The following is a 56,306-nucleotide window of genomic DNA, read 5'->3' as shown; positions in this document are numbered from 1 at the left end:
GGGTCATCTCCTTCGACAACTGCCACTGCGCTTCTGTGAACCGTGAGGAGGACTGCGCCATGTGAGGCGAATCGGGCCATGTGAACGGAGTATCGAGACCGTGTGACGCGCGAAACTCATAGCCGGGCGGCGTCGAGGGTGCCGGTGGGTTTGGATCCTCGAATTGATAATAGTAGGTGGGCGTTTGCCGCGCGAGATGTCTCGCCAGCGCCAGGTTGGTACAACCACCGAGACCGCGCATTCCGCTGTCGGTAACGAAGTCACCGACGACGTAGGGCAGCGCGTACTGGCCCGAATATTTGTCCGCTGGATAGGCTGCCAGCAGCGCTGGAGCACGGTCAGCCCCGACGAGCCGGGTGACCCAGGCCGCGTACGCCTGGGCCGTGAAGTTGGCGAAAGCCACGCCGGAACCACGCCCTTCTTCGCGCATGCTGCCTATCAATACAGGCACCGCCCTCCATTCGCCTGCCGCGATCGCGTCGATCGCAGGCTTGCGGTGAAATCCTTTGGGGTCAACGTGTGGATTCCAGGCACCTCCGGCAGTCACCAACTCGCCGGCGCTCTTGGAGCGCAAGCAGGCCAGGACATTCCCCGGGTTCGCGCATCCAAGCTTGGCTGCAAAGGCTGCCGCGCGCGCCTCCGATTGCGCGACCGTGTCGACGTCCCGCAAGCAATCATCACTGGAAATAATCGCAGCATGAAGAAGCCCAGCTGTACCAGGGTTGACAAGGAGCGCGCAAACATTGGTTGCTCCCGACGAGGTTCCTCCCAACGTCACTTTGTTGGGGTTGCCGCCGAATGCACCGATGTTGCGTTGAACCCATTCGAGCGCTGCTTTGATATCGAGCAACGCATAGTTTCCCGCCAGGCGATCCTTGGCCTGCTGGGCGAGCGCGGGATGATTCAAGAAGCCGAGCGATCCGAGGCGGTGATTGATGGCAACAACCACGATCCCGTTTTCTGCCGCCATGCGAGCGCCGTCGATCTGGATTGCGCCGCCGACCGTATTGGCCCCGCCATGGACATACACAAGCACTGGGAGCGATGCGCCCGAAGCAGTACCTGCGGGACGATAGAGGTTGAGATAAAGGCAGTCCTCGTTCTCTGTCCGACCGATGACCGGGGAACTACCCGCCTGCGGGCAACTAGGTCCCGCGACCGTCCCATCTCGCACGCCCTGCCAGGAAGCGGCTCTCTCCGGGGGCGCCCAACGCAGGCTTCCCATTGGCGGCGCCGCGAAAGGCAGTCCGAGGAACACCTCTGAGGCTCCCTTCGCAAGGCCTTTGATCTGGCCGTTCTCGGTCGTCACGGTCGAGCGGCCTGCATCGGCCATGACCCCGGGTTTGTACGCGCAGCCAACCTGTGCAAGGGCCGCGGCACTGATGGCAATCCAGAAGGCTAGCGAGAATGAACGATGGGTCATGGGGACTCCTGGTTCGTGAATTAGCGGCCGCGCTTCCATCCATCTCGTGGCAGCGGCGTTCTATTGGCGCCGGAAAGGCAGGAAATCTTCAAGGAGACAAACCCCGAAGAATTCCAACTTAAGTGAAACAACGGCGCAGCGATTGATCAATGCGTAGATGGTTGATTCCAAAGATGCAGGGCTCATTCCTTCTGATAGTCGACACCTGAGTTCAGACCAGGCCGAGTGCCTTGCGCAGGCTGGCGTCGACCGGACCGGCCGGCATGAAGCGGCGCAGCTTGCTCAGGAGCGATGCCTGCCCGGCCGGCGTGCGGCGCATGCGCCAGGGGCCAAGGGCGGCGTCGACGATCGTGTCGGCCACGCCATCGGGTCCGGGAGCGCCGTCGATGCTGTGCGCCACAGCGCGCGCCGCGATGGCACGCTCGCGGTCGTAGTCGGCGATTGTCGAGCTTGCCTGGGGCGAATTGGCATCCAGGTTGGTCCGGGTATAGGCCGGTGCGACCAGCGTCACGCGAATGCCGAACTGGCGCACCTCATGGTCCAGGGTTTCGGACAGACCCTCCACCGCATGCTTGGAAGCCGAATAAAGCCCCATGTACGGCGCCGGCAGAAAGCCCAGCACCGAACTGATGTTGACGATTCTTCCGCGGCGTTGCGCTCGCATGTGCGGGAGCACCGCATGAGTCGTTCGCAGCACGCCGAACACGTTGATGTCGAACAGCGACGCCGCCTCAGAAACCGATGTTTCCTCCACCGCGCCGAGCATGCTCATGCCCGCGTTGTTGACGAGCACGCTGATGCGGCCGGCCTGGTCGATGATGTGCTTGATGGCGCGTTCAACGGAAGCGTCTTCGCGAACGTCCATCTCGACGAGCTCGACGCCGGGCAACGGTGGCGTCTTGTCGATGCTGCGCACGGTGCCGAAGACGCGGCAGCCGAGCTTGGCAAATTTCTCTGCGGCGGCACGTCCGATGCCCGACGACACGCCGGTGATGACGACGACTGTATCCAGCATGGCAATTCCTTTTTCGATACTCACGGACAGCAGGGAGAGCGGACTCACGACGCGGGTCCTGTTCAGGCCGGCTGCGCGACCAGAGGCACGCGGCCGCTGTCGGGCCTGATCCGGAACCAGATGGCATACACGGCCGGCAAGAACACCAGCGTCAGAGCAGTCCCGGCAAAGGTCCCGCCGATCAGCGTGTAGGCGAGCGTTCCCCAGAACACCGAATGCGTCAGCGGAATGAAGGCCAGGATCGCGGCCATGGCCGTCAGGATCACCGGCCGGGCACGCTGCACGGTGGCCTCGACCACCGCTCGGAACGGGTCGAGCCCCGCCTGTTCGTTGTGGTGGATCTGCCCGATCAATATCAGCGTGTTGCGCATCAGGATGCCCGACAGCGCGATCAGGCCGACCAGCGCATTGATGCCGAAAGGCTGCTGAAACAGGATCAGGGTCGGCACCACGCCGATCAGCCCCAGCGGGCTGGTCAGGAAGACCATGACCATCGCGGAGATCGAACGCACCTGCAGGATGATGATCAGCAAGGTGATGGCCAGCATGATCGGAAAGAGCGGCAGCATCGCAGCCGTCGCCTTGCCCGACTCCTCGATGGAACCGGCCTCCTCGATGCGATAGCCGCCCGGCAGTTTGTCGATGAGCGGCTGCAGCTGCGCGGTGACGGCCGCCGACACGTCCGGCGGCTGCAAGCCTTCGGCGATGTCGCCACGCACGGTGATCGTCGGCACCCGGTCGCGCCGTCGCATGATCGGTTCTTCCATCCGCACGTCGACCTGGCCCACTTGCGACAGCGGAATGCGCTGGCCGTTGGCGCCGGCGAGCGTAAAGTCGCCGATGCGGGCCGGGTCGAGCCGGATGCCGCCGGCCGAGCGCGCGACGACCTGCACCGTGCGGATGTCCTCGCGCACGGCAGTCACCGGCGCGCCGCTGAGCAAAAACTGCAGTTGTTGCGCCACGGCGCTGGAGCTCAGCCCCACAGCCTGCAGCCGGTCCTGCTGCAAGGTGAAGTGCAGCGTGGGCGTGCGCGCGCCCCAGTCGGTGTTGACCGTGCGCATCATCGGACTGGCATCCATCACCTGCTGCACGTCGGCCGCGATCTTGCGCAGCTTGTCGGGATCGGGGCCGGTGACACGGTAGGCCACCGGGAACGGCGAGTACGGGCCGAAAACCAGCTGGGTGACGCGCAAGCGCGCCTCGGGCGCGAGGCCATCGGCAATGGCTTGCCGCAGGCGATGCTTCAACGCTTCGCGTTCGTCCTGGTTCTCGGTACGCACCACGATCTTGGCGAACGACGGATCGGGCAGCTCCGGCCCCATCGAGAAATAGAAGCGCGGCGCGCCCTGGCCCACGTAGGCGGTGACGATCCGGGCTTCGGCCTGCTTGGCCAGCCAGTCTTCCACCTTGGACGTGGCGGCGCTGGTCTGGGTGATCGACGTGCCATAGGGCATCTGCACTTCGATCAGCACTTCAGGTCGGTCGGAGATCGGGAAGAACTGCTTCTTGACCACCGCCATGCCGAGCACGGCCAAGACGAAGAGGCCAATGACCGAGCCGGCGACCAGCCACTTGCGCGCGATGACGCGCGCCAGCAGCTGGCGAAAGCGGTTGTAGCGCGGCGTGTCGTAGATCGCTTCGTGGCCGCCCTCGACCTTCTTGAAGTCGGGCAGCAGCTTGACGCCGAGGTAGGGCGTGAAGATCACTGCGACCACCCAGGACGCGATGAGCGCGATGCCGACGATCCAGAACATGTTGCTGGTGTACTCGCCTGCCGTGGACCTGGCAAAGCCGTTGGGCATGAAGCCCACGGCAGTGACCAGCGTGCCCGAGAGCATCGGCGCCGCGGTATGGCTCCAGGCATAGGCGGAGGCGGCGATGCGGCCGTAGCCCTCCTCCATCTTCACCACCATCATCTCGATGGCGATGATGGCGTCGTCCACCAGGAGGCCCAGCGCGAGGATCAGCGATCCCAGCGTGATGCGATCGAAGTTCTTGCCGCTTGCGAGCATCACCACGAAGACCACCGCCAGCGTCAGCGGCACGGCCGCGGCCACCACGAGGCCCACGCGCCAGCCCATGCTCACGAAGCTCACCAGCATCACGACCAAGAGCGCGACGAAGAACTTGACCATGAACTCGTCCACCGCGGCGCTGATGTTGACGGCCTGGTCCGTGACCTTGTCCAGGCGCATGCCCAGCGGTTGCTCGGCGTTGATGGCGCGGACCTCGCTGTCCAGCGACTTGCCCAGGTCGAGCCCGTTCCAGCCGTCGCGCATGACCACGCCCAGCAACAGCGCCGGCTCACCGCCATTGCGGATCATCACGGTCGCCGGGTCTTCATAGCCGCGCTTGACGGTGGCGACGTCCGACAGCTTGAGCGTGCGGCCCTGGACCACCACCGGCGTATCGCGGATCTTCTGCAGCTCGTCGAAGGCGCCGTCCAGGCGAATGAACACTTCCGGCCCCTTGGTCTCCACGGAGCCGGCCGGCGTCAAGACGTTCTGGCTGTTGAGCGCGGCGAACACGTCCTGCGGCGAGACGCCCAGCGTGGCCAGCCGCTCGTGTGAGAACTCGACGTAGATGCGCTCCGACTGCTCGCCGACGATGTTGACCTTCTTCACGCCCGGCACGTGCAGCAACCGCTGGCGCAGCGTCTCCGCGTCGCGCACCAGGAGGCGCTGCGGTTCACCCTTGGCCTTGAGCGCGTACAGCGCGAAGGTCACGTCGGAATACTCGTCGTTGAGAAAAGGCCCGATCACGCCTTGCGGCAAGTTGCGCGCCTCGTCCCCGACCTTCTTGCGGGCCTGGTAGAACTCGGCCTCCACTTCCGACGGCGGCGTGCTGTCCAGCAAGGTCAGCATGGTGAAGGCAAGGCCGGGTCGGGTGTAGGTCTCCGTGCGTTCGTACCAGCGCAGTTCCTGCATGCGCTTCTCGATCTTCTCGGCCACCTGGTCCTGCATCTCCTGCGCGGTGGCGCCGGGCCAGGCGGTGACGATCGTCATCACCTTGATCGTGAATGCGGGGTCCTCGGCGCGGCCGAGCTTGAAGAACGCGACGCCTCCGGCCAGCGAGATCAGGAGAATCAGGAACAGGCTGATCGCGCGCTCGCGCACCGCGAGCGCCGACAGGTTGAAGCGGCCTTCGCTCACGGGTGGGCTCGCTGTGCAACGGCGCCGGCGGCAGGGGATTGGGCTGCAAGCCGAACCTCTTCACCTTCGCGCAGCAGATGCGCGCCGAGTGCGACGATCCGGTCGCCTTGCTTGATCTGGCCGGCGACGCGTGCACCATCGTCATTCAGCTGCTGGATCTGGACCGCGCGCCATGAAACTTTTGCGGGCGTGCCGTCGATGATCCATACGCCCGACCCCTTGCCTGCGTCGAACAGGGAACCTGCAGGCACTTGGAAGCCTGCTTGCATAGAAGAAGAGCCATCCGGAATCTGGATGGACACCGTGGTGCCCAATGGCGCATTGGCCAGCTCTCCCTCCAGCACGTAGCGCGCATCGAAGGTACGGGTGAGCCGGTCCGCGGCGTCCGAGAGCTGCCGCAGCCTGGCCGCAACGCCCGGGCCTTCCTTGCCGAAAAGCGTGGCTTGCGCAGTGGAGCCGACCACGGGGCGCAGGGTTTCCGGCAGCTGGATCACGGCTTCTCGGCGCCCGGCGTGGGCCAGGCGCACCACGGCCTGCCCCGCGTTCACGACCTGTCCTGGCTCGGCCAGCGTTTCCATGACGACGCCGTCGCCGTCCGCCACCAGCTGCGTGTAGCGGCTTGCATTGAGCGCAACGTCGGCCTGGGCCACGGCCGCGTTGAGCTGGGCCTTGGCCGCATCGGCCGCGCTCTTGATCTGGTCGTAGGCCGAAGCCGAGATGGCGCCGGTACCGCGCAGGTCGCGGTAGCGGGCTTCGTCGTCCGCCGTCTGCTGGGCACGCGCTCGCGCCGCGGCCACGGCTTCTTGCTGCGCCTGCGCGGCAAGCTTCAGATCGGCGGGATCGAGGCGCATCAGCGGCTGGCCGCGCTTCACGGTTTGCCCGCCGTCCACGAGCCGCTCCAGCACCTTGCCCGAGACACGAAATCCCAGGTCGCTCTGCACCCGGGCGGCTACGGTTCCCGTGAAAGAACGCGACCCTGGGGTTGCGCCCTGGACGATGGCGGTGCGCACCAGGGGCGCCCCCGTACGCGGATCGGCTGGCGCCTTTTCGCCGCACGCGGCCAAGGCGAATGGCAATGCGCAGATGACTGCGAAGGTAGCAAGGGAGCGCCGGCGCATGAAAGTCCCACTGAGGAAGTGATCGGGACCTTCATTCTGCTACTAGTGACTATATTAGTCAATAGTCACAAAGAAATAGGAAGTCAGGGCGACAGGCTGCGGAGGACCAGGTTCGACAGGTGCACCGGCGCTTCCTCGGCATAGTCGGCGCTGCTCTGCAGCAGCACCGGGTTGATGTAGGGGCGGATCACCAGGTAGATGGCCGTCGCCGTCTCATCCAGCGGCGTCTTGCGCTCGAAGTCCCCGCTCTGCCTTCCTTCCTGCAGGATGTCCCGGAGCAGCTTCTGGATGCGTTCTTCATAGGCATGCACCGCCTGCCAGCGCTCCGTGGCGGCCGAGGCGGCAATCTCGTAGAGCTTCTGGTCCTGGAACAACAGCCGAAGGGTTGCCTCTGTAATGGACTTGAACATGCGGCGCAGCTTTTCCGGCGGCTGCTTGGCTTCCGCAACCGCCGCGCCGACCTGGGCTTCGATCTCGCGCAGGCAGTTGGCGCAGATCATCTCGCCAATGGCCTGCTTGGATTCGAAGAACTTGTAGATGTAGGCCTTGGAAAAGCCGATGGCCTTGGCAAGGTCGGAGACGGTCGTTTTTTCGTAGCCGTAGCGGCTGAAGTGCTCGGTGGCCGCGGCCACGATCTGGTCTCGCACCTCATGGTCGGCCGGGCCTCGGGCCGAAACGGGATAAGCGCTTGTTGTCTTCATGGGTCCAGCTTACGCGAGTCCCAACAATTGGACAACTTGTGACCATCTGGTAATATGGTCACTACTTATCGATGAAGGAAATCCCATGCTGGCCAAACAAGCCTTTGCGGCACTCGTTGTTGCAAGCCTTTCGACAGGCTGCGCGGTCGGGCCCGATTACGTCCGGACCGACGTGCTCATGCTGGAACGCTTCCAGGGCCAGTCCGCGGTGGATCTCCGGCACGCGAGCGCTCCGGCCGACCTCACCGCATGGTGGACGGGATTCGGCGACCCGCAGCTGACCCGGTTCGTCACGCTTGCACAGGAACAGAACCTCGACCTTGCGCAGGCCTCCGCCCGCGTGGCCCAGGCGCGTGCCGGCGTCGGCGCGGCGAATGCCGCATTGCTGCCCTCGGGCAATGTGAGCGGCCAGGCGGCCAGGGGCTACCAATCCATCGAGACTCCCCTGGGGCAGGTGCTGAATTCGACGCCGGGTTTCGACCGCTGGGGCAGTTCTTATGAGGTCAACGCCGGCGCGAGCTGGGAGCTCGACCTGTTCGGCGGCCTGCGGCGCGGACGGGAAGCAGCCCTTGCCGAGTACCAGGCGTCGGAAGCCGGCGCCACCGCCACCCGCCTGGCCGTGGCGGCGCAGACAGCCGACATCTACATCAGCATCCGCGGCTTGCAGACCCGTCTGAAGATTGCACAAGGCCAGGTGCGGACACAGCAGGACCTGCTCTCGACCGTCAAGCTTTTGCATGGCAAGGGATTGGCGGCGGAGCTCCAGGTGAATCAGGCCGAAGGCGCCCTCGCCCAGGCCCGCGCCGCCGTGCCGGAACTCGAGGCGGGCCTGGACGCCGCCATGAACGCACTCGACGTGATGCTGGGCTCTGCACCCGGCACGCATCGGGCGGAGCTGGCAGAAGCCGGCGCCATTCCGCTCCCCCCGCAGATCGCCAACGCCGGATCGCCGGCCGAGTTGCTCAGGCGCCGGCCCGACCTGATCGTGGCCGAGCGTCGCCTGGCCGCATCGAATGCGCGCATCGGCGCTGCCATGGCCGAGTACTACCCCAAGCTTTCCTTGAGCGGACTGATCGGCAGCGCAACGGCCGTGTCCGGCGGCAACCTGTTCACCAGTGGTGCGAGCCAGACGGCCGGCGTGCTGGGCCTGCGCTGGCGCCTGTTCGATTTCGGCCGCATCAATGCGCAGATCGACCAAGCCAAGGGCCAGGAGGCCGAGATGCTGGCGGCCTACCGGCTTGCCGCGCTGCGCGCGACCGAGGACGTGGAGAACGCCTTCTCCGCCCTGGTCAAGCGCGAGGAGCAGGCAGCCGTGCTCGGGCAAGGCGTGGCGTCGCTCGGCCGCGCGCGAGGCGCTTCGTTCGCGGCCTACCAAAAGGGTGTGGTCAGCCTGATCGAAGTCCTGCAGGCCGACGACAACCTGCTGCGCGCCTCCGATGCGCGGGCGCGGGCGCAAACCGAATCCGCACGCGCCGCGGTCACGGCCTTCAAGGCGCTGGGCGGTGGTTGGCAACCCGACCGACCCGAAGCGCTGGCCATCCGATAGATCAGGATGGCCAGGCCGGCCGGATCACGGCGAAGTGCAGATGTAGTTCGACGCGAGCTTGGCCGCCTCCGCGTCGTTCGACGGGCCGGTGTAGCGTGGATAGCGCGGGAACTGGCACAGCGGCCTGCTGAACGCATTGGCACCCGCAACGATCTTGCTGGCCTCCAGCGTTCCAGGCGCGGTTCCCTTGTCGGCCCATGCATCCAAGGCGCCCAGCAGGTCCGACACATCGGCGCCGGGCCCGCCCGCACAGTGATTCACGCCGGGTGCGAGGTACAGTCGAGTGAAGGTGTCCGCGGTGCCCTGTCCGCCGACGGCCGCCACCATGTTGGTGTAGTACTCCGTGGTGGTGCGGTAGCTGAGTGCGGCATCGTTCTCGCCATGCCAGAGGATCAGCTTGCCGCCGCTGTTCTGGAACGGGCGCAGGTCGACGTTGGTCGCGTCATTGAGCGCCGCCAGTCCATACAGCGCGCCCGTGTCCTGGTCCCAGGTGTAGGCAAGCGAATCGGCGGCAAGATTGCGCGCGAGGTAGGTCTTCACCGTCGTGTCCTGGAACAGGTACTGCAGCGCCATCTGGGGGTTGCCGGCGCCTGTCGTCCACAGGCCGAATGCGGCCGGATCGTCTTCATTGCCGGCCAGCGGCCGACCGGGATCACGGTAGGTCGGGCTGCCCGCAAACACGGCCGGCGAGGTGGTGGACGCCACCGACGCCAATTGCGCATCCGACAGGCAGTTGCTTCCCGTGTCCGCACCGCCTACGCACCGCAGCACCTGGGGATCGAAGTTGCAGGCCGCGGGGTTCGACACCACGCCGTCGACGATGCCGTCGTCGGCATCGCACGCGTCCCTCACGGCCTTGGACAAGGTGGCAACCTTGGCGGCATCGAGCGATCCGCCCGGCGCCGACATCGCCTTTGCCGTGCGGTTGAAGCCGCCCATGAAGCCGACCCAGTTGTAGGCCGGTGCCCGCGCAATGATTCCGTCGAACAGGTTGGGATAGCGCTGCGCGGTCATCAAGGCTTCACGACCTCCGTTCGAACAGCCTTCGAAGTACGACTTTGCAGGTGCCGTGCCGTAGGCCACTTTGAGCATCTCCACCACCGAGGACATGACCGTTGGAACGGACAGGCTGCCGAACAGCTGCGCGGCCGTCGGGTCGTCCAGTGCCCACGAGGCGTCGAGGCCCGAGGCTTGATGCCCCGAGTCGCTCCCCACGGTGGCAAAGCCTTTCTTGACGGCTGGCAGGCTCAACAGATCCCCCGCCACGAGCGGTGGGATCGACCCGTTGTATCCACCGCCGCCGAAGTACTGGAGCTTGTTGTTCCATGCATCAGGAAGTCGCAGCTCGAAGTTGAGCTTGGGGTCGATCCTTGCGTTGACCTTGCAATAGGCAGGCACTTCGCCGCTGGCCGCGACCACCGCCGCCGCCGTGACTGTCGCCGCGCCGACAGTCTTGCCTTCAAGGCTTGTACAGGCTTGCTGCGCGGTGACCGGAGCCGGTGCGGGTGCAGGCGCCGGAGGCGCTGCGCCATTGTCCGCGGCGGGCGGTGGCGCCACGGTCACCGGAAAGAATCCGCCCCCGCCATTGCTGCCGCCTCCGCCGCATCCCGCGAGCGACAGGAGCGCTGCCGTGAGGCCGGCGGCCCGCCATCCGAAAGTCTTTCTATCGCGCATGAACTTGTCTCCTGTTGTTGACTGCTTCTCTCGACGGCGCTTATTCTTTGTCGGATTTTTCTGGCAGTTTGTACGCAGCGAGACAATGTGAGGCAGCACAAACCCGAGTGCGATCCGATGCGGTCCAGCGTTGATCGCCGGAGCCTTGACCCCCAAAGCCGACCCATGAAGAGAGCAGACAAAACACTGATCGCACTGCTCGCTGAAATGCCCGGCACGCGCACGCTGCCCGAGCCGGTGCGCGAGCGAATTGCGTGCGAGGCCTACGACTCCATTCACCAGAGAAACGAATTCGTGGTTCGCGCGGGCGATCCCGTTCATTCATGGGTGGGCGTCGCGGACGGGCTGCTCAAGATCACCAATGCCTGTCGCAGCGGCAAGGTCGTCATGTTCACCGGCGTGCCAAGCGGAGGCTGGTTCGGCGAAGGCTCGGTCATCAAGACGGGCGTGCGGCGCTACGACGTGATCGCCATGCGGCCGACGCGCGTCATCCACATTCCACGGACCACGTTCCGGTGGCTCCTCGACACCAGCTTCGAGTTCAACCACTTCATCATCGGACAGCTGAACGAACGCCTCTCCCAATACCTTGGCATGGTGGAAGCCGACCGGCTGACCGACCCGGTGGCGCGGCTCGCGCGCGCGATCAGTGGAATGTTCAATCCCGTGCTCTACCCCAACATGGGCGAGAAGCTGCCCATCTCCCAGGAAGAACTCGGCGAGCTCGCGGGGCTGCCACGCCAGCGCGCGAACATCGCGATCAAGCAGCTGAGTGCCATGGGTTGCGTTCATGCCGAATACGGCAGCCTCGTGGTCACCGACCTTGCGGCGCTGCGCAACTACCAGGAGCGCGAGGTGTAGGCGCCTTCCTTGCACGTGGCACGATTTGCAAACAAGGTGGCGCGCCGAGTGACGCTGCGGCGCCTATGCTTTGCGACAGGCATTCACATGATCACTCTCTACCACTGCATGAGCGCGCGCTCGTTCCGGCCCCTCTGGATGCTCGAGGAGTTGGGCATGCCCTACGAGCTCGTGATGCTTCCGTTTCCCCCTCGCGCATTGCAGCGAACCTACCTCGACGTCAATCCGCTCGGGACCGTGCCGCTCATGCTCGACGGCGACACGCGAATGACCGAATCGGCAGCGATCTGCCAGTATCTTTGCGCCTTGAGCGCGCCGACGCCTCTTCAGGTCGAGCGCGGTGAAGACGACTTCGGCGCCTATCTCAACTACCTGTATTTCGGCGAAGCGACGCTCACGTTTCCCCAGACGCTCGTGCTGCGCTACGCGCGTTTCGAGCCCGCGCACCGCCAGCAACCCGCCGTTGCCGACGACTACGCGAAGTGGTTCCTGGCCCGGCTGCGTACCCTGGAGCCGCTGTTTTCAACGCACACCTATTTGTGCGGCGGCCGTTTCACCGCTGCCGACGTGTCCGTCGGCTATGCGCTGTTGCTGGCCGAGCATCTGGGACTCACGGCCCGCTTCACACCGGCCGTCGCTGCCTACTGGAAGCGGCTCCAGACACGCGACGGTTATCTTCGCGCCCTTCGTGCGCAAGAGGAGGCGGCAGTGGCGCAGGGTGTCTCGACGTTGCCGGCACCGGACGCGCCCGCCGACCCGGTGCCCGTCACCGCGTAACGTCGGGCGGCTTTCGGAATTCTCCAGGCGTCTTTCCTGTCCATTCCTTGAAGGCCCTGTTGAAGCTCCCTTCATTCTGGAATCCCGCTGCAGCGGCAATCTGCTTCACCGGTTTCTTCGTGCGTGTCAGCTGATCGATCGCAATGTCGCGGCGCACCTCGTTCTTCAGCTGCTGCAAGGACGCGCCCTCTTCCGCCAGATGCCGGTGCAAGCTGCGGGTGGACAGGTTGAGCTCGCCGGAAAGGGCCTCCGCGGTCGCAAGCGCCATGCCCCGCGCCTTGAGCAGCTCCCGGATGCGTCCAGAAAGAAGCCGGTCGCGCCGGTACTGAAGAACGATGAGGGGCAGCGGACGCTGGAGCATCCGGCGCAGATCGCGGTCATCGCGCAGCACCGGCAGGCTGAGGTAGCGCGCGTCGAAGCGCAAGCTCGCGCACGGTTGATTGAAGCTCACCGGTCCACGAAACATCCACTCGTACGCTTTGACGTGCGGCGGTGGAGAAAATGGAAACGCGGCATGGGACAGCGGAATGCGTGAGTCGGCCAGCCAGCATACGTATCCGTGGATATTCCGGAACGAGCTGACGAGGCAGAACTCGCGCTGCTCGCCAAGGTCCGCATGCTCATGGATCGAGAGGCAGGCCGTCGCTCCATCGACGCTGAGCTCCAGCCGGATGTCTTCGGTCAGAAGCGCATAGTGCCGGCACCACCGCGACAGCGCGACATGCAGATCGGGCGAAGGCAAAGAGGCTCGGCAAAGCATGCCGTTCGCCCCATGCCGAAGCGGCCGTGAAAACCATCCGAGCGCTTCGTCGTCGAGTTCGCGCATGGCAAGGCCGGAGAAGGTTTCCATCTGCTCGGCCGTCACCCTCGCATCGATGCGCTTCAGCTGCGACGGAAGAATCCGCGCTTCATGCAGCGCATGCGTGGGATCCTTTCCATAGCGCTCGTACGCACACACGATGGATCGGATGAACGCCATCGGCGTCTCGGCGGGTGCCTGCTTCATCGAAGCAGTATGCCGCCCATTTCGGCCTCGCATCGACTACTGCCTGGGTATGGCGACGCTGGCCGGCCAAGCGCCGGATCCATTGGTGCCCGAACTGGCGACGCGCATTCTGGACGCGATGGCGCAGCGCGCAGGGCCCAACGCATTCAGGGTCGAACATTGGCAATACCGCGGTTCCTCCTGGGCTTCAGCCCTGATCGAAGCACGCATCCGTCCGTCCCGCCGCTCGGCCGATGCACGGCCAAGGGTTGATCAGCGCTTGGCGTTGGGATTCCCCAATCCGAGCTTCTCCATGGCCTCGTGTGCGTCGATGATCATCGCGGAAACCTCGGCCACGGTGATCCTCAGCTTGGTCGCGCGAGCGCGCATGTGCTCGTAAGCCTGCGTCTCGGAAAGCTGCTGGCTTTCCGACAGCAAGCGGATGGCTTTTTCAATCTGGCGGCGCGACTTGATCGTGTCCTCGAGCTTCATCACCTTGCTCTGAAGCCGCGCCTGGAAACTCTGTGCGGAGCGCGCCAGCACCAGCGTGCTCAGCACGCCTGCCGATCGAAACGGGCGCGTGATCACGCCATGCGCACTCGTGTCCAGCAGCAGTTTCAGAGTCGTCGGGCTCTCGTAGTCCGACAGTGCGATCAGCGTCGCGTCGATCACGCTGGCGCTCCAGGACGCGCTGCCCTGCAGTTCCTGCGAGACCTGGAAAAAGATGACGTCTGCGGTCGGCGGCGTGCCGGGAAACGGCCAGGCGACATGAAGCCGGCAACCGATGCGCTTGAGCTGGTCGATCAGCACGTCGCGTTCTTCGCCGGGCGGGTACACCACGGCAACGCTGATGCTGCGCAGGTCTTCGTACAGACGGCGGAGACTGCTCATGGCGTCAATCCAGCCAGAACTCGGAAAAGCCGAGGGTCGACAGGTAGGGGTCCGCCTTGATCGGCTCCTTGCCCTCCCAGACGATGTCGAACTGTCCGTCGCTGCGGCATACGCCGATGCGCGGCGTCAGCGCGCAGTGGTTGTTGTCGGCATCGATGGACAGCAGGCCTTCGGGCGAATCGAATGTCACGGCATGGGCGCTCTGCACCAGGCGCGCCGTGTCGAGGCTGCCCGTGCGCTGCAGCGCGCGCGCGAACAGGTGGACCTGGCTGTAGGCCATCTCGGACCAGGTGCTGGTGGGCCGGTCGCCGAAGCGGGCGTGCCACAGTGAAACGAAGCGCTCATTGCTCTCGTTGTCCAGCGAGTTGAAGTACGTGGCCGAAGTGATGTGGCCTTCGCACAGGTCGGCGCCGATCAGCCGGATCTCTTCTTCCGCCATGGACAGGCTGGCGATGGGAATGCGCTTGGGATCTAGCCCGTGCTTTCGGTACAAGCGATAGAACTGCCGCGCGGACTCGCCGACCAGCGTCGAGAAAACGACGCTGGGCTGAAGCAGGACGATGTCGCGAATGACTTCCTCGAGCTGCGCTTCGCCGGCCTCGACCGGCAGGTAGACCTCGTCGAGGATTTCTCCGCCATGCTGCTCGACCATGTCGCGCATCACCCGGTTCGATTCGCGCGGGTAGATGTAGTCCGCGCCGACCAGAAAGAACCGCGACCCCTTGTTGCGCAACAGGTAGGCCGCCAGCTGCATGGCGTTCTGGTTGAGGCAGGCGCCGGTATAGATCACGTTCGGCGAGTACTCGAATCCCTCGTAGAACGAGCAGTACCAGAGCAGGCCGTTGTTCCGTTCGACGACCGGCAACACCGCCTTGCGGCTCGACGACCGGGAGCAGCCGAAGATCACGTTCACTTCATCGTCGATGAGCAAGCGCGTGGCCAGGCGCCGGTACTCCGCGGAGTCGCCCTTCGGGTCATAGACCACCGGCGCCAGCTTGCGGTCGAGCACGCCGCCCATCGCGTTGATCTCCTCGATCGCCAGGGCCGTTCCAAAAAAGTGCTCCGACTCGGTCACGCCCGTCGCACCCGACCGGGAGAACAGGACGCCAATGCGCCAATCGGCGGCTGATGTGCTCATGGTTGCCATCCTGGGTGATCCTAACGATCGAACAAGGCCTGCAGCGAGGCGGTGGATTGCGCTGTCTGCAGCGCCAGCATCAAGAGGATCCTGGCCTTGTGCGGACTCAGGTTGTCCGCAAATGTCGCCCCGACATTCTTGAGCGTCTTGCCACCGCCTGTAAAGCCGTAGATCGGCCGTACCCGCCCGTTGGGCACGCGCGTGGAGATCACCACCGCAATGCCTGCATCGATGGCTTCCGCGATCGCCTCGTACATGGCCAGGTTGACGTTGCCCCAGCCCAGCGCCTGTACGACGATGCCCTTGACCCCAGCGCTTGCCGCGTGGCGAATCAACGAGCCGTCAGCGCCGCCGTACATGCAAATGATCGCCACATCCGGCAGTGCGATACCGGCCAGCGGGAGTTGCTGCCGCCGCTGCGGTTTGCGGGAGAACACCACCTTGTCGTCGTCCACTGTGCCGAGCAAGCCGAAGTCGCCGGATTTGAACGCCTCGACGTCCGACGTGTGCGACTTGGTGACCTCGCGCGCCGCATTGATCTGGTTGTTGAGCACCACCATCGCGCCATTTCCGCGGGCCTCCGGGGCGATGCAGACGCGTGCGGCATTGAGCAGGTTGCGCGGCCCGTCAGAATCGGGATCCGAGGCATTGCGCTGGGCGCCCGTCAGCACCACGGGCTTGCCGCTCGCGATCGTGAGGTCCAGGAACCAGGCCGTTTCTTCCAGCGTGTCGGTGCCGTGCGAAACGATCGCGCCCGCCACATCGTCCTGCGCCAGCGCCGCTTCGACCGCGCCGTGCAGTGCCACCCACTCCGCGGGGCCCATGTAGTCGGACGGCACGTTGAGCAGGTTCTGCACACGCAGGTCCGCGATGCGCTGGAGGCCCGGAACGCGCGCGAGCAATTCGTCGCCGGAAAGGGCCGGCACCGGCGCATTCCCGGCCGGGTCGGTTTTCATGGCGATGGTGCCGCCGGTCGAGATGAACTGGCAAACAGGCATCGCCGTGCGGGTTGAATTTTTCATGAGCTCAGACCCGAAGATGATTGAAGACCTGCTCCACGGCTTCGCCGGCGCGGGCATTTCCTTCATCGACGATCTCGCCTTGCTTCAGCACGACGAACCGATCGACGACCTTCAGGGCGAATGGCACGTTCTGCTCGACGATGAGCATGGCGGTGCCGCGCTTTTCACGCTCCCACAGCAGTGCGTCGGCCAACCGGTCGATGACGGAGGGCTGCAGCCCTTCGGTGATCTCGTCCAGCAAGATCACGGACGGCCGCATCATCAGCGCGCGCGCCAGCAAAAGCATCTTCTGCTCGCCGCCCGAGAGCGTACCGGCGTACTGCCTGAGACGTGTCTTGAACACCGGAAACACGGGCTCGATCTCCGTAAAGCGCTCGTCGAAGGTCGACTCCTTCGCCAGCCCGAGCCGCAAGTTGTCGCGGATGCTGAGATCGGCAAAAAGCGCTTGCTCCTGCGCCGCGTAGGCAATGCCGAGGCGGGCGATCTTGTGCGGCGCAAAGCGCGTGATGTCGCCGCCCGCCAACTGGATGCCGCCCGACTTTTTCGGCAGGTAGCCCATCACCGTCTTCAGCAAGGTGCTTTTGCCCATGCCGTTCTTGCCCAGCAGAGCCACGGCCTCGCCGGCGCCGATGATGAGCGACACATTCCGGAGAACGACAGAGGCCTTGTAGCCGCTGGTCACCGCGTTCAATTGCAAGGCAGCCTGGCTCATGCAGCCTCCTTGGCGGCGTGCGCGCTGCCGGCGTAGATGGTCTTGACGAGATCGGAGTTCACCACTTCCTGGAAGCTGCCCTGCATGACGATCGTGCCTTGATGCAGCACCACGATGCGCGTGGCAATCTCCTCGACGAAATCCAGGTCGTGCTCCACGAGCAGGCAGCACAGGCGGTAGCGATGCGCGAGCGACGAGAGCACCTTGCCGATCTGCGTGCGCTCGGTCTTTGTCAGGCCGGCGGTCGGCTCGTCCAGCAGCACGATGCGGGGCTCCAAGGCCAGCACCATCGCCAGCTCCAGGGCTTGCTGCTCCCCATGCGAGAGATCCCTGGCCACCACGTTCAGCTTGCGGTCCAGCCCGGTGGTGCGCACCACATCGAGTGCATATGGCGGAAGCCGCAGCGCACTGTCGTTGCGCAAGAGCGATGGAGACTCGAGGATGGTGCCCGCGATGCGCAGGCATTCCGCGACGGTCAGCGACTCGAACACGTTCGCGTTCTGGAACTTGCGGCCCAGCCCGAAGCGCACGCATGCATTGGGCGGCAGCAGGCCGATGTCGTTTCCGCACAGCTCGACCGTGCCCGCACTGCGGTCGGCGCCGTCGCTCATGCAGCGCATCAGCGTCGTCTTGCCCGCACCGTTGGGGCCGATCAGGCCGACCAGTTGGCCCGCATGCGCCTCCAGGTCGATGCCCTGCAAGACCTTCAGGCTCCCGAAGCTCTTGGTCAGGCCGCGCATCGCCAACGCCGGCTTGCCCGCGTCGGCTGTCGATGCACGAACCGGCCGCTCGACCAGCGCGAGCACCCGCGCAGGCTGCCGGCCCAAGCCCAGCGGCTTCAGCAGCAAGGGCACCAGCCCCTGTGGAAACAGCACGATGACCAGCACGAAGGCGACGCCCAGGATGAGTTGCCACGCGAAGGGCATGCTGCCGCTCAGATAAGCGGTCGCGACGTTGATCAGCACCGCGCCGATCAATGGTCCCCACAACGTGCCGCGCCCCCCGAGCGCCACCCAGATGATGAGCTCGGTGCCGAAGACGAAGCCCGTGAGTTCGGGTGCCACGACGCCGCTGAACGAGCCGTAGCCGAAGCCGGCCAGCCCGGCAATGACGGCGGTGGCGACCAGCAGGGCGATCTTCACGAGCGACGCATCGATGCCGAGGTAGGAGCAGCGCGACTCGTTGTCGCGAATCGCGGCCAGGACCCGGCCGGCATCGCTGCGGACCACCTTCCAGGCGAGCAGGGCCGCAACGACAAGCGCCGCGCCGGACACCCAGTACCAGGCTTCCAGCGAGAGATCGAATGTCTGGTAGCCGGTGAGCCCCGAACTCGATCCTGTCCACTCGCCGCCGCTCAGCAGCAGCTGCGTCAGCACGATCGGCAGCACCAGCGAGATGACCGTCGCGAAGAACGGCGATGCACCGCGATAGAACGATAGCCAGCCGACGAGCGCGGCCACGGCCGCCGTCACCAGCACCGCCGCGCCGATGGCGAGAAACACCGTCGAGGCGGAGAACCCGCCATGCGTGAACGCGAGCCCCGCCGCATAGGCGCCAATGCCGAAGAAGGCCGACTGCCCGAACGTCAGGTAGCCTGTGTAACCCCAGAGCACATCAACAGTGATGGCTGCGATGGCGAAGAAGAACGACTTGATCAGGATGTTGAGCAAGTAGGTATCGAAGACCCACGGCCCGATGGCAATGAGCAAAATGCCCGCGATGCCGAGCGCCAGCAGGCCACGCGCGGAGCGCGCCGGTCTTTGATCGGCTTCAGCCATGTGCGAACCCCTTCGGGCGGATGCGCAGCGTGACGGCCGCGAGAACCGCGATGGTCAGGCCGCCGAGGACCGGACTGGCGTAGGTGCTGACCAGCACCTGGCAAGCGCCGAAAACCAGGCAGGTCAGCATCAGGCTCACCATCGAGTGGCCCGAAACCATGACCAGCATGAAGGCGCTCACCAGCCAGGCCATTCCCATGTTCGGATCGACGCTCGACAGCGGCGTGATCATGGTGCCGGCCAGGGTGCCCAGGCCTGCGCCGAGACTGAAGGTGACGAAGCGCACCCAGCCCGCGTGAATGCCGAGGCCGCTGGCCAAGTCCTCGTTCATGATCACGGCGCGGGTGCGGATGCCGAAGCGCGTGCCGTTGAGCAGACCGGTCAGCAGGAGACACATCACAATGGCGACGGGAACCAGCAGCAGCCGGTACGCAGAGTAGTCGATGCCGAAGAGCGACCAGGTGCCCGACAACGGCGAATCGACGAACTGCACCTCGCGGCCGAAGGCCATCACGATCAGCTGGCCGATGACGATGCCGAGTCCCCAGGTCGCAAGGATGGCGTCGAGCGGCCGCTTGTACAGCGGCCGGACGATCAGTCGTTCGACGGCCATGCCGACCACCATGCCCGCAGCGAAGGCCAGCGGCCAACTGAGCCACGGATCGAGCTTCAGCTGCGTGACGACGTAGCTCGCATAGCCGCCCAGCGTGAGCAGCGCTCCATGCGCGAAGTTGACGATCTTCATCACGCCGAAGATCATCATCAAGCCTGCCGTGACGACGAACAGCATGGCCGCCGTCGTCAGCAGGTCCAGTAGCAGCACCATGAATGTCTCCTGCGGCTTTCTAGCGTTGCGGCTTCAGTTGAGGTTGGGGCACTGCGCGCCCGGATCAACGTTGGCGAAGGTCTGGAGGATCTTGACCGAGCCGTCCGCCTGAACCTGGCCGAGGCGCATCGACAGCGGCGTGTGGCGGCTCTTGTTCATCTGCACCGTGCCGCGCGGGCCGTTGAACGACACCTCTGCCAGGGCCGGGATCACCTTGGCCGCGTCGGTCGACCCCACCTTCTCTGCTGCTGCCTTGTACAGGTAGAACGCCTCGTATTGCGGCTCGGACAGCTCGTTGGGCGTTTTCAGGTCGGCGCCGAATTTCTTCGTCATGGCAGCCACGAATTTCTTGTTCTCGGGCGTGTCGATGCTCGTCAGGTAAGAGGCCGACATGTACATGCCGCTGGCCGCATCGCCCATGGTCTTGGCCGTGCCCTCGTCGATGGCGAGGTTGCCGTAGGGCAGCGTCATGCCGGCACCCTTGAGCTGCTTGGCCAGCGAGACATTGGGTGCACCGCCGGCGGTCGCGCTGATCAACGCATCGGGCTTGACCGAACGGATCTTCGAGATGACCGATGTCCAGTCGCTGCCGTCGATCGGCAGGAACTCCTCGCCGATGACCTTGCCGCCCTTTTTCTCGATGTACTTCTTGGTGAAGTTCAGCATGCCGCGCCCGAACGAATAGTCGTTGCCGACCAGGAAGAAGGTCTTGGCGCTCTTGCTTGCCAGAAAGTAGTCGACCACCGGCGCCACCTGCTGCTCCGGCACCCAGCCGTTGACGTACATCGCGTTGTTGCAGGAACGTCCTTCGTAGAACGACGTGTAGATGTAGGGCACCTTGCCCTTGCTCACGATCGGCAGCGCGGCATTGCGCGCGGCGCTGGTTTCCATGGCGATGATGGCGGCAACCTTCTTCTGGAACACCAGCGTGTCGAAGGCCTTCTGTGCGCCGACGGCGCCCGATGCGTCGTCGACGATCTCCAGTTCGACCTTGCGCCCGAGGATGCCGCCCGCTGCGTTGATCTCTTCCACCGCCAGTTGCGACGACTGAACGACGGCCGGCGCGACGACGCTGTTGGCACCGGAAAGACCGACGGCCACGCCGATCTTGATGGGGTCCGCGGCGTAGGCACCCGCGGTGATGGCGGCCATGGCGGCGACGGCGCTCAGGCGGAAAAAGCGTTGGAATGTTTGCATGACGAGACCTCGTTGAGTGAAGAGAGGGTTGAATGGCGAGTGGGTGGAACGGGAAATCAGTGGCGCGGCAGTTTCCAGCCGGTGCCCAGCATGGGGTCGTAGATGTCGTCTCTGCGGTCTCGCAGAACATCGTTGAAGACGTTGAGATGTCGCGCACTGCGCGACTTCCTGAGATTGATCGACGCATACAGGATCTCTTCGCTGTCGCGGCTGGCCGGGCCTGCGACAGGCCAGCCTTGGGCACCGACGATCAGGCTCTGGCCGATGAAGGGCTGACCGCGCTCGGTGCCGACCCGATCGGCGCAAATGATGTTGAGGCCGTTGCTGTGCGCATTTGCCATCGCCAACGTATTGGCCATTGCCGCATGCCCTTCGACCTGACCCGGCATCGGCACCCAGTTGGTCGGCATGCACACGAAGTCCGCGCCCTGCATGGCCAGCAGCCGGTAGACCTCGGGGAACCACCCGTCGTAGCAGATGATGGCGCCCAATCGTCCGATTTCGGTATGGAACACCGGTAGGCCGAGGTCGCCGGACTCAAAGAAAAGATGCTCGTCGCCCCAGAGATGCAGCTTGCGGTAAGTGCCGATGTAGCCGTGCGGGCCGGCTACCAGCGCGGCGTTGAAGAGCCGGTCGCCGACCCGCTCCGCGATGCCCGCAACAACGTGGATCTTGCAGCGGCGCGCCACCTCGAGCCACACCTGCGAGCTCTCGCCGTCCGGCACCGATTCGGCCAGCGCGAAAGCCTCCTGCCGCGAGGCGAACACGTAGCCAGTGTTCGCCAACTCGGGCAACACTGCAACCACCGCACCCTGCCGCGCCGCCTCCTCGATGAGGTCGACCGACCTCCTGAGGTTGGCCGCCTTGTCGCCGATGCGCGGCGCCATCTGGATGCTGGCCACCTTCACGTCTGGGAAAACGTTCGCCTCTTCGGCGGTTTGAACCATCGTCATCTGAGCTCCAAAAACGAAAAAGCCCTCGACGACGCTTTCGCGTATATCGAGGGCTTTAATAGCCGGTATGTGAAGCAGCGCTGTTGCTGCCCGACAGCAAACTTAACCGGTTGCTGTCGTGAGGCTGAAGGTTAAGAAGATGATCAGCTCATGTCAATGGAATTTTGAACTCATCTGCTGGAGTAAACCCTAGAGCGACAGGAAGTGATGCACCTCGGGCCTGCCCGGCCCTGTGTGAAAGCGCAGGGCTTCGGCTTGCAGGTCCGCGTCGGCATGCGACACGCGATGGTGCTGGCGCAGATGCTCGGCCCACGACTCCACGAGGAACCACTCGACGATGCGCTCGGCATCGACCGTGTGTTCGGTGATGCCCCAGGCATAGGCGCCGTCTCGGCGGCGCTCCAGCGAGAGCCGCTTCATCACGGCCAGAAACGCGGCGCGGTCCTCCTTGCGGATGCGGTATTCGACCTGAATCATCACGGGCCCACGGTCATGCGCGACGGGCTCGGCCACCAGCGGTTCGGGCCAATGGTTGGAGGGCTGCAGATCGGCCTCACCGGCCGGCAGCTTCACGCGGTGGAACGCGAGCGCCACCCCGACGAGCCCCACCGCACCCACCACCAGCGTGGCCGGCACGCCCACCTGCTGCGCGACCAGGCCCCAGCCCAGGCTGCCGGCGGCCATGGCGCCGTTGAAGACGGTGAGGTACACCGCCAGCCCGCGCCCGCGCACCCAGTTCGGCAGGATGGATTGGGCCACGCCGTTGAGCGTGGTGAGTGCAATGATCCAGCCGAGCCCCAGCACCAGCAGCAACAGCACGGCGAGCCACTTCGGCGGCGCGAACACAAGGCTGCCCATCACCGCCGCGGTGAGCAGCGACGCGAGCAGGATGAGCCCGTCGGCGTCGAGCCGAGCGCGCAGCCGCGGCATGACAAGCGCACCGCCGATCGCGCCCGCACCCACAGCGCCCAGCAGCACGCCGTAGAAGCTCGCCGTGCCGCCGAGCATCTGCCGTGCGACCAGTGGCAGCAGCGCCCAGACCGAACTCGCGAACAGGAAGAACACGGCCGCGCGCAGCAGCACAACGTGCAGCTCCTTGCTGGCACGCGTGTAGCGCAGCCCGGCGCGGAAGGCGCCGAGAAAGTTCTCGGACAATCCGCTGTCCGCGGCCGCCGGGCGCTTCCACCACAAGAGCGCCGCGATCACGAAGGCATAGCTCAGCACGTCGACGCCATAGGTGACCGCCGCACCGAAGCTCGCGAGGATCAGCCCGCCCGCGGCCGGGCCGATGGAACGCGCGATGTTGATGCCCAGCGAGTTCAGCGCCACCGCGCCCTTGAGCTCGGCCCGCGGCACGAGCTCAGGCACGATCGACTGCCACGTCGGCCCCATCAGCGCAGCGCCGATGCCGCCTACGAAGGTCAGCGCGATGAGGTACTCCACGGTGAGCGCGCCGGTGTGCGAGAGCACGAGCAGCGCGCCGCTGACGGCCGCGAGCACCAGCTGCACGAAGATCAGGAAGCGCCGCCGGTCGAGGATGTCGGACAGCACGCCGGCCGGGATCGCGAGCAGGAAGATCGGCAGCGTGGCCGCGGTCTGGATCAGCGCCACCGCGGTGGGGTTCGCCGAAAGATCCGTCACCAACCACGAGCTGGCCACGTCGCGCATGAAGCTGCCGATGTTGCCGAGAACGGTGGCGGCCCACAGCACCGCGAACACCGGCTGGCGCAGCGGCGCGAAGGCGCCAGGCTGCGGGGGCGACGCGACCGCGCCGGCTTGGGGTTCAGTCATGCGCACGCTCCCGCAGGTCATGCCAGGCCACCAGCAGGAAGCCGCCGACCAAGCCCAGGTGTTCGAAGAAGGAATTGGCCGCCATGAAGCGCTCGGGCTGCGGCATCTCCCAGAAACGCAGCGCGACGAAGGTCGCGAGCAACGTGAAGCCGCCGAGCGCCAGCGCGCCCAGCCAGCGCAAGACACCCGTGAGGATGAGCGCCGAGGCGCCCAGTTCCAGCACGATGACGGCGATGGCGAGCGGTGCCGCGGGCGACAGGCCGAAGTGGTTCATCTCGGCGATGGCCGCGTTGAAGTCCATGGCCTTGTTCAGCCCGCCCTGCAGGTAGGCCGCGCACAGCAGCAGCAAGGCGACCCAGCGCACTGCGGGTGAAGAGGTCCAGCGCATGGCCATCACACCGCCCAGCAGGCGCAGCCGAGCGCGCCCCAGAAGCTCTTGAGATCCGCGATCGGCAGCTTGCTGCTCCAGGCCGTCGCGTGCTGGTGACCGTGCACGCTGCAGTTGTTGGCGCAAGCGCAGGACATGGCCGCGTGGCGCATCGCCTTTTGCAGCGGTGCGCCCTCGGCATCGCCCCAACCGGCGTAGCCGCCGAAACTGCGCACCGGCGACCAGTCGGGCATGGCCGGCGGCGGCGCGCCCTCGTCGTGCGACTGGAACGGCCCGGCGCCATACACCACCTTGCCGCCCACCATGGTCAAGAGCGCCGTGGTGTCGGCGATCTCCGATTCGGCGCAGGCGAAGAAGTCGCGGTCGGGCACCACCAGGTCGGCGAGCATGCCGGCCTCGATGCGGCCCTTCTTGCCGACCTCGTTGGAGAACCAGGTCACGTTCTCGGTCCACATGCGAAGCGCCGCCTCGCGGTCCAGGCAGTTGCGCTGCGGGTACAGCTGCATGCCGCCCACCGTCTTGCCGGTGACCAGCCACGAGAGCGACACCCACGGGTTGTACGAAGCGACGCGCGTGGCGTCGGTGCCCGCGGACACCTTCACGCCCTTCTCGAGCATGCGCTTGACCGGCGGCGTGGCCTCGGCCGCACCGGCGCCGTAGCGCTCGACGAAGTATTCGCCCTGGTAGGCCATGCGGTGCTGCACCGCGATGCCGCCGCCCAGCGCGGCGATGCGGTCGATCGACTTCTCGGAAATGGTCTCGCAGTGATCGAAGAACCAGTTCAGGCCCGCGAGCGGCGTGTCGCGGTTGACCTTCTCGAACACGCCGAGCGCGCGGTCGATGGTCTCGTCGTAGGTCGCGTGCATGCGCCACGGCCACTTGTTCTGCACCAGCACACGCACCACTTCTTCCAGATCGTCTTCCATTTCTGGCGCCATGTCGGGCCGCGGCTGGCGGAAGTCCTCGAAGTCGGCGGCCGAGAAGACCAGCATCTCGCCCGCGCCGTTGTGGCGGAAGTAGTCGTCGCCCTGCTTGTACTTGGACGTGGCGGTCCAGTTGAGGAAGTCCTGCTTCTCCTGCTTGGGCTTTTGCGTGAAGAGGTTGTAGGCCAGGCGGATGGTGAGCTGGCCGGCATCGGCCAGCTGCTGAATGACTTGGTAATCCTCGGGAAAGTTCTGGAAGCCGCCGCCCGCATCGATGGCGCCGGTCACGCCCAGTCGGTTGAGCTCGCGCATGAAGTGGCGCGTGGAATTGAGCTGGTATTCGAAGGGCAGCTTCGGCCCCTTGGCGAGCGTGGCGTAGAGGATGCTCGCATTGGGCTTGGCCAGCAGCAGGCCGGTCGGGTTGCCGGCCGCGTCGCGCACGATCTCGCCGCCGGGTGGCGCGGGCGTGTCCTTGGTGTAGCCCACCGCACGCAACGCGGCGCCGTTGAGCAGCGCGCGGTCGTACAAGTGCAGCAGGAACACCGGCGTGTCGGGCGCCACCGCGTTGAGCTCTTCGATGGTCGGCAGGCGCTTTTCGATGAACTGGTGTTCGGTGAAGCCGCCCACCACGCGCACCCATTGCGGCGCGGGCGTTATGGCGACCTGGCGCTTCAGCATCGCCATCGCGTCGGCCAGGCTGCGCACGCCGTCCCAGCGCAGTTCGAGGTTGAAGTTGAGGCCGCCGCGGATGATGTGCAGATGGTTGTCGATCAGGCCCGGCAGCACGCGTTTGCCCTGCAGGTCGATCACGCGGGTGCCGTCGCCTGCCAGCGAGAGGATGTCTTGCGCGCGGCCCACACGGGTGAAGCGGCCGTCCTTGATGGCCACGGCGTCGGCGACGGGGTTGGTGCGGTCCAGCGTGGTGAAGCGGCCGTTGTGCAAGATGAGGTCGGGAGTGGTGGTGGTGCCTGCCATGTCGGGTGTCCTCGAAGGATTGGATTGTGCCGATGCGGCGCCGGCCAGCGCGGCGCCAAGCGTGCCGAGGCAGAGCCGCCGGCGCTGTTCGTCGAATGATGGATCGCTCATGCGTCTTTGCCCGGTGCAGCGGCCTGGCCGGCCTTGGCGCATTGTGGCAACTCGCCGAACACATGCGGCTTGACCTGGTGGTGCAGCCACGAGGTGGCAGCCACGGCCTCGGGCTTGAGCCAGCCCTTGACCAGGGGCGGAATCTGCTCGCCGAGCAGAATTCCGAGAAGCCCCACCAGGGCGATCACCGGCGGGGCCGGGGAGCGCACCTGAAAGAGCGCGTAGATCACGCCGACCAAAAGGCCCAGCGCAAGCGACAGGACATAGGGCTTCATCGGAATGCGCCCGCTCAGCCTTCGTGCGCGCCGAACATGGTCTTGGCGTAGGTCACGCCCAGGCCGTAAGCGCCGCCGAACTTCTTCGCAATGCCGGTGGTCAGTTCGTAGGTGTCGGTGCGGGCCCAATCGCGCTGCAGCTCGAGCAGGTATTGCAGCGAGGTCATCGGCTGCGCGCCGGCCTGCACCATGCGGTCCATCGCGCGGTTGTGCGCCTCGGTCGACACGTCGCCGCAGGCGTCGGCGATCACGAACACCTCAAAACCCTGGTCGAGCGCCGACAGCGCGGGGCCCACGATGCAGACGCCCGTCCACAGCCCCGACAGCACGATGCGCTTTTTGCCGATCTCGTTCACGCGGTCGATCACTGCCGCGTCTTCCCAGGTGTTCATCGAGGTGCGGTCGAGCATCTTCTGGCCCGGGAAAGCATCGGTGATCTCGCTGAACATCGGGCCCGAAAAACTCTTCTCGGCCACGGTGGTGAGGATGGTCGACACGCCGAAGCCGGCCGCCGCATTGGCCACCAAGGCGGCGTTGTTGCGCAGGTTCACCGCGTCGATCGAGTGCGTGGCAAAAGCCATCTGCGACTGGAAGTCGATCATGACCAGCGTGTGGTCGGCGGGGGTGAGCAGCTTGGCGCCGGCGGTGGGGGTGGCTTTGATGGACATGAAGTACTCCGTTTGAAAAATTGAAAAGTAAGGGAAGGGACAGGGAACCGGGACGCGTTGACGCGTCAGTGGAAGGAAGGCAGCTCGTTCGGCCGCAGGTCGAACACCAGCACCTCGGCGCCTTCGCCCCGGGTCAGTTCGATCCGCTGTTCGCCGCGCAGCCGCGCGCCGTCGCCTTCGCCCAGCCGCTGGCCGTTGAGCTCGACGCTGCCGCGCGCCACATGCACATAGGCATGCCGATCGGGACCGAGCTCGAGCGAGGCGGATTCATCGCCGTCGAACAGGCCGGCATAGACGCGGGCGTCCTGGTGCACGGCCAGCGAGCCGTCGGTGCCTTCGGGCGAGACGATCAGCCGCAGGCGGCCGCGCTTTTCTTCCGGTGCGAAGTGCACCTGCTGGTAGCGCGGCGCCACGCCCTTGGCGTTCGGCGTGATCCAGATCTGCAGAAAGTGCAGCGGATCGGCGGCCGACGAATTGAACTCGCTGTGGCGCACGCCGGTGCCGGCGCTCATCATCTGCACGTCGCCGGGGCGGATGACGGAGCCCGTGCCCATGGAGTCCTTGTGCTCGAGCGCGCCGTCGAGCACGTACGAGAAGATTTCCATGTCGCGGTGCGGGTGGGTGCCGAAGCCGCGGCCGGGATGCACGCGGTCATCGTTGATCACCAGCAGGTCCGAGAAGCCCTGTTGCGCGGCGTCGTGGTAGTGGCCGAAGGAGAAGGTGTGGCGCGACTTGAGCCAGCCGAAGTCTGCGAGTCCGCGGTCATTGGCGCTGCGAATTTCCAACATGATTTCCGTCCTTTGTGGTTCGATGGATTCGATTTGATTCACAATGGCCTCGGAGAAGAATCTCCGAGGCATGTCTGAATCATCTTTCTTTCCGAGAGACCTGTTGACGAAACTTTTCACCTTCAATCATCGAATTTTTCGATGATTCAATTTCCAAGGACTTGCCCGTGCTGAAACTCAGCCTCGAAGCCATCGAACTCGTGGACGCCATTGCGCGCCATGGCTCCTTCGCCGCCGCGGGCGCGCGACTGAACAAGGTGCCCTCGACCATCTCGTACGCGGTGGGCAAGCTTGAGGAACAACTGGGCATGCTGCTGTTCGTGCGCAACGGGCCGCGCGTAACGCTCACCGCGGCCGGCGAAGAAATGCTCAAGGAAGGCCGCTGGCTGCTCGGCGCCGCCAGCGATCTCGAATCGCGCATGCGGCAGATCGCCACCGGCTTCGAGTCGGAGCTGCGGCTGGTGCACGACTCGCTGATTCCCACGCAGGCGCTGATCGACGACATCCGCGCCTTCGAGGAACTGCGCTGCGGCACGCGGCTGCGCATCGGCTGCGAGGCGCTCACAGGCAGCTGGGAGGCATTGCGCGAAGGGCGCGCCGACATCGTCATTGCCGCTGGCGAAGGGCCGGCCGGCGGGGGCTACCAGGCCGTGATGGTGGGCAGCCTCGAGTTTGCGTTCTGCGTCTCTGCGACACATCCGCTCACCCGGCTCGGCCGGCCGCTGCACCGCGGCGACCTGCTCGAGCACAACGCCATCGTGGTGAGCGACAGCGCACGCACGCTGTCCGACCGCACCGTGGGGCTGCTCGCCGGACAGCACCGCGTGGCCGTGCCGTCCATGGCGGCGAAGATCGCCTGCCAGGCCGCGGGCCTGGGACACGGCTTCCTGCCGCGGGCCTGCATCGATGGCGAACTGGCGCGCGGCACGCTGGTCGAACTGACCACCGAGGAACCGCGCCCGCCCGAGGCCTTCTGGCTCGCGTGGAAGACCAACGCGCGCGGCCAGGCGCTGCGCTGGTGGCGCGAGCGGCTCAACCGCACGCTGGTGCCGGCGCTGCTGCCGCGCTCGCTCTAGGGGCGTTACACCGAGTCCCGCATCGTCGCGCAGCCATCGAGCGTCCAAAGCCGCTCGAGCAATGCCCGCGCGCGTTCCTCACCGATGACGGGCGAAGACAGTTCCATGAACTTGCCCTCGAGCTCGGCATCGGTCAGCGGCTCTTCCGGGTCGCCCTTGCGGTTGGGTTGCAGGTGTTTGAGGCGCCGGCCATCGCGGGTCTCGATCACCACGCATGCGGCGCGCTGGCCCGGGAAGGCGGCGTCCAGTTCGGGATCCACCGCGACGCTGATGCGCTCCATCAGGGCGCGCGTGACTGGGTCGTCCAGCCGTGCGGGTTCGTAGGCCGCGAGGCGCACGCTGCCATGCGCCAACGCGGTCGCCACCACGTAAGACAGGCTGAAGCGCGCTTCATTCGCCGTCGTCGGATGCGTGTAGCAGGCGATGTCGAGCGCGGGGCGATAGGTTGCGACGTGGACGCGTTCGATATCGCCCGGCGCGATGCCATGGCGCTCTTTGAGCGCCAACGCGCCATCGATCGCGGCAAAGGTGTGTCCGCAGCCGATGTGGTTCTTGAAGGTCAGGCGCGTGATGTGGAAGTCCTGCCCCAGCGTCGTGCCCACTTGCGACCAGTCGGGGCCGTTGCTCATGGCGCGCCCCAGCCCGGCCTCGCCGTCGAGCACATCGAGCGAGCCCGTTACGCCGCGCCGCGCGAGCTGGGCAGCGAGCACGCCAGCCTCGGCCGCGCGGCCGGCATGCAGCGGCTTGGACATCGAGTCCATGCGGAAGGCCTGCTGCAGGCCCGCCGCGAATGTGGCGGCCGTGGCCAGCGCGTGCGCGAAGGCCGCTTCGTCCAAGGCCATCAGCCCCCCTGCGGCGGCCGCCGCGCCGAAGCTGCCGACGGTGCCCGTGCTGTGCCAGAACCGGTAGTGCGGCCGGCCCATGACGACGCCGATGCGTGTCGACACCTCGTACCCCAGCACGACGCCGCGCAGAAACTGCAAGCCGCTGGCACCGACATCCTGGCCTGCCGCCAACGCCGCGGCGATGGTGGCAGCACCCGGGTGGTACATGGCATCGCGAAAGCTGTCGTCCACTTCCGCCGCATGCGCGGCAGTGCCGTGGATCAGCGCCGCGGCGCGGGCCGTGGCGGCACGCCCGCCCGCAAGGCAGGCGCGCCCGTGGTCCAGATCGTCTGCCAGGGCTTCTTCGAGCTGTTGCACCGGCGCGGTGCCAAGGCCTGGAAACAGCGAGGCGTACCAGTCGATCACCGCGCGCTTGGCGTGGTGGATGACTTCGGCCGGCAGCGCCTGCGTTTGAAACTCGGTCGCGTAGCGGGCAAATACTTCGGTGGCGTGCATCCGGGCTCTCCTTCGCTCAGCCAGCCAGCACGACGACGCCGTCGGCCGCGCGCACGCCCTGCCCCTCAGGCAGCACGAACAGCGGATTGATCTCCGCTTCGACGAGGCGATCTCCCAGTTGCGCGGCCATCTGCGAGAAGGCGACGATGGCGGTCACTAGCGCTTCGATGTCGGCCTTGGGACGGCCGCGAAAGCCGTCGAGCAGCGGCCAGGTCTTCAGGTCCCGCGCCATGCCGATGGCCTCTTCCCGAGTCAGGCCGCCCTGCGGCGGCAAGAGGCGCATCGACGTGTCCTTGAACAGCTCGGCGGTGACGCCGCCCATGCCAAGCAGGATGGCCGTGCCCAGCACGTCGTAGTGCACGCCCAGGATCAGCTCGCTACCGCCGCCCACCATTTCCTGCACCAGGAAGCGCTGCGGCCGCACGCCGGCCTTGGCCTCGACCTCCGAAGCCATTGCCTGCAGGCGCTCGCCCACCGTCTGCGCCGTGAGGTTCACCGCAACGCCGCCGACATCGCTCTTGTGCGTGATCTCGCCCGACAGGATCTTCAGCACGACGCGGCCACCGAGCTCGCGCGCCGCGGCTTCGGCCTGCGAAGGCGTCGCCACCACCCGCTCGCGCGCGCAATCGACACCGAAGCGGGTGAACAGCTGCTTGGCCTGGGCTTCGTCCAGCGAACCCGAAGGCAGGTCGTCGATGGACACCCATTCAGACGCTACGCCGGCTGGCGCCGGTGCCTGCCATTGGCCGGCCTTGAGCATGGCGCCGAGCGCGGCCGTGCAGCTCTCGGCCGCGGCAAAAGCGGGCACGCCACGTTGCGTGAGCAGCGCACCGACCTCCGGCGCGTGCGGGCTCACATAGGCAATCACGGGCTTGTCCGAATGGGGCAGGCAGTCCTCGATGGCGCCTGCCATCAGTTCGGGCATGGCCAGGCTGGACGATCCGACGATGATGGCCAGCGCGTCGTAGCTCGGGCTCTTGAGCAGCACGTCGATGGCCCCGCGGAGCAAGTCCGGCTGCAGGCCCGCCAGAGTCACGTCGATGGGATTGCGGTCCAGCACGGCATGGTCGCCGCTCTGCAGTGCACGCAAGGCCTCGGCCGTTGCCGCGTCGGGCGCGGGGGTTTCGAAGCCTTGCATGCCCAGGTCGTCGGAGACCAGCGTTCCGGCGCCGCCGGTCGAGGTGAGGATGGCGATCCGCTTGCCGCGCAGCTTGCGGCCGGTGGCCAGCGCCACCGGAATGTCAAGCAGGTCGCCAAAGGTCTGGGCCCGGATCACGCCGACCTGCCTGAACAGCGCGTCGTACATGCTGTCGGCACCGGCCAGCGCCCCGGTGTGCGAGACGGCGGCCTTGGCGCCCGCTTCGGAGCGGCCGATCTTGAATGCCACTACCGGCTTGCCTGCCTGCGCGGCTTTCAACGCAGCGGCGCGGAACTTCTCGGGATTGCGCACGCCCTCCACGTAGAGCGCAATGACTTTCGTGTCCGGATCGTCGGCCAGGTGGTCGACAAAATCCGCCAGCTCGAGATCGACTTCGTTGCTGGTCGAGATCAGCTTCGACAGGCCGATGCCGCGCGGGGCGGCGCGCGACAAGAGCGCGCCCAGGATGCCGCCGCTCTGCGAGACCACGCTGATCCCGCCGACCGGGAAATGGTCCATCTCGAGCGCACCGCTGGCGGAGAGGACGATGTTGTCGGTCAGGTTGACCATGCCAATCGTGTTGGGCCCCAGGATGCGCATGCTGCCGGCCGCCTCGATGAGCTGCCGCTGGCGGCGCGCGCCCTCTTCGCCGGTCTCGGTGTAGCCGCTCGCGAGCACGATCGCGGCGGCGGTTCCCTTCGCCGCGAGCTCGCGAACCGCCTGGTGCGCCCGCTCGGCGCCGAGCAGCACGATGCCCACATCGGGCGTGCCGGGAATCGAGGCAATGTCGGGATAGCAGCGCAGGCCGCCGATCGTTTCGGCGCGCGGATTGACCGGGTAGATCTCGCCGGTAAATCCGTGCTTGCGCAGGTATGCAACGGGGCGCCCCGCGGTCTTTGCGGCATCGCCGGAGGCGCCGATGACCGCAACGCTGCGCGGCTTGAGAAGCCTCGCGATTGCATTCAGGTCGTTCATTGCGCGGACTCCTTGTTCGCACCGCTCTTGGCGAGGAACGCCATCACGGACTCGCGGTGCTCGGTGCTGGTGTAGCAAATGCCTTGCGCCTGGCTGCCTTGGGCAAACACCTGGTGCGACGACAACTCGAAACTCTGGTTGAGGATCGTCTTGCCCAATGCGAGGGCGGTTGGCGAGCCCCTGCTCATCTCGGCAGCCCAGCGCTGCGCGTCCGCGACGAGGTCATCGGCGTCCGACTTCCGGTCGACGATGCCGAGCTGCAGTGCCTCCCCGGCTTCCACCTTGCGGCCACTGAAGATGAGTTCCTTGGCCTTGGCCAAGCCCACTCGGCGCGGAAGAAAGTACATGCCGCCGCCGTCGGGAACGATGCCCCGGTGGATGTACGACCAGCTGAAGCTTGCCGCGTCCGACGCGATGATGAAATCGCAGGCCAGCGCCGTGTCGGCACCCAGGCCCGAGGCGGCGCCATTGACGGCGGCGATCGTCGGCTTGGGCATGGTGTGCAGGAGCGACTGCGTGTGGTGCACGCGCTGCTGGCGGCTCCATCCGTTGAAGCCGACCTCGCCCGGCGGCGCCTGCATCCGGCGCTCCATGCCGGCGATGTCGCCGCCCGCGCAAAAGCCCTTGCCGCGTCCGGTCAGCACCAGGGCGCGAATGCTCTTGTCATACGTCACGTGCTCCAGCGCGGCGATGAATTCGGTGCGCATGCCATCGCTCATCGCATTGCGCTTTTCGGGACGGTTCAGCCACAGGGTGGCGATTCCGCCTTCGACTTCCAGTTCGATCAGTTTGCTGCTGCTCATTTCGATATCTCCGTTCATTCCGCGGTGATGTTGTTTTCCTTGACCACCTTGCGCCAGCGCGCTTCCTCGCCCTTGGCGTACTTGTCGAAGTCCTGCGGCGAGCCGCCCTGGATGACAAGGCCTTCGGACTCCACCCGCTTGCGGAACGCCTCCGTCTGCACGGCCTTCTTCGCAGCGGCATGGAGGCGCGCAATCACGTCGGCCGGGGTTCCGGCGGGCGCGTACAAGCCATACCAGCTGTCCGCGACGTAGCCGAGCACGCCGCTCTCCGCGATGGTCGGTACTTTCGCGAGGGCCGGGGCCGCGGACCGCGTGGCGGTCGTCACGGCCAGCGGACGCAGCTTTCCGTTCTCGACGAACGTGCCCACCGCCGCGGCGGTCGCGAACATCACGTCGACCTGTCCACCCAAGAGGTCGGTGATGGCCGGGCCCGCACCGCGGTAGGGGATGTGCGTGATGTTGGTCTTGGTGAGGTTCTTGAAGAGCTCGCCGGCCAGGTGGGCCGACGTGCCTGCGCCCTGCGATGCGAACGAGAGCTTTCCTGGGTCCTTCCGGGCCGCATCGATCAGGTCCTTGACCGACTTGAGCGGGCTGTCCGCGCGAACCACCAGCACGTTGGGGGAAATGCCCACCAGCATGACCGGCGCGAAGGCCTTGTCATGGTTGTACGGGAGCTTGGGTTGGATGCTCGGGTTCACCACGTGCGCCACGGTGGCCATCACCATCGTGTAGCCGTCGGGTGCGCTCTTTGCCACTGCGTCGGTGCCGATGATCGTGCCCGCGCCGGGCTTGTTGTCGATGATCACGGGCTGTCCCAACTCCTGGCCCATCGTGATGGCCATGGTGCGCGCCACCAGGTCGGTGCCGCCGCCGGGTGCGAAAGGCACCACGAGCTTGATCGGCTTGTCTGGAAATGCGGCGCGAGCTGGCATCGTGGCGAGGCTGGCGGCAGCCGCGCAGGCGATCGAAAGAAAAAATGCGTTCCCGGCACGTGCCAGGGTCATGGTGCTCTGCATGGTTTGTCTCCGTCAAAAAGGAATATGCGAAAGGCCGGCATCGAGGGCGGCGCTGCTGCTCTTCTCATCGACTGGGGACAAGCTTAGGGACATGGGCTCCGCCGCGCATCCCCCAATTTCCACTGAATGGAAATTGCGATAGGCTTCGCCTTGTCGCTTCGAACCCCTTTCATGCACCCTCCTCCTCCAAGCTCCGCGCCACGGCGCCAACACCATGAAGATCCACTTCTGAACAGGTCCCTGGTGCGGGGCGTCGAGATCCTGCGCGCCTTCCGGCCCGGCGCGGACTTGCTGGGCAATGGAGAGATCGCGGAGCGCACCGGACTCTCGCGCGCGACCGTGAGCCGCCTCACGCAAACGCTGGTCGACACCGGCCTGCTCGAGCACGATCGAAGCCGTCGGGCCTATCGGCTTGCGGCGCCGGTGTTGAGCCTCGGCCACGCCATGCGCTCGGGATCGCCGGTCCTCCATGCGGTGGCGCCGCTGATGCGCGCGCTGGCCGAGAAGATGCGCATCAACGTCGGCCTGGCCGCGCCCGACCGGGACGAGATGGTGTACCTGGAGTCCGTGCGCTACAACCGAAAGGTGGCACTGCGCAATGTGGTTGCGGGTCAGCGCGTGCCGATGGAGCTCACCTCGCTCGGGAGGGCCTATCTGGCCGTGGCGCCGCAGGGCGAGCGCCGTGCGCTGCTGGCCAAGTTCAGGGATGCACGGCGCTCCGAATGGGGCCGCATCCGGGACGAGATCAAGGCCGCGATGGCCAGCGTCGAACAGCGGGGCTATTGCGTGGCTTCATGGCAACCGGAGGTCGTCGCGCTTGCGGCACCCCTCGTCATTGCCGAACGGCCCATCTACATTTTCAATGTGAGCGTCACCACGGCGGCAAGCGTTCGTGATACCGAAGAGGAATTGAGGGGACCGCTGCTTGCCCTGCGGGACAAGGCGCGGGCGGTCCTGATGGCGGCGGAACCGCCGCCTTTGCGTGCGGGCGGCGCCTGAGGCACCGCCGGTTGCGGCAGAAAGTCGGAGTCGGCTCGCGACACCTCCTCAGTACACCAGGCGGGGCGCATCCTTTCGCAAGAGCGCGCACGCTGCCGGCGGCGCCCAGGCCTCGGCCAGCGACTCGGACAGCGCGGCCAACAGCCTCGGCACGTCCTCGGCGGCATTGGCATGCAGGGCTTCGGCCACGATGAGCACACGGGAGGTGTCTTCGCGCACGGCGGATCTGGCGCTTTGCCGATGCGTCCACCGCCGGGCGTGCGCGCGGCCGTCGGCATCCGCGAAGATGACTTCGCCGCGTTCGGGCGTTTCCGTTTCGCCCGAGAACGCCAGGTAGCTTTCCGTGCCGTCCGCGCACCGCACCTCCAGCCCCTCAGACACCTGCGACAGGTCGAACACCGCGATCGGAATCGCGAAGGCCACCGACACCGCATTGCAAAGATCGACGAGTGGATGGATCGGCGGCAGTGAACCTTCCTTCCTGAACCGCCGCAGCAAGGACTCGGACGCGCAGCGGTACTGCGTGGGCTTGAGGCCCATGCGCCCGAAGGTACGGCGCCAGGCCTGGACCTCCGGAAGATCGGCTTCCGTGCCGACGGCGCCGAGCCTGGCTCGCGCGATGGCGTGGTAGTGCGCCACCTGAGCCTGCACGGTGGCGTTCCTGAGGATGCCCTGGGCCACGAGGACCCCGGGCACCAGTTCGGGATGGCGCTCCCAGATGTCCGGCGAATGAGAGAAGAAGAAGTGCATGCCGCAGTGTGTCGCTCCCATGGCGGCACGTCTTGAACGCTATTGCAGCGGTACAGGCTGTATCCACGCACGCTGCCATGCACCGGGCGTGTAGCCGAAATGCCGGACGAACGCGCGTGTCATGTGGCTCTGGTCCGCAAAGCCGGCAGCCATGGCCGCTTCCGTCAACGCGGCGCCCTGGCGGACGAGTCCGCGTGCGACTTCCGTGCGCTGTTGCAGCAGCCACGCAAACGGCGTGACGCCATGGACATCCTTGAAGCGCCGCAGCAGCTGGAATTTGCTCACACCTGAAGCGGCGGCCAGTTCGCCCAGGCTTGGCGGCTGTGCGAGGTTGTATGCGAGCATTTCGCGGGCCCGCGAAACGTCGGCCGATGCCGCAGGGGCGGTCAGCCGGCCTGCGCCGTGACGCCCGACGAGCAGCGTGCAGGCCTGCACCAGCATTTCCTCGCAGCGCAGTGCATCGGACTGGGCCTCGGTCTCCAGCATGCGCAGGAGCTCGCTGAGCACACGCCGCAATTCGTCGTCCACGATGACCGGGCGAATCAATGTCATGTCCTGCGCCGCGCCCGCCGAAGTCGCATCTACCGCCCATCGAAGCGCATGGGGTTCGAGGTACAGCATGCGCCAGCGCCGGGCGTTTGCGCCGAGCGGCCTGCCGTCATGCACCTCACCCGGATTGGTCGCGATGAGGTTGCCTGCATAGGCATCGACGTTGCCGCATCCGCTGGCCGAACTTTGGGCGCCCTCGTCGATCACTCCCACGCCGAAGGTGGCATGCCAGTGCCGGCCGTAGTGTCGATTGCTCGAGATGCTCGTGCCATGCACGCCCTCCCAGGGAGAGCCGAAGACGCGGCAGACGTGGTGCGAGTTCCTCATCGCGCGGAGTATGCATGCGCCGGGTCCAGTCCCTCGTCGGGGGTCGTTCGATATATGCTGGTGTTCCGTTGCGGCATCGCGGAACATCGCGAATCGCTCGAAAAGCCAAGAACCAACAAAGACACATGAGCCGCATCCTTGTCATCCTGCTAGGCCTGCTGCTCGGCCTTGCCGGCTGCGACGGCGGCAGCTACACAAAAAATGGTCTGCAATGGTCTTACGACGGCACGCCCTTCACGCCCGCCGACCTGAAGACCTTCCGCAGCCTGGACAAGCACTTTGCGCGCGACGCGAAGCGCGGCTACTACCGAGGCAGCACCATCGACGGCAGCGATGGCGCGAGCTTCGAAGCGCTGTCCGACCATGAAGCACGCGACCTCCAGACGGTCTACTACTGCGATACCTACCGCAAGGGCCAGGACTACTGGGCGATTCCATACGTTCGCGTCACGCCCATCCGGGACGCGCATGCGCCGACCTATCGCGTCCTGGGCTTCGGCTATGCGCGGGATCGCTCGCGCGCGTACGAAGACGGTGTGGGCTTCACGGTGCGAGACGCGGCGAGCTTCGAGCCATTGGGCTCGCAGTTTGCGCGCGATTCGGAGCGCGGCTATTTCGCTCGTGCCGAGATTCCCGGCAGCCACGGACCGACGTTCTCGCTGATCGACGCCGGGTACGCGCGCGATCGCGTCAGCGCCTACCACGGCCACATCGAAACAGACACACCCAACCGGGGACCATACCCCGTGGTGCGCACTCTGCGCGGCGCGGACACCGAGGCCTTGCGTGTTCTCGGGCGCGGCTACGCCGCGGACGCCGCGCATGTCTGGTACAGGGGCGCACCCGTGCTTCATGCCGATGCCGTGAGCTTCGCGGTGGTGGACGATGTCACGAGCGACATCGATGCCAACGACCGCACGGGCTCCTGGAAACAGGGGCGAAAAGCTGCCGCCTCCACACGCTGAGCCCGACCGGCCTAGGCAGATGCAGAAAGTTTCCCCTGCCGCCGCATGCACTGGCTACGATGTGTCCACGCTTACAAGGAGCAGAGACATGTCGAATCACGTTTACAAGTCGCTCGAGCTCACCGGCTCGTCGCCCGTCAGCATCGAGGATGCCGCGCAGACGGCCATCGCCAAGGCGCACGAGACGGTCCGGAACATCCAGTGGTTCACCGTCACCGAGACGCGTGGCCACGTGGTGGACGGCAAGGTCGCGCACTGGCAGGTGACGCTGAAGATCGGGTTCACGCTCGAATAGCAACCGACTGGCTGGGGCCACCAGCGCTAGTCGGCGATGACGTGAAGGCTGTGCTTCTGGCGATGTGCGCGGGAGCACATCCTTGCCAGGTCCAGCAAGAAGCCGGCCACGGCTGGCTTGTCCGCGCAGCCCGGTACGACCGCCATGATGTCCTTGCGGAGCGCCGCCAGGTCGTCGCCTGAAAGCACCATCTCGGCGGAGGCGCCGTAGTAGTGCTTCCAGAACTTCTGCAGCGCTCCCTGCTTCAGTTCATCGATGACGAGCGAATAGCCATCCTCCCAGATCGATTCGTCCATTGGAAGACTGGGCAGGCCCGGCGTTTCGGGCTCCATTCCTTCCGGCGCCTGGATGATTCGCCGCATCTTGTCAGCCGCTAGCTGCAACTGCCCGGCGCACCGGCGAGTTCGGGAAACTCGGTGACAGTCGTGCCATTGGCTGCGCTTTCGATGATGAGGCGTCCACACTTTTCGCCCGCCGTGCCGACGACCTGGTTGAGGTTCGAGTCATAGCGAATCCGATTGTCGGGCTGCACGGTGCGCGTCTGGTTCGGTGCATTCTGGACCATGCGGCAGAAGTTCTGCGCCGCGGCGGCATTGCCGCAGTACTGCGGCAGCAACTGGCTCGCGCCGGATGTCGCTGTGCAATGGCGCGCGAAGATGTGCTGGTAGCCGGATGCGGTGACGACGCACTGGGCGTCCACGCCCACCTGGGTCGCCTCCGGCTTCGATCCCAGGCCGCCCTGGCAACCGGCCAGCACGGCCATCGAGAAGACGCAAACGATGGCAAGTCGACTCGTGTTTTTCATGATCTTTCTCCTCAGCGAAATTTGATGATGTAGTTGATCGAAAGGTTCTTCGGCCGCGTCTCAGACGTGAGCCGTGCAGGGTTGATGGGCGCGCTGGTCTCCAGGTCGCCCGACGACTGGCCCGCCGCATTGCCGCTCTGCGACACCGCCGCCAACGTGACTGCTTTGTAGGTGTGCGTGTGCGTCTGCATGGCATCGCACTGGTAGGAGCCCACGCCGTTGACAGTCCCGCTGCCCGTCGGCGCCATGCGCAACGCGGCATCCGGGTCCATGCCCGAGCCCGCATCGTTGCCGCGCAGAAAAAGGCCGCGGTAATCAGGGATGCAGAAGTCGTCGCTCGCCCCGCCGTACAGGTAGCCCAGCGCGGCGAAGAGCTCCGGGTACGCGCTGACCTTGAGCTTGCGCCCGTCGCACAGCATCCAGCCCTGCGCCTCGAGGTAGGCGATCGGGATGTCGTCGCGCTTGGGCGCGGCCACCGAGTTCTGGCTCGCGCAGGCGGTGTTCTTCCAGATGTTGTTGGCGTCGCCCGAAACGGGGTTCACCTGTCCCGCGAAGCCGCAGACGCTGCCCACGCATGCATCGAACATGTCACATTTCCTTTTTCAGTCACGCCCGTTGCGAATGGCGGCGTCGGACATCGACGCCGCCATGGCGCTTCGGGCCGTCTGGCCGATGGCGGTCAGCGGGAGAGCAGGCGCAGGCGCTGCTCGTTGGACTTGGCCGTCGATTGCGGCGCATCCCAGCTGCCATCGGCGTTCAACGTCGTGGTGAGCGCGTAGATGCCGGTGGGGTACGGCAGCTCGAGCGGGTTGTTGATCGAATTGACGTCGATCACGTCGCCTTCCACATAGTCACCATAGGCGATGTAGTACTTGGGGTGCGGCGAGAAGGTCAGGCTCTGGTTCGGGCGCGCCTGTACCGCGTACACGGTGCTGCCCGACATGGTCACGCCGACCGAGGCACTCGACTTGATTGGGATGTTCGGCGATTCGCTCAGGTAGAACCGTGCCGGATCGGGACCTTTGGTGGGGTTCACGAACTGATAGGCCTTGTTGTAGTCCAGCGTGATCATGTTGTTGCCGCCGGTGGGGTCGTAGGTTTCGGCGGTCGAGTACTCGATGCCGGGCTGTAGATCGCCCGTATCGGCCCATGAGAATCCGGTGTCGACGGTCCACTGGAACTTGATGCGCGTGGTCGGACCCGGATTGGAAAATTTGGAGAACCAGGCGAGCGACATGGCGTTGGGTGCCCAGTTGGTCGGATCGCTTTGGAACACCATGAAATACGCCGAATGGCTCGCATGGTTGTTGACGCTGACGGAATAGATGTTGCCCATGTCGCTCTCCAGATGAAGTGGTTGGTGGAACAGTCCGGACCGCTGTGGGACCGAACTGGAACCAACTCTAGGGAGCCACCCTCTTCAACGGAATTACAGGCGATTACACGAAGCGCAGCCTTCGGCCGCGCGATCTTTCAGCGACGTGCGCCGCCCTCGATCAGGAAGGGATAGCTCCCAAAACGCACGTCGCCGCGCCGCCGCTCGACCAGCGACGCGTCGGCCGAATGCGTGGGCAGCGCATTCAAGATCTGGTGCTTCGCGCGAAAGATCTGGATGTTCACGTAGGACGGTTCCACGCCGAGCATGCGCGACAGTTCGTCCAACGCAATCCAGCCCTGGCTCTGCGGCGCGAGCCCGCGTTGCGCGTCCTCGGAGCGCACTCTCGCCAGGGTCACCAGGGTGTAGTGGTGAATGCGCTCACCGAGCGAGACCGACTTGCCGCCCGCGACGAGGCGAAGGCTCGTGTGCTCCTCGTCCTGGCTCACGTCGAAGTGCAGCGCCACCTCCACGGGCGTCGGCGACGCCGTCGCAATCGGGTTCTCCGCGGTCGATTCCAGGTCGTCGCACAGCACGAACTCCCAGCTGCCGACGGAGGTCCGCACTGTGGCGCCGTCGCCCAGCTGGTCGACACCATCGATGTGCTCGAGCACCCATCGGCCTTCGTGGAAATAGACGTTCACCTCGGGCTGCTGCGTGTCCGGCAGCAGGTTCTCGCGCGGGCTCAATGCCACCAGCGCGCCCTGTCCGTCGCTCGGAAAAAGACAGGTCGCCGGAGGTGCCAGGTCTTCGGCGACCCAGATGGATTCCTCGCCCAGACCGAGTTGGATTTCGGCGCCCGGCGGCACCACAGTCCACCGGCCGCTGACAAGGCGTTCGCCATTCAGCGTGGTTCCATTGCGGCTTTGATCGACGATCTCCCAGGCCACACGATTCCATCGGACCAGCGCATGAATCTGCGACACGTCCGGCGCCTGCAGCACGGTCTGGCAGGCCGAGGGGCGCCGGCCGAAGGCATGCATGGGGCGCAGCACAGTGCGGCGTTGATCGAGGTTGTTGCGGAAGATGGCCATCGCTTATTTTTGCTGCTTCGCGTTCAGACGTAGAGCGCCTGCGGGTTGAGATCGCTTTCCTGCAGCGGGGTGTCGCGCCATCCCATGGCGACCGGCACGTGGTAGAGGCGCGGGTTGCCCAGTTCGGGCCAGATGTGGCACAGGCCGGGCACGACCACTTTCACTGTGCGAAGCGGAATGTCCGGCCGGGTGTAGTCAAGGACCACCGTCTCCATGCCGAGGGACGCAGCAATGCGCACGCAGCGGTCGATCTCTTCGGCGATGTCCGCGCTTGGCGCCACGGCGGGTGGCCGCATCGGCGCCGCGTCGCCTTCTTCCGCTGGCATGAGAAAGCGCGGCCCTTCGCCTTCCGGGCGACCCGCATGCGGTACGGAAAATTTCTTTCCGGCGGCAATCAGCTGGCCCATCTCCGTGAGCGCGCGTTCGCAGGCGAGCGCCGCGCTCGGGCTGCACCCGAAGCCGACGGCCCACTCGCCCGTTGCGTCATGCCGGCCGATGGCGGCCACGACCGGAATGCCGAAGTCATGGGTAAGGTCCAGCGCCCAGTACTGCCATTGCGGCCCCAGGCTGCGCGCGATGCGCGCAAGCCTTTGAGCGCCGAGGCCGGTGAGGTCGACGCCGGGCCTGCGGATTTCGCCATACCACCAGATGGCCGCTGCATCGCGCTCCACCAGTTCGAGAAAGCCTTGCAGGATGGCTTCTTCCAGCGTGTTTCCGGCGGCGCAGCCATTCGACGTCCACACCGAGTGGCGCTGGCTCTGCGCCGGAGCATTGGCATAGCAGAAGGCCAACGGCAGGTAGCAGCGGGACTTGGACGTCAGCGACCAGGCCGGCGCCCACCATGCCGGCTCGTGCGCAGGCAGCGCGGCCGCAGCCAACGCATGCGGCGGACTGTGCGCTGCCGATTGCACGCGCTGCTTTTCGCTGAAGAGCGCAAGCGACTGCGGCAGGATGCAGTGCGCGTGCAGCGCCGACGCCGCCGCGCAGACCGAGGCCTCGTCGCCCTGATGAAAGGCGGCGTAGCGCTCGACCGCTTCGCACATTGCGCTGGCGCGGGACTGCTCGGTGGACATGCCCTTGCCGAGGCACACCTGGACCAGTGCGCTGGCGGAAAGATCGCCGTGGGCGGCTGGCGTCCTGGAGATCTCACTGCGATAGACCGTGAGCGCGCCTTCGGTTTCGGTGCCCAATGGCACGACACGCGCAATGACGCCGCACAGCGGATCCAGGTGCGGCGCCAGGCGCTCAAGCGTGGCAGCCGCGGGCATCGTGCGCCAACCGCCATCGGGTTGAAGATTCGACAGGCAAGGTGCCGGCACCACCGGTCGATGCTGAAGTTGCGCCATGAGTCCCGCATCGCCGCACTGCGGGCACTGGGGTCTTGCGACGACGGCGTGGGCCTGCATGGGATCGATGGTCCACAGCAACTGGCCGGTCTGTGCAACGATCTCGCGCGCCAACGGAAGCAAGCGCTCCAGCCGCTCGCGGGCGAACTCCGTATCGGCGCGCATCGGCAAGGCGGCGGCTCCGCCTCCGTGCCTGTGCTGCCACCAGGCCCTTGCCGGCTTGTTCCGGAGCAGTCGATGCGCAAGGCAATGCCAGCATGCCGTGGCGGCGGTCGCATGCGGCGTGAACAGCGGTCCGGTCATGGGCTGCTCTCCCGTCGGCTTGACCAGCAGCCAGGGTCGCCTTGTAGCCCTCTGCTGCGCGTCGACCAGGCCGAGCCGGGGATCGAGGTAGTCATCGCAGAAGACGATGGTGCGCGCTTCATCATGCACGCCCACTGCCCTCGCCCAGCACAGGGCCGCTTCGGGATCGAGCGTTTGCGACAGCATGATGGCGTCGACGTTCGCCTCCACCGGGACGCGTTCGAACGGCACCGAGAAATCGGGAACGACGTGGCGCTCGGTGTCGTTCACCGTCGCCGGTCTTGCCAGGCCTTGCCGCACCAGGGCTTCGAGCGCATGCAGCATCTGCGCGAGCAAATCGGGAACGCCCTCGGTCCTGCAATGCGAGGCCAGGCTCACACGCCCGCGCAGCATGGGTTCGACCGCCAGCACGCCGGGCGCGTCGAGCAAGAACAGGTCGCTCTCGCTCAACAGCAGCAGCCCGTCCGGCCGCACCAGCGGCGGCAGGAACCTGCCATGCCACTCGAAGACATCGGTGAAGAAATCCATCGGTTGCAGGCTAGGCGTCATGCGGCGGCCCCAGCGCAAAGCGGGCGACCGTGTAGGGCCAGCGGCCGGTCGCCGCGCGGAATGCGGCCTCGAAGAGCCGGTGCGGCTCGGAGAACTGCGAATACGGATGGTCCTCGGAGACCACGCGAATCGATGGATGGATGGCTGCGATGCGGGCCGAATCCTCGAAGCCCGACACCAGCGGCAGATGCATGCCGCCCACCTGCATCGGCTGGCTCGCCAGCACCGGGTGAACGTAGTCGAGCACGACGACTTTTGCGGACTTGCGCTGTTCGAAATGTTGGGCCAGATGACGCAGCATGGCCTCCAGGGGTGCCTGCGGCAGATAGGGACACACCCCTTCCAGCATCACGAGCACGGGCCGGCCGGCCGGCAGGTCGGCAAGGTCCAGCCACGCGGGGTCGAGGATCGAGCACGCGAGGTTGCGCTCGCCTTCATCGGGCTTCATATGCTGCTCGCGCAGGCGTATCGCATCCGGCAGATCGACGTTGAGCCAGTCGACACCGCCGCTTCGCGCCACACGCGGCCCCAGCCGTGTGCGGCGCGTGCACAGCCCGGCTCCCAGCGTGATGCCGATGCCGAGCGGATGCGCCGCGAAGAACTCGGCCGCCAGGCGATCGATCAGTGCGGCCCGCAGGACCACGCCGCGAACGAACGCCGCATCCCGCGTGCCGGCGGACAGGTCGTACGGCAGCTCTGCGGCAATACGCCGCGCCTCGGAATCGGAGAACGCCGACGCCGCGATGACGCTCTCGGAACCGGCACGGGCCGCAAGCGTCAACAGCAGCGTCGCAGTGGCGCCTTGCAGCGCCGTCGGCAGCAGCCCTACGACCGGGGGCTCAGCAAGTGAAGGGATAGGCACTGCCCGTGTTGTTGTACGCGGTGAGCGCGATCGGACGCATGCCCTCCTCCGCCGGTGCCTGCGGATAGTTCAGCTGGATCGTGTTCTTGATCAGCGAACCCTCGGGGCCGCCTTTCAGGTTCCACTCGCCGCGTGCGGCGTCCCAGGTGAGCTTCGGATGCGTGGCAAACCGGATCTGGAAATTGAATGGGTTGTTGTAGCCCAGCCATTGGCTCAGGACCGGGGCCTTGTCGGTGGCGGGATCGCCGGTCAGGTCGCTCAGGAACTGCGGCGATTGCCATGCAAGGGCGATAGCGCGCAGCACCACGCCGCCGAAAGCCAGCAGCGAATCCGGACCGCCCCCCGGAATGCCGAGCCCCGTCGGCAGCGCGCCTTGCGGTGGCCCGACGGGTGTGTCCGTTTTCTCGAAGGCCGCGGCCGCGCCCATGAAATTGGGGAACAGCTGGTAATAGGCGGCCAGGGCTTCGGCCGCTTGGGACGACGACGGCGCCTGCGGCAGCACGATGACGAAGGCATCGTCGGGGCTGATCCAGCCGGCCGTCAGTACCGGCTTCCATTCGGCCCGCTGCGTCGGATCGCTGTTGAGGTACAGGCCGATGTTCACCAGCGGCCACAGCGTCGGCAGGCCGAAGTCGCGATGCAGCATCGGCTGGATGTCTTCCTGATCGAGCAGTTCGCGCCGGTACGCGTCGTCCTGCCACGACCGCGCAAGGGCCCGGAGGTAGGCGAGACGGAACTCGAGCAAGGGCTCGGATGCTGCACTTTGGCGCTGGGTCATGATGACTTCTTCCTTGGTTAAGAAAAATGCGCAGGCATCGGCTTGCGCGGGCACAACTCCGGCCGCATGGCGGCCAGATCCTTCAGGCGTCTGGACACGTCCCGGTCGGCCGGCGCCAGGGCCTGCAACGCGGCCAGCGCATCGAATTCGGTTCTGTGTTTTCCACCTTCACGCGCGACCTTTGCGGCGCGCGAAAAAGACAGCATCGCCGCCCCGCGTTCGGCGCCCGCGCCCAGCAGGTAGCGGGCCTTCTTCAGGTGGAGCTCGGCGCCGTACAGCCGTTCGTTGAGTTGCTCGACCAGGCGCAGGCAATCGTCGATGCGATCGATCGCTTCGTCCCATCGACCATGGCTGGCCAGCGTCTCCGCGGCAAAGGCGCGGTAGTAGGTCTGGCAATAGCGGCACCCCATGTTCCACAGGGCCTGCACCGTGGCGTCGGCTTGCGCGATGTATTGCACCTCGCCCGTCGACCAGCAGCGGATGATGTCGGCATAGCCCTGGAATGCCGGCAGGCCGAAGCGCGCCGTGATGTCGAGCAGCTCGGTGGTGCTCGCCAGCGCCGCCGCCTTGTCGCCGCGGGCCTGGTGGCCCAGGCTCTGGTACAGCAGTGCCATGCTCAACGAAGGAATGTGGGACATATCCCTGGCCCACTGAACGGCCTGGGCGGCATCGGTAGACGCCGCCTTGCCGTGGCCCGTGAACCAGCGCACCAGCGAACGCCCCGTGGTCGCCCACACGCGCGTGTCGAAGCCGAAGTCCGCCGCATGGTGGGCGTGGGCTTCGGGGTCGTAGCGCTCGATGGCGTCGGTCAACTCGCGTTCCGCCATGGCGAACCGGCCATCCGAATAGTGCGCAAGACCCAGGTAGGTCTGGCCCGCCACGAGCACACCCTGGTCCTGCTGGCGCCTGGCATGGCCCAGCAGCCTGTGGCTCAGCCGCCGGACCTCGTCGCGGTTGCTCGCCACATGATGGAAGGTGATCATGGCCCACAGGTGCTGCACCTGCTTCTCAGCGGCCACCGTGTCGTCCAGCAGTTCCTGCGACAAGGCGATGCGGTCCACCACCTGGTCATGGGCCCAGCCGTGCTTGTTCATCATCGCCTGCGTGACGTAGCTGTTCACGTCCAGCCGGGCTTCGCGTTGCACCACGCCGGTCAGATGCCCGATCCAGCCGTCGATGTGCTGCGCATAGGCGATGGTTTCGTCGTTCAGCGAACGGTGCTGCGTGAGGCGAAGCTGCCGCACCGCATGCGCCACCGCCTGCGCGTGGTCTCCGGCCTCCGCCCAATGCTGCGCGACGATGCCGGGCTCGCTGACGACGCGCTGCGAGTCGCTCTGCAGCAGGGCCTGCGCCACTTTCCGATGCTGCTGCCGACGCTGCGCGACGAGCATGCATTCATAGGCGGTGTCGCGGATCAGCGCATGCCGGAACATGAAGGCGTCCGCGCCCGCGCCGGACGGCTCGGCCGGCATGACCAGCCCCGCCTCGCGCAGGGCTTCCAGTTCTGCGTCCACCATGTCGCGGTTCTTGCCGGAGCAGGCGCACAGCAACTGCGCATCGAACTGCCGCCCGATGGTCGCAGCCAGCTGCAGAAGGCTCTTCGCTGCCCCGAGGCGGTCGAAGCGGCTCACCAGCGAGTCGCGCAGCGTGACGGGAATGGCGGCCGGCTGCATGGTGTCCTTGAAGACCCAGGCACCGTCCTGTTCGATAAGGTAGGTGTCCAGCAGCATGCGTGCCATCTCTTGCACGAAGAGCGGCACGCCGTCGGTGCGCGCAACGATGTTGCGGATCACCGCGGCGTCGACGGTCCTCGGCGCGAGCACCTGGTGGGCCAGGTGGCTGGCCTCTGCATCGTCGAGCCTTCGCACCTCGATGCATTCGGCCGTCAGGCCTTCGGGCTTGGCCCATTCAGGCCGCGCGGTCAGTACCAGCAGCACAGGCTGGTCCGCCAGCTGCGCAATCAATTGCTCGAGGAACTCGATGCTCGTGGGGTCGGCCCAATGCACGTCCTCCACCACCAGCAGCAGCGGCGCCGCGGCAGCCATGTGCAGCAGCCACCGCGCAGTCGATTGCAGCAGCAGCGACTTCTGCATCGCGGGCGATGCCTGGCTTGCCTGATGACCAGCGCCCAAGGGAAGCGACAGCCACGAACAGAAGATCGGCGTCAGGGCGGGGCCATCGCAACCGGCGGCCTGCAGGGCCTCGTACAGCTGGTCGCGTTGATCGTCCGGCGATGCGCCCGGCACGGCTTCGAGCTGCTGGCGCAGCAGCGCCAGGAACGGCATCAGCGCGCTGTTGCGGTGTTCCGGCTGGCATTGGGCGTTGACGGACTTTGGGCCGCCTTCCTCTGCGACGTGCTCTCTCAGCACGTCGACGAGACAGGACTTGCCGATGCCCGGCTCGCCGCGGATCCACACCGCGCGCCCATGGCCCATGCTGGCCTCCGCCCACTCGCCGCGCAACAGCGCCAACTCCCGGTCGCGCCCGATGCACAGGCGGCTCAGTGTGCCCGGCGTGGATGCAGGCGGCGATGAAGATTGCTTCTGCGCGTCCAGCCGGTAGGTCTGCACGCCGGCGGATTGGCCCGGCACGCTCACGCTGCCGGCCGCGTCGAAATGCGCATGGCGCGCCAGCAGGCGATAGCTGCTTTCGCTGGCGAGCAGCGTTCCCATCTCGGCCATGCCTTCAAGGCGCATCGCCACGCTCACGGCGTGGCCGGAGGGGATCTCGCCGCCGGCCACCACGGCCATGCCCGTGTGCATGCCCATGCGGATGCCCAGGTGCGCGCCGTGGGACTGCCTGAGGAGCGCCGACCTGCTGCGGCCCAGGGCCGTCAACTCGAGCGCCGTCATGCACGCCTGCCGCGCATCGGTGTCGCTCGCATGCGGATAACCGAACAGGACGATCATCCGATCGCCGAGCGTGCCGGCCAGCAGGCCGCCGCGCCGCGTGGCCGCCTCGGAAAAACGGCTGAGCTCTTCGCGCTGCAGCAGCTCCAGGTTCTCAATGTCCGAGGAGACGGACACGCCCTCGCCCGCTTCGCTCTCGCCGGCCTCGGGCCAGACCGCGACGCTGCAGCACAGCACCGTCAATTGCCGCTTCTCGGAGAAGGCCTTGGTCGTGGCCACGGTACGCGCGAGCGCATCGTCCGCTTGGCCCTGCGCCCGTCCGAAGGCACCCACGAGATCGTCGAGCCTGAGGCGGCTAAGTTCTTCGAGCAGCGCGGATGCCGATCCGCAGCGTTCGGCCTGCTTCTTCTTCAGCACACGCCGCAGCAGCTGCGCCACCGGGTGCGCGGCAATCTCGGCCGGCAGCTGTATGTCCTGCGGGCTCAGTTGCCGATGCACGATCTCGGCGGCCGAATCGCCCTGGACCGCGGGCGCGCCCGTCAGGCATTCGAGGAACATCAATCCCCAGGCATAGAGATCGGACCCGGCGCTCGGCGGCTCGCCGCGAAGCTGCTCCGGCGCACTGTATGCCGGTGTTCCGAGGCACTCCTCGTCCATCGTGAGCGTTGCCACATGAACCTCTCCCTGCAGCGGGATCACGGTACTGATGCCGAAGTCCAGCACCTTCGCATGCGGCAGCGCGCCGGTGAAGCTCACCATCACGTTGTCGGGCTTCAGGTCGCGGTGGACGATGCCGGCGCGATGCGCGCAGTCCAGCGCATCGAGCACTTCTGCCATGAGATGGCCAGTCTCCGCCGCGGTCAGCGAGCCTCTGCGCCGGATCAAGCTCTTGAGCGTTTCTCCGGGCACGTATTCGAAGACGCCATACACGCACTCGCCCTGCTCGCCCTTGTCGAGCAACTGCACGATGTGCGGATGATGCAGCGTGGCGCAGAGTCTGGTCTCGCGATGAAAGCGAGCCACGCGCTGCCGGCCCTCCAGAAGCTTCACGACCTTGATCGCGACCGTGTTTCCCGTGTGGTGCTGCGTGGCGCGATAGACGGTGCCGTAGCCACCGACGCCCAACACGTCGAGCAAGTCATAGCCCGGAATGAACAACGGCTCCGGCGCAACCTGTTCGGTCGCGTCAATGCGCGCAATGACGGCATCCTGCATTTCAGCCCCACCTGGTTGATTGGCCAACGCAATACCGAAGTGCGTTGCGGCTACGGTTGGCCGCGCAGTCAAATCGATCGAAACACGATTTTTTACTGTAGCCCAGAGACGATTTAATACGTAAGAGATTCTTCAAAAAGAAAGCGCAGCGCAAGGGCAATGGAGGTCTTTTTAGCGCGTGGTTCTTCGCTTGTAGGTTGAAAGAACTCTCGGTTTTTGGCGATCAGCGCCCAACGGAAATCCATGCCGTGGTTTTTAGGCGCCAGCCAAAGGGCGCGAATGCCGTCAGCGGCTCGACTATCCTCCGCTGCGTTTGCTGCGACTCTCGTCCTGTGTGTCCGTCGATGGCACACCGCTCATTCAACTTTTGCCAACAGAGAAAGCCACCGTCCCATGTTCCGCACCCTGCTCAAGTCCAAGATCCACCGCGTTGCCGTGACCGACTGCGAACTGCACTACGAGGGCTCCTGCGCCATCGACGAAGACCTCCTCGATGCCGCCAACCTGGCCGAGAACGAGCAGGTCCACATCTGGAACATCAACAATGGCGAGCGCTTCGTCACCTATGCGATCCGCGGCGAGCGCGGCACCGGCATCATTTCGGTCAACGGGTCGGCCGCGCGACGTGCATCGGTGGGCGACCTGATCATCATCGCGGCCTTCGGCCTGGTGCCGGAAGACCAGGTGGCGGGCTACAAGCCCAAGCTCGTGTTCGTGGATGGCGCCAACCGCATCAAGGAAGAGCGTGCGCACATTCCGGTGCAGGCAGCGTCTGCCGAGGCAGCAATGGCGTAGCCTCCTCAGGCCGCAAGGAGCGGGGGTTTTCCAGGTTGGCCTTATCGACGAGTATTCTTCGGCCACCGAAGACGCAACGGAGACAGCAGTGGCCATGTACACGGAACAAGGCGGCGAAGGCCCGGACCTGCTTCTCATGCTGCACGGCATGGGCGCGACGGGGGCGGTGTGGTCGCCCATGTGCACTGGCGCCAACGCGCGCTGGAACGGCCGCTGGCTCGTTCTCGACCTCCCCGGCCACGGCCAGTCCGATCGGCAGGACTCCTATGCCATCGGTCAATACGCAGCCAGCGTTGCGCGCGCCACGCTGCCGCACATTCACGCTGCCGGCCGGCTCGTGGTTCTCGGACATTCGCTCGGCGGCCTGATCGGCCTGGCGCTGGCCACTGGCTGGTTCGGCGTCACGCCGCACCAGGTCTTTGCAGCGGGCATCAAGATCGCATGGAGAGATGAAGAGCTGCGCCGTATGGAGACGCTCGCATTGCAACCCGCGAAGAGGTTTTCCAACGAAGAGGAAGCGTGGGACCGTTACTTGAAGGTGTCGGGTCTTGCGGGCATTGCCGATGCGGCCTCACCCGTCGTGGCGCGTGGCATCGCGCACGATGCCGAGGGTTGGCGCCTCGCGATGGACCCTTGCGCCAATGGCGTGGGCAAGCCCCCGATGGCCGAACTGATGGCTTTGGCGCGCTGCCCCGTGCACCTGGGCCGCGGAGGCAATGATGCGATGGTGACGCTGGCGCAGACTCGCGCGCTCGACCCCGGTGCGCGTGACCTCGGACCCCATGGCCACAACGTGATGGTCGAGGCGCCCGATCAAGTGTGGGACTGGGTCGCCCCGTCTGCATGAATGAAAGCCGGTGCGCGGTCGGCCGGTCTCAGGCCCTTCGAAGCGTCACCACTTGCACTTCGGCGGCGCGTGCCCTCAGCTGGCCGCATCCGCCGTCCACATCCTGGCCAGCCGATTGGCGCAGCTTCGTCAGGATGCCGCGCTCGTGCAGCACGCGTGCGATCTCTTCGCAACGCTCCCACGAGGGGCGGCTGAATGCCACGCCGTCCACGGCGTTGAAGGGGATCATGTTCAGCACCCCGTATTTGCCGGAGAGCAGCCTGACGATGCCGTCGATCTCCTCCGGCCCGTCGTTGACACCTTCGAGCAGCGTCCACTGGTACTGGATCGGGTAGCCGGTGGCGCGCGCATAGCGCTCGCCTGCGGCAACCAGTTCCTCGGGCGTCATGTTGGGCGCCCGCGGAAGGAGTTTCTTGCGCAGGTCGGCCTTCGTGGTGTGCAGCGAGAGCGCCAGCGCAGGCCTCACGCGGGCCAGGCTCAGCCGCTCGAACGCGCGCGGATCGCCCACGGTGGAGAACACCAGGTTCTTGTGGCCGATGTTGCCCACCGTGCCAAGCAGCTCGATCGCCTCGATCACGTTGTCCAGGTTGTGGGCCGGTTCGCCCATACCCATGAACACCACCTTGCGCACCGGCCGGCGCATGCGCGCGAGAGCGACCTGGGCAATGATCTCCGCGCTTCCCACCTGGCGAAGCAAGCCATCGCGGCCCGTCATGCAGAACTGGCAGCCGACCGCGCACCCGACCTGCGACGAGACGCACAGGCCGTCCCTCGGCAGCAGCACGCTCTCCACGGTCTGGCCGTCCGCAAGGGCCACGAGCAGCCGCTCGGAACCATCCGCACCGGGATGCACCGCGTGGATGCGCGCCAATCCCGCCAACTCGGCCTCGATGGACGGCAAGGCCTCCAGCAGCGATGACGGAAAGAACGTCCCCGGCAGACGCCTGCCGCTGTTGCGCGGCAGCGCATGGGACCACAGCCGCAGGATCCGCTGCTCGTGGCTCGGGCCCGCGCCGGCTTCGCGCAGGCGCTGTTTCAATTCATGGATTCGCATGCGCTGCTTGAGACTAAGGGGCTGTTGGGCGTGTCGGAGGTGGCATGAGTTGCCTTGCGGGTGACTGGGTACCATCGGCCATGCTTCCATAGGCGAAGTTTCTGTGTCTGCGGTCGCAGGCTTCAGACCCAGACCCGCGCCCCGGTTTCCCGATTATCCCGCCACTCGGAGTGCGCAATCCGCGCTCATTCATGCCAGACCAACCCCTCACCCCCATCGAATTGGCCGACACCGCCCGAGCGGACACGCGCTCAGAGACTCCCAAACGACGCTGGCCGTCCATTGTGGCCGCGTTCATGCTTCACGCGTGCATCTTGCTCTGCGTCGTCTTGCTGCCTCCCATCGTTTACGACGCCGTTCGTACGTCGAGCTACCAGGGGATCGAGTGGCTGCATTTTTCAGGTGGTGCCACTTATCCGCTGTACGCCATCTACTGGATATCGAAGCTCAAGAATTTCCGCGCCAAGTTCATACTGCTTCATCTCACCGTCGTTCTGATGGTCGCGTTGGTCACGGCCTTCGCGAGCAACCGATCCACGCCCTTGTTCGTGGCGTTTCTGCCGACCGCGGCTTCCGCACTTCCGCTTCTGGCTGCGTTGGTTTCATGGCTGCATGACCGTCGCAAGCGGGCGGTCACCTATATGGTTGGGAGCCTGCTCGCACTCCTGCTCGCCGTACCCTGTTCCTTTCTGATCATCTACGGCATGGCGATGTCATCCGTTGGCCCCATGCGGTATTAGGTCACCAGGAAAAGTCGATGAACTGAGCTGGCTGGTCGGCATGTCCGAGAAGGACAGCCGTGCCGTGCGTCGGCTGCGGCCGCTACGACTGGATACAGCTTCTCGCCGCGCGAGATGCGCTGAAGCGCAGCGATCAGGCTTCGGCGATCGAGTGCCATTGCCGCGCCTCAGTTGTGCCGGGGCGTCTTGCCCTCGAACGACACCGGCTTGCCCAAGGGCGTGTACTGCACGCCATCGAAGCGCACGAGTTGCAGGCTTTCGATCGGGTACGGGTCGGCCGAGCCCTGCGTGGTGAGCGTGATCCCCGGCAGCAGCAGGCCGACTTCCACCTTGTTCATCTGGCGCGCCGCGTCCATCATGGCCTGGCGCGTGGGCTGCTTCATCAGTTCCAGCACGCGAATCAGCGCCTCGCCGGTGACGTAGCCCACCTGGCCCTGCGAGTCCGTCTTGTCGAAGCGCGGCTTGGCGGCCGCATGGTCGGCCAGGTAGCGCTTGACGGCCGCGTCGTCCGCAAACGCGGGCGCCTCTACCGGCTTGATGAACTGACTCGTGATCAGGCCCTTGGCGTTGTCCAGCCCCGCAGGTCGAAGCGCCGCCACCGAGGACGCGATGTACGAGAGCAGCGTGACGGGCTTCCAGCCGCTCTCCGCCGCGAATTTCACCGCCTGCGCGCCCTGCCGCGGTGGCGCGATGATGACCAACGTGTCGGCGCCCGATGCCTTGAGGTTGCTCATCTGCGTGTCGATGGTCGGATCCACCGGCGTCACCGCCTGTTCGGCGAGGACTTTCACGCGCGAGCCCTTGAGAGCGCCGGCCAGGGCCGACTTGAAGGTCAGGCCCGTTTCGGTGTTCAGGAACAGCAGCGCCACCTTGGCGTCCGGTTGGGTCGCCCTGAGGTGCTCGGCGAAGGCCGCCGCCTCGGTGGTGAAGGACGGCACCAGGCCGATCATCCAGTTCGGGCCTTCCGCGAGTTCCTGCACGCCGGAGTACATGAAGAGGTTGGGCACCTTCTTCTGCTCGACGTACTTGCCGATCGCTTGGTTGTTCGGCGTGCCGGAGATGCCTACCAGCGCGAACACCTCGCCCTGTTCCACCATCTTTCGCACGTTGGTCAGGGTGCGCTGCGGGTCGATACCGTCGTCCTGCACCGCGAGTTCGATGGTGCGGGTCTTGCCATCGCCCATCTTCACGCCACCAGCGGCATTGGCCGCGGCGACGCGAACCTTGATGCCCTCCGACACCGCGCCCACCGCGGCTACCGGGCCGGTGAGCGGCGCGGAAATGCCGATGCGGATTACGCTGTCGGTGACGCCGGGGGTGGCCGAGTGGGCCAGCGACGCTGCGGCTACGCCGAGAACGGCCAGTGCGCCGCGCAGAGCGAAGAAGGTATGGCGAGTCATGGGGTTGTCTCCTGGGGAAGGGTGGCTGCCGCAAGCGGCCGGGTGGGGAAGAAAGACTTGCGCCAGCGGGCGAATCCGCGCGCGGCGAGGCCTGCAAGACCATCGCGTGCGACGAGCATCATCCCGATCAGGCAGGCGCCGTAGATCAGGCCGCCGAGCGCGGGGCTCAGGTCGGCCGTCCATTCGGGAACGAACACCACGAACAGCGCGCCGAGCAGCGCACCCGGCAGGCTTGCGATGCCGCCGACGATGGCGCCGATCAGAATCTCGATCGACTTGGCGGCAAGGAACGATTGCGGGCTGACGTAGCCGTTCAGGATGGCGTACAACCCGCCGCCGAGGCCGGCGAAAGCCGAGCTGAGAGCGAAAGCACTCAGGCGCAGCCGTACCAGGTGCACGCCCATCGAGCACGCAATCAACTCGTTGTCGCGCATGGCGCGCAGGCTGCGGCCGGTGTCGCCGCGCAGCACCCGCATGGCCAGGCCCATGCACAGCGCGACGGCGGCGACGCAGATGCCATACAGCCAGACGTCTTGCGTCGCCGGCAGCCAGCGCGGCGGCACCGGTGCATCGAAGCTGATGCCGGTCACGCCCTGCGTCAGCCGGTCGAACTTCAGGATCAACTGCGGCACCAGCACCGCCACGCCGAAGGTGACGATGGCCAGTTGCAGCCCGCCCAGGCGCAGCGCGGGCAGGCCGATGGCGAGGCCGGCCAGCGCGGCGGCGCCAGCCGCCGGCAGCAAGGTTGCGAGCGGGTGCCAGCCGGCTTGGGCCGAGAGGATGGCGGTCGTGTAGGCGCCGACAGCGAACAGGGCGCCCTGCGCCAGGCAGACCTGACCCGCGAAGCCGAGCAGCAGGTTGAGCCCGAGGATCGCGAGCGCGAAGCAGAGGGCCATGCTCAATTGCAGCAGCAGGAACTTGGGCAGTACGGCTGGCGCGACCGCTGCCAGCAGCAGCAAGGCGAGCCACGGAGAGAACGTCTTCATACGCGCACCGCCAGCTTCCGGCCGAACAGGCCTTCGGGTCGCAACAGCAGCACGGCGAGCATGGCTGCGAGCGGAATGGCCAGGCGCAGTTCGGCGCCGATGAAGGGGAGATAGGTCGCGCCCACGCTTTCTGCCACGCCGATCGCGAGTCCGCCCACAATGGCGCCCACCGTGCTGCCCCAGCCGCCGAGTGTGGCGGCGGCCAGCGCGTACACCAGCACCGGCGCCATCATCGTCGGGCTGAGGAAGAGACGCGGCGCCACCAGCACCGCCGCGACAAAGCCCGCGAGAGACGCCAGGCCCCAGCCGAGCATCAGCATGGAGTCCACCCGGATGCCGACGATCAGGCTCTTTTCGCGATCCACCGCGGCGGCGCGCAGCGCGAGCCCGATGCGTGTGAAGCGCAGCAAGGCCGCGAGTGCGAGTGCCAGCGCGAGCAGCACCGCGAGCACACCGAGCGTGCCGGTCGTCAGCCGAACGCCCCCGAACGTCCATCCTCCGGACGGGAATACTGGCGGAAAGGCTTGCTGGTCGGAGCCCCACAGCCACAGGCACAGCGCCTGGAAGAACAGGAAGAGGCCCAGGGTGACGACGACCACCGTTTCCACCGATGCGCGCGACACCGGCCGCACGACGGCCCGGAACACGAACACGCCCAGCGCGAACGCGGCCACGCCACCCAGCGTCAACGCCAGAGGCCACGGAATGCCCCATTCGGCGAGCTGCCAGGCGAGATAGGCGCAGAAAGTCGCCATTTCGCCCTGGCCGAAGTTAACGATGCGGGTGGCGCCGTAGATCAGCACCAGAGCCAGCGCGAGCGCCGCGTAGATGGCGCCGGCTGCAAGCCCGTCGAGAATCTGCTGCAGGAGAAGTTGCACGTCAAGCTCCAAGGTAAGAACGCTGGATATCGGGGGAGGCAAGCAGCTCCCTGGCCGGGCCCTGCATCGTGAGCGCGCCCGTTTCCATCACGTAGGCGCGGTGCGCGAGGCGCAGCGTGACGTCGGCGTTCTGCTCCACGATCAGCAGCGCCGTGCCCTGCTCCTCGTTGATGCGCCGCAGGATCGCGAACATTTCTTGCGTGACGGCGGGGGCCAGTCCCAGCGAGGGTTCGTCACAGAGCAGCAGGCGCGGCCGCGACATGAGTGCGCGCGCGATTGCCAGCATCTGCTGTTCGCCGCCGCTGAGCATGCCGGCCTGCTGGCGGCGGCGCTCGCGCAGGCGCGGAAACAGCTCGAACCAGCGCTCGGTGTCTTGCCCGATCTGGCGGCGCGAAGTCACCGTGTAGGCGCCGAGCGCCAGGTTCTCTTCCACGCTGAATTCGCCGAAAGTGCCGCGGCCCTGCGGCACCAGCGCCAGCCCGAGCCGCACACGCTGCGCCGGCGACGCGGCTGTGACTTCTGCGCCATCCAGCGCGATTCGGCCGCGCGCGGGCAGCAGGCCCGCGACC

The 56,306-nt window shown here is 66.1% G+C and carries 51 protein-coding genes (2 of these 51 running past the window's edge); 10 read left to right on the top strand and 41 right to left on the bottom strand.

Annotated elements, in window-relative coordinates; translation table 11 throughout:
* From ASC78_RS07330 to ASC78_RS07310, 5 genes are all read right to left on the bottom strand, one after another.
* On the bottom strand, positions 1-1,423 hold the 5' portion of the coding sequence (locus ASC78_RS07330; protein ID WP_162246091.1) for a carboxylesterase/lipase family protein. It extends 203 nt beyond the left edge of the window; the window shows 1,423 of its 1,626 coding nt (coding positions 1-1,423); its start codon is at positions 1,421-1,423; the stop codon falls past the left edge of the window.
* 211 nt (positions 1,424-1,634) lie between these two features.
* Positions 1,635-2,438, bottom strand: coding sequence for an oxidoreductase (locus ASC78_RS07325; RefSeq protein WP_055798569.1), 804 nt, complete (start codon positions 2,436-2,438; stop codon positions 1,635-1,637).
* 62 nt (positions 2,439-2,500) lie between these two features.
* Positions 2,501-5,590 (bottom strand): efflux RND transporter permease subunit, encoded by a 3,090-nt coding sequence (locus ASC78_RS07320; protein WP_055798565.1) that lies wholly within the window; start codon positions 5,588-5,590, stop codon positions 2,501-2,503.
* The gene (locus ASC78_RS07315) at positions 5,587-6,708 is read right to left on the bottom strand and encodes an efflux RND transporter periplasmic adaptor subunit (RefSeq protein ID WP_055798562.1); all 1,122 of its coding nucleotides are present in this window, start codon (positions 6,706-6,708) and stop codon (positions 5,587-5,589) included. The genes ASC78_RS07320 and ASC78_RS07315 overlap by 4 nt, the downstream gene beginning before the upstream one ends.
* Positions 6,709-6,791: 83 nt before the next feature.
* Complete coding sequence (locus tag ASC78_RS07310; protein ID WP_055798560.1) at positions 6,792-7,409, bottom strand: TetR/AcrR family transcriptional regulator; 618 nt, start codon at positions 7,407-7,409, stop codon at positions 6,792-6,794.
* Between the two features lie 85 nt (positions 7,410-7,494).
* On the opposite strand from ASC78_RS07310, the gene ASC78_RS07305 reads away from it, so the two are divergent.
* Entirely contained in the window at positions 7,495-8,955 is a 1,461-nt protein-coding gene (locus tag ASC78_RS07305) for an efflux transporter outer membrane subunit (RefSeq protein ID WP_055798557.1), read from the top strand.
* Between the two features lie 24 nt (positions 8,956-8,979).
* On the opposite strand, the gene ASC78_RS07300 is transcribed toward ASC78_RS07305, so the two are convergent.
* The gene (locus ASC78_RS07300; protein WP_055798554.1) at positions 8,980-10,629 is read right to left on the bottom strand and encodes a tannase/feruloyl esterase family alpha/beta hydrolase; all 1,650 of its coding nucleotides are present in this window, start codon (positions 10,627-10,629) and stop codon (positions 8,980-8,982) included.
* Positions 10,630-10,794: 165 nt separating this feature from the next.
* Between ASC78_RS07300 and ASC78_RS07295 the strand changes: the two genes are divergently transcribed.
* Together ASC78_RS07295 and ASC78_RS07290 are read left to right on the top strand one after the other, a co-directional pair.
* Positions 10,795-11,490, top strand: coding sequence for a Crp/Fnr family transcriptional regulator (locus tag ASC78_RS07295; RefSeq protein WP_055798551.1), 696 nt, complete (start codon positions 10,795-10,797; stop codon positions 11,488-11,490).
* A gap of 87 nt (positions 11,491-11,577) precedes the next feature.
* Positions 11,578-12,267: a glutathione S-transferase family protein gene (locus ASC78_RS07290; RefSeq protein WP_055798548.1), complete on the top strand. Its 690-nt coding sequence runs from the start codon at positions 11,578-11,580 to the stop codon at positions 12,265-12,267.
* Here the strand turns inward: ASC78_RS07290 and ASC78_RS07285 are convergent.
* The 15 genes from ASC78_RS07285 to ASC78_RS07215 all read right to left on the bottom strand — a co-directional run bounded on the left by ASC78_RS07285 (position 12,257) and on the right by ASC78_RS07215 (position 27,688).
* On the bottom strand, positions 12,257-13,273 hold the full coding sequence (locus tag ASC78_RS07285; protein ID WP_235505017.1) for an AraC family transcriptional regulator: 1,017 nt from the start codon (positions 13,271-13,273) through the stop codon (positions 12,257-12,259). The two genes, ASC78_RS07290 and ASC78_RS07285, sit on opposite strands and share 11 nt — an antisense overlap.
* A 252-nt stretch (positions 13,274-13,525) precedes the next feature.
* Positions 13,526-14,143, bottom strand: coding sequence for an ANTAR domain-containing response regulator (locus ASC78_RS07280; RefSeq protein WP_055798543.1), 618 nt, complete (start codon positions 14,141-14,143; stop codon positions 13,526-13,528).
* Positions 14,144-14,147: 4 nt separating this feature from the next.
* A complete protein-coding gene (locus ASC78_RS07275) occupies positions 14,148-15,290 on the bottom strand; it encodes a transporter substrate-binding domain-containing protein (RefSeq protein WP_055798539.1) in 1,143 nt (380 codons plus the stop codon).
* A gap of 11 nt (positions 15,291-15,301) precedes the next feature.
* Complete coding sequence (locus ASC78_RS07270; protein WP_055798535.1) at positions 15,302-16,303, bottom strand: asparaginase; 1,002 nt, start codon at positions 16,301-16,303, stop codon at positions 15,302-15,304.
* A 4-nt stretch (positions 16,304-16,307) separates the two neighbouring features.
* Complete coding sequence (locus ASC78_RS07265) at positions 16,308-17,015, bottom strand: branched-chain amino acid ABC transporter ATP-binding protein (RefSeq protein WP_055798533.1); 708 nt, start codon at positions 17,013-17,015, stop codon at positions 16,308-16,310.
* Positions 17,012-18,793, bottom strand: coding sequence for a branched-chain amino acid ABC transporter ATP-binding protein/permease (locus ASC78_RS07260; protein ID WP_055798530.1), 1,782 nt, complete (start codon positions 18,791-18,793; stop codon positions 17,012-17,014). Before ASC78_RS07260 ends, ASC78_RS07265 begins: the two co-directional genes overlap by 4 nt.
* Positions 18,786-19,619: a branched-chain amino acid ABC transporter permease gene (locus ASC78_RS07255; RefSeq protein ID WP_055798527.1), complete on the bottom strand. Its 834-nt coding sequence runs from the start codon at positions 19,617-19,619 to the stop codon at positions 18,786-18,788. The genes ASC78_RS07260 and ASC78_RS07255 overlap by 8 nt, the downstream gene beginning before the upstream one ends.
* Before the next feature lie 33 nt (positions 19,620-19,652).
* A complete protein-coding gene (locus ASC78_RS07250) occupies positions 19,653-20,816 on the bottom strand; it encodes a substrate-binding protein (RefSeq protein ID WP_055798524.1) in 1,164 nt (387 codons plus the stop codon).
* Between the two features lie 56 nt (positions 20,817-20,872).
* A complete protein-coding gene (locus ASC78_RS07245; protein ID WP_055798519.1) occupies positions 20,873-21,769 on the bottom strand; it encodes a nitrilase family protein in 897 nt (298 codons plus the stop codon).
* A gap of 189 nt (positions 21,770-21,958) precedes the next feature.
* Entirely contained in the window at positions 21,959-23,560 is a 1,602-nt protein-coding gene (locus ASC78_RS07240; protein WP_055798782.1) for an MFS transporter, read from the bottom strand.
* Complete coding sequence (locus ASC78_RS07235) at positions 23,553-23,948, bottom strand: DoxX family protein (protein WP_055798779.1); 396 nt, start codon at positions 23,946-23,948, stop codon at positions 23,553-23,555. The genes ASC78_RS07240 and ASC78_RS07235 overlap by 8 nt, the downstream gene beginning before the upstream one ends.
* 5 nt (positions 23,949-23,953) lie before the next feature.
* The gene (locus ASC78_RS07230) at positions 23,954-25,846 is read right to left on the bottom strand and encodes an amidohydrolase (RefSeq protein ID WP_055798775.1); all 1,893 of its coding nucleotides are present in this window, start codon (positions 25,844-25,846) and stop codon (positions 23,954-23,956) included.
* Positions 25,847-25,953: 107 nt separating this feature from the next.
* Positions 25,954-26,232 carry a DUF1427 family protein gene (locus tag ASC78_RS07225; RefSeq protein WP_055798516.1) on the bottom strand — a complete coding sequence of 93 codons (279 nt, stop codon included), beginning with the start codon at positions 26,230-26,232 and terminating at the stop codon, positions 25,954-25,956.
* 14 nt (positions 26,233-26,246) lie between these two features.
* Positions 26,247-26,900, bottom strand: a complete 654-nt coding sequence (locus ASC78_RS07220) for a hydrolase (protein WP_055798514.1) — start codon at positions 26,898-26,900, stop codon at positions 26,247-26,249.
* 65 nt (positions 26,901-26,965) lie between these two features.
* Positions 26,966-27,688 carry a pirin family protein gene (locus tag ASC78_RS07215; RefSeq protein WP_055798772.1) on the bottom strand — a complete coding sequence of 241 codons (723 nt, stop codon included), beginning with the start codon at positions 27,686-27,688 and terminating at the stop codon, positions 26,966-26,968.
* 167 nt (positions 27,689-27,855) lie between these two features.
* Between ASC78_RS07215 and ASC78_RS07210 the strand changes: the two genes are divergently transcribed.
* Positions 27,856-28,764, top strand: coding sequence for a LysR family transcriptional regulator (locus tag ASC78_RS07210; RefSeq protein ID WP_055798770.1), 909 nt, complete (start codon positions 27,856-27,858; stop codon positions 28,762-28,764).
* A 5-nt stretch (positions 28,765-28,769) separates the two neighbouring features.
* On the opposite strand, the gene ASC78_RS07205 is transcribed toward ASC78_RS07210, so the two are convergent.
* The 4 genes from ASC78_RS07205 to ASC78_RS07190 are packed head-to-tail and all read right to left on the bottom strand — an operon-like array spanning position 28,770 to position 34,036.
* Positions 28,770-30,104 carry an MmgE/PrpD family protein gene (locus ASC78_RS07205; protein WP_055798511.1) on the bottom strand — a complete coding sequence of 445 codons (1,335 nt, stop codon included), beginning with the start codon at positions 30,102-30,104 and terminating at the stop codon, positions 28,770-28,772.
* A gap of 16 nt (positions 30,105-30,120) precedes the next feature.
* Positions 30,121-32,217 carry an acetate--CoA ligase family protein gene (locus ASC78_RS07200; RefSeq protein ID WP_055798508.1) on the bottom strand — a complete coding sequence of 699 codons (2,097 nt, stop codon included), beginning with the start codon at positions 32,215-32,217 and terminating at the stop codon, positions 30,121-30,123.
* A complete protein-coding gene (locus ASC78_RS07195; protein WP_055798768.1) occupies positions 32,214-33,020 on the bottom strand; it encodes an enoyl-CoA hydratase/isomerase family protein in 807 nt (268 codons plus the stop codon). The genes ASC78_RS07200 and ASC78_RS07195 overlap by 4 nt, the downstream gene beginning before the upstream one ends.
* Positions 33,021-33,034: 14 nt before the next feature.
* Positions 33,035-34,036, bottom strand: coding sequence for a tripartite tricarboxylate transporter substrate binding protein (locus tag ASC78_RS07190; protein WP_055798505.1), 1,002 nt, complete (start codon positions 34,034-34,036; stop codon positions 33,035-33,037).
* A gap of 171 nt (positions 34,037-34,207) precedes the next feature.
* Between ASC78_RS07190 and ASC78_RS07185 the strand changes: the two genes are divergently transcribed.
* A complete protein-coding gene (locus ASC78_RS07185) occupies positions 34,208-35,035 on the top strand; it encodes an IclR family transcriptional regulator (protein ID WP_055798763.1) in 828 nt (275 codons plus the stop codon).
* A gap of 48 nt (positions 35,036-35,083) precedes the next feature.
* On the opposite strand, the gene ASC78_RS07180 is transcribed toward ASC78_RS07185, so the two are convergent.
* Together ASC78_RS07180 and ASC78_RS07175 are read right to left on the bottom strand one after the other, a co-directional pair.
* Positions 35,084-35,785: a B3/B4 domain-containing protein gene (locus ASC78_RS07180; RefSeq protein WP_055798503.1), complete on the bottom strand. Its 702-nt coding sequence runs from the start codon at positions 35,783-35,785 to the stop codon at positions 35,084-35,086.
* 39 nt (positions 35,786-35,824) lie between these two features.
* Positions 35,825-36,661, bottom strand: coding sequence for an AraC family transcriptional regulator (locus ASC78_RS07175; RefSeq protein ID WP_055798501.1), 837 nt, complete (start codon positions 36,659-36,661; stop codon positions 35,825-35,827).
* Between the two features lie 125 nt (positions 36,662-36,786).
* On the opposite strand from ASC78_RS07175, the gene ASC78_RS07170 reads away from it, so the two are divergent.
* A complete protein-coding gene (locus tag ASC78_RS07170; protein ID WP_055798499.1) occupies positions 36,787-37,626 on the top strand; it encodes a DKNYY domain-containing protein in 840 nt (279 codons plus the stop codon).
* Between the two features lie 88 nt (positions 37,627-37,714).
* Entirely contained in the window at positions 37,715-37,921 is a 207-nt protein-coding gene (locus ASC78_RS07165) for a dodecin (RefSeq protein WP_055798497.1), read from the top strand.
* Positions 37,922-37,947: 26 nt separating this feature from the next.
* On the opposite strand, the gene ASC78_RS07160 is transcribed toward ASC78_RS07165, so the two are convergent.
* From ASC78_RS07160 to ASC78_RS07120, 9 genes are all read right to left on the bottom strand, one after another.
* Positions 37,948-38,283: a hypothetical protein gene (locus tag ASC78_RS07160; RefSeq protein WP_055798761.1), complete on the bottom strand. Its 336-nt coding sequence runs from the start codon at positions 38,281-38,283 to the stop codon at positions 37,948-37,950.
* Between the two features lie 11 nt (positions 38,284-38,294).
* Positions 38,295-38,726, bottom strand: a complete 432-nt coding sequence (locus ASC78_RS07155; RefSeq protein ID WP_157634405.1) for a hypothetical protein — start codon at positions 38,724-38,726, stop codon at positions 38,295-38,297.
* A gap of 11 nt (positions 38,727-38,737) precedes the next feature.
* Positions 38,738-39,313 carry a tail fiber protein gene (locus tag ASC78_RS07150; protein ID WP_082517460.1) on the bottom strand — a complete coding sequence of 192 codons (576 nt, stop codon included), beginning with the start codon at positions 39,311-39,313 and terminating at the stop codon, positions 38,738-38,740.
* A gap of 92 nt (positions 39,314-39,405) precedes the next feature.
* Complete coding sequence (locus tag ASC78_RS07145; RefSeq protein WP_055798493.1) at positions 39,406-40,062, bottom strand: hypothetical protein; 657 nt, start codon at positions 40,060-40,062, stop codon at positions 39,406-39,408.
* Between the two features lie 137 nt (positions 40,063-40,199).
* Positions 40,200-41,135 carry an FHA domain-containing protein gene (locus ASC78_RS07140; RefSeq protein WP_055798490.1) on the bottom strand — a complete coding sequence of 312 codons (936 nt, stop codon included), beginning with the start codon at positions 41,133-41,135 and terminating at the stop codon, positions 40,200-40,202.
* 23 nt (positions 41,136-41,158) lie between these two features.
* Entirely contained in the window at positions 41,159-43,333 is a 2,175-nt protein-coding gene (locus ASC78_RS07135; protein ID WP_055798488.1) for a TOMM precursor leader peptide-binding protein, read from the bottom strand.
* Positions 43,323-44,195, bottom strand: coding sequence for a class I SAM-dependent methyltransferase (locus tag ASC78_RS07130; RefSeq protein ID WP_235505015.1), 873 nt, complete (start codon positions 44,193-44,195; stop codon positions 43,323-43,325). Before ASC78_RS07130 ends, ASC78_RS07135 begins: the two co-directional genes overlap by 11 nt.
* A complete protein-coding gene (locus ASC78_RS07125; RefSeq protein ID WP_235505014.1) occupies positions 44,173-44,973 on the bottom strand; it encodes a BMA_0021/BMA_0022 family TOMM bacteriocin in 801 nt (266 codons plus the stop codon). The genes ASC78_RS07130 and ASC78_RS07125 overlap by 23 nt, the downstream gene beginning before the upstream one ends.
* A gap of 17 nt (positions 44,974-44,990) precedes the next feature.
* On the bottom strand, positions 44,991-49,037 hold the full coding sequence (locus ASC78_RS07120) for a TOMM system kinase/cyclase fusion protein (RefSeq protein ID WP_055798485.1): 4,047 nt from the start codon (positions 49,035-49,037) through the stop codon (positions 44,991-44,993).
* Between the two features lie 393 nt (positions 49,038-49,430).
* Between ASC78_RS07120 and panD the strand changes: the two genes are divergently transcribed.
* Both panD and ASC78_RS07110 read left to right on the top strand, forming a co-directional pair.
* On the top strand, positions 49,431-49,832 hold the full coding sequence (panD, locus tag ASC78_RS07115; protein WP_055798482.1) for an aspartate 1-decarboxylase: 402 nt from the start codon (positions 49,431-49,433) through the stop codon (positions 49,830-49,832).
* Between the two features lie 94 nt (positions 49,833-49,926).
* The gene (locus ASC78_RS07110; RefSeq protein WP_055798480.1) at positions 49,927-50,679 is read left to right on the top strand and encodes an alpha/beta fold hydrolase; all 753 of its coding nucleotides are present in this window, start codon (positions 49,927-49,929) and stop codon (positions 50,677-50,679) included.
* A gap of 28 nt (positions 50,680-50,707) precedes the next feature.
* Here ASC78_RS07110 and ASC78_RS07105 read toward each other — a convergent pair whose 3' ends face one another.
* Positions 50,708-51,733: an RNA methyltransferase gene (locus tag ASC78_RS07105; protein WP_055798478.1), complete on the bottom strand. Its 1,026-nt coding sequence runs from the start codon at positions 51,731-51,733 to the stop codon at positions 50,708-50,710.
* 191 nt (positions 51,734-51,924) lie between these two features.
* Between ASC78_RS07105 and ASC78_RS07100 the strand changes: the two genes are divergently transcribed.
* On the top strand, positions 51,925-52,473 hold the full coding sequence (locus tag ASC78_RS07100; protein ID WP_055798475.1) for a hypothetical protein: 549 nt from the start codon (positions 51,925-51,927) through the stop codon (positions 52,471-52,473).
* Positions 52,474-52,640: 167 nt separating this feature from the next.
* Here the strand turns inward: ASC78_RS07100 and ASC78_RS07095 are convergent, their stop codons facing one another.
* The 4 genes in view from ASC78_RS07095 to ASC78_RS07080 are tightly spaced (at most 1 nt apart) and all read right to left on the bottom strand, a layout consistent with a single transcriptional unit that may run on beyond the window.
* Positions 52,641-53,873 carry an ABC transporter substrate-binding protein gene (locus ASC78_RS07095; protein ID WP_055798472.1) on the bottom strand — a complete coding sequence of 411 codons (1,233 nt, stop codon included), beginning with the start codon at positions 53,871-53,873 and terminating at the stop codon, positions 52,641-52,643.
* Positions 53,870-54,859 carry a branched-chain amino acid ABC transporter permease gene (locus ASC78_RS07090; RefSeq protein ID WP_082517459.1) on the bottom strand — a complete coding sequence of 330 codons (990 nt, stop codon included), beginning with the start codon at positions 54,857-54,859 and terminating at the stop codon, positions 53,870-53,872. The genes ASC78_RS07095 and ASC78_RS07090 overlap by 4 nt, the downstream gene beginning before the upstream one ends.
* Positions 54,856-55,737, bottom strand: coding sequence for a branched-chain amino acid ABC transporter permease (locus ASC78_RS07085; protein WP_055798750.1), 882 nt, complete (start codon positions 55,735-55,737; stop codon positions 54,856-54,858). The genes ASC78_RS07090 and ASC78_RS07085 overlap by 4 nt, the downstream gene beginning before the upstream one ends.
* A gap of 1 nt (position 55,738) precedes the next feature.
* Positions 55,739-56,306, bottom strand: partial view of an ABC transporter ATP-binding protein gene (locus ASC78_RS07080; RefSeq protein WP_055798471.1) — the 3' portion only. 143 nt of this gene lie beyond the right edge of the window; only the last 568 of its 711 coding nucleotides appear in the window; its start codon lies beyond the right edge, outside the window — the gene reads right to left on this strand; its stop codon occupies positions 55,739-55,741.

Origin of the sequence: Variovorax sp. Root318D1, from assembly GCF_001424835.1 — a bacterium.
GTDB lineage: Bacteria > Pseudomonadota > Gammaproteobacteria > Burkholderiales > Burkholderiaceae_C > Variovorax.
The sequence above is the reverse complement of the archived record's forward strand: the minus strand, read 5'-3'. Positions and strand labels throughout refer to the sequence as shown.

What these genes read in the sequence shown, in the direction of transcription:
- ASC78_RS07285 (WP_235505017.1), bottom strand. Translation starts at nt 13,273, where the DNA reads ATGAAGCAGGCACCCGCCGAGACGCCGATGGCGTTCATCCGATCCATC.
- ASC78_RS07225 (WP_055798516.1), bottom strand. Translation starts at nt 26,232, where the DNA reads ATGAAGCCCTATGTCCTGTCGCTTGCGCTGGGCCTTTTGGTCGGCGTG.
- ASC78_RS07165 (WP_055798497.1), top strand. Translation starts at nt 37,715, where the DNA reads ATGTCGAATCACGTTTACAAGTCGCTCGAGCTCACCGGCTCGTCGCCC.
- ASC78_RS07150 (WP_082517460.1), bottom strand. Translation starts at nt 39,313, where the DNA reads ATGTTCGATGCATGCGTGGGCAGCGTCTGCGGCTTCGCGGGACAGGTG.
- ASC78_RS07155 (WP_157634405.1), bottom strand. Translation starts at nt 38,726, where the DNA reads ATGAAAAACACGAGTCGACTTGCCATCGTTTGCGTCTTCTCGATGGCC.
- ASC78_RS07205 (WP_055798511.1), bottom strand. Translation starts at nt 30,104, where the DNA reads ATGCACGCCACCGAAGTATTTGCCCGCTACGCGACCGAGTTTCAAACG.
- ASC78_RS07255 (WP_055798527.1), bottom strand. Translation starts at nt 19,619, where the DNA reads ATGGTGCTGCTACTGGACCTGCTGACGACGGCGGCCATGCTGTTCGTC.
- ASC78_RS07310 (WP_055798560.1), bottom strand. Translation starts at nt 7,409, where the DNA reads ATGAAGACAACAAGCGCTTATCCCGTTTCGGCCCGAGGCCCGGCCGAC.
- ASC78_RS07290 (WP_055798548.1), top strand. Translation starts at nt 11,578, where the DNA reads ATGATCACTCTCTACCACTGCATGAGCGCGCGCTCGTTCCGGCCCCTC.
- ASC78_RS07190 (WP_055798505.1), bottom strand. Translation starts at nt 34,036, where the DNA reads ATGCAGAGCACCATGACCCTGGCACGTGCCGGGAACGCATTTTTTCTT.
- ASC78_RS07135 (WP_055798488.1), bottom strand. Translation starts at nt 43,333, where the DNA reads ATGACGCCTAGCCTGCAACCGATGGATTTCTTCACCGATGTCTTCGAG.
- ASC78_RS07275 (WP_055798539.1), bottom strand. Translation starts at nt 15,290, where the DNA reads ATGGCAACCATGAGCACATCAGCCGCCGATTGGCGCATTGGCGTCCTG.
- ASC78_RS07145 (WP_055798493.1), bottom strand. Translation starts at nt 40,062, where the DNA reads ATGGGCAACATCTATTCCGTCAGCGTCAACAACCATGCGAGCCATTCG.
- ASC78_RS07100 (WP_055798475.1), top strand. Translation starts at nt 51,925, where the DNA reads ATGCCAGACCAACCCCTCACCCCCATCGAATTGGCCGACACCGCCCGA.
- ASC78_RS07185 (WP_055798763.1), top strand. Translation starts at nt 34,208, where the DNA reads ATGCACCCTCCTCCTCCAAGCTCCGCGCCACGGCGCCAACACCATGAA.
- ASC78_RS07270 (WP_055798535.1), bottom strand. Translation starts at nt 16,303, where the DNA reads ATGAAAAATTCAACCCGCACGGCGATGCCTGTTTGCCAGTTCATCTCG.
- ASC78_RS07315 (WP_055798562.1), bottom strand. Translation starts at nt 6,708, where the DNA reads ATGCGCCGGCGCTCCCTTGCTACCTTCGCAGTCATCTGCGCATTGCCA.
- ASC78_RS07120 (WP_055798485.1), bottom strand. Translation starts at nt 49,037, where the DNA reads ATGCAGGATGCCGTCATTGCGCGCATTGACGCGACCGAACAGGTTGCG.
- ASC78_RS07265 (WP_055798533.1), bottom strand. Translation starts at nt 17,015, where the DNA reads ATGAGCCAGGCTGCCTTGCAATTGAACGCGGTGACCAGCGGCTACAAG.
- ASC78_RS07215 (WP_055798772.1), bottom strand. Translation starts at nt 27,688, where the DNA reads ATGTTGGAAATTCGCAGCGCCAATGACCGCGGACTCGCAGACTTCGGC.
- ASC78_RS07250 (WP_055798524.1), bottom strand. Translation starts at nt 20,816, where the DNA reads ATGCAAACATTCCAACGCTTTTTCCGCCTGAGCGCCGTCGCCGCCATG.
- ASC78_RS07325 (WP_055798569.1), bottom strand. Translation starts at nt 2,438, where the DNA reads ATGCTGGATACAGTCGTCGTCATCACCGGCGTGTCGTCGGGCATCGGA.
- ASC78_RS07295 (WP_055798551.1), top strand. Translation starts at nt 10,795, where the DNA reads ATGAAGAGAGCAGACAAAACACTGATCGCACTGCTCGCTGAAATGCCC.
- ASC78_RS07230 (WP_055798775.1), bottom strand. Translation starts at nt 25,846, where the DNA reads ATGGCAGGCACCACCACCACTCCCGACCTCATCTTGCACAACGGCCGC.
- ASC78_RS07140 (WP_055798490.1), bottom strand. Translation starts at nt 41,135, where the DNA reads ATGGCCATCTTCCGCAACAACCTCGATCAACGCCGCACTGTGCTGCGC.
- ASC78_RS07280 (WP_055798543.1), bottom strand. Translation starts at nt 14,143, where the DNA reads ATGAGCAGTCTCCGCCGTCTGTACGAAGACCTGCGCAGCATCAGCGTT.
- ASC78_RS07260 (WP_055798530.1), bottom strand. Translation starts at nt 18,793, where the DNA reads ATGGCTGAAGCCGATCAAAGACCGGCGCGCTCCGCGCGTGGCCTGCTG.
- ASC78_RS07110 (WP_055798480.1), top strand. Translation starts at nt 49,927, where the DNA reads ATGTACACGGAACAAGGCGGCGAAGGCCCGGACCTGCTTCTCATGCTG.
- ASC78_RS07125 (WP_235505014.1), bottom strand. Translation starts at nt 44,973, where the DNA reads ATGACCCAGCGCCAAAGTGCAGCATCCGAGCCCTTGCTCGAGTTCCGT.
- ASC78_RS07245 (WP_055798519.1), bottom strand. Translation starts at nt 21,769, where the DNA reads ATGACGATGGTTCAAACCGCCGAAGAGGCGAACGTTTTCCCAGACGTG.
- panD (WP_055798482.1), top strand. Translation starts at nt 49,431, where the DNA reads ATGTTCCGCACCCTGCTCAAGTCCAAGATCCACCGCGTTGCCGTGACC.
- ASC78_RS07240 (WP_055798782.1), bottom strand. Translation starts at nt 23,560, where the DNA reads ATGACTGAACCCCAAGCCGGCGCGGTCGCGTCGCCCCCGCAGCCTGGC.
- ASC78_RS07170 (WP_055798499.1), top strand. Translation starts at nt 36,787, where the DNA reads ATGAGCCGCATCCTTGTCATCCTGCTAGGCCTGCTGCTCGGCCTTGCC.
- ASC78_RS07180 (WP_055798503.1), bottom strand. Translation starts at nt 35,785, where the DNA reads ATGCACTTCTTCTTCTCTCATTCGCCGGACATCTGGGAGCGCCATCCC.
- ASC78_RS07200 (WP_055798508.1), bottom strand. Translation starts at nt 32,217, where the DNA reads ATGAACGACCTGAATGCAATCGCGAGGCTTCTCAAGCCGCGCAGCGTT.
- ASC78_RS07105 (WP_055798478.1), bottom strand. Translation starts at nt 51,733, where the DNA reads ATGCGAATCCATGAATTGAAACAGCGCCTGCGCGAAGCCGGCGCGGGC.
- ASC78_RS07300 (WP_055798554.1), bottom strand. Translation starts at nt 10,629, where the DNA reads ATGCGCGATAGAAAGACTTTCGGATGGCGGGCCGCCGGCCTCACGGCA.
- ASC78_RS07160 (WP_055798761.1), bottom strand. Translation starts at nt 38,283, where the DNA reads ATGCGGCGAATCATCCAGGCGCCGGAAGGAATGGAGCCCGAAACGCCG.
- ASC78_RS07095 (WP_055798472.1), bottom strand. Translation starts at nt 53,873, where the DNA reads ATGACTCGCCATACCTTCTTCGCTCTGCGCGGCGCACTGGCCGTTCTC.
- ASC78_RS07090 (WP_082517459.1), bottom strand. Translation starts at nt 54,859, where the DNA reads ATGAAGACGTTCTCTCCGTGGCTCGCCTTGCTGCTGCTGGCAGCGGTC.
- ASC78_RS07195 (WP_055798768.1), bottom strand. Translation starts at nt 33,020, where the DNA reads ATGAGCAGCAGCAAACTGATCGAACTGGAAGTCGAAGGCGGAATCGCC.
- ASC78_RS07175 (WP_055798501.1), bottom strand. Translation starts at nt 36,661, where the DNA reads ATGAGGAACTCGCACCACGTCTGCCGCGTCTTCGGCTCTCCCTGGGAG.
- ASC78_RS07305 (WP_055798557.1), top strand. Translation starts at nt 7,495, where the DNA reads ATGCTGGCCAAACAAGCCTTTGCGGCACTCGTTGTTGCAAGCCTTTCG.
- ASC78_RS07235 (WP_055798779.1), bottom strand. Translation starts at nt 23,948, where the DNA reads ATGCGCTGGACCTCTTCACCCGCAGTGCGCTGGGTCGCCTTGCTGCTG.
- ASC78_RS07220 (WP_055798514.1), bottom strand. Translation starts at nt 26,900, where the DNA reads ATGTCCATCAAAGCCACCCCCACCGCCGGCGCCAAGCTGCTCACCCCC.